This window comes from Paenibacillus sp. MMS20-IR301 (genome assembly GCF_032302195.1).
Lineage (GTDB): Bacteria > Bacillota > Bacilli > Paenibacillales > Paenibacillaceae > Paenibacillus_AQ.
Map to the genome: position 1 here is coordinate 4,324,412 of NZ_CP135275.1, position 57,671 is coordinate 4,382,082.

At 49.8% G+C, this 57,671-nt stretch carries 50 protein-coding genes, 4 tRNA genes, 1 pseudogene and 1 CRISPR repeat array (1 of these 56 cut by a window edge); of the genes and pseudogenes, 6 read left to right on the forward strand and 49 right to left on the reverse strand.

The genetic code is table 11. The annotated features are described in order from the left end of the window. The 43 genes and pseudogenes from LOS79_RS18595 to LOS79_RS18800 form a co-directional block, all read right to left on the reverse strand. Positions 1-409: the 5' portion of a zincin-like metallopeptidase toxin domain-containing protein gene (locus LOS79_RS18595; RefSeq protein ID WP_315411547.1), read on the reverse strand. 383 nt of this gene lie to the left of the window's left edge; only the first 409 of its 792 coding nucleotides appear in the window; it begins with the start codon at positions 407-409; the stop codon falls past the left edge of the window. Positions 410-438: 29 nt separating this feature from the next. Next, positions 439-561, reverse strand: coding sequence for a hypothetical protein (locus tag LOS79_RS18600; RefSeq protein WP_315411548.1), 123 nt, complete (start codon positions 559-561; stop codon positions 439-441). A gap of 135 nt (positions 562-696) precedes the next feature. After that, on the reverse strand, positions 697-1,377 hold the full coding sequence (locus LOS79_RS18605; protein ID WP_315411549.1) for an Imm3 family immunity protein: 681 nt from the start codon (positions 1,375-1,377) through the stop codon (positions 697-699). 23 nt (positions 1,378-1,400) lie between these two features. Further along, positions 1,401-2,600 carry a deaminase domain-containing protein gene (locus LOS79_RS18610; RefSeq protein WP_315411550.1) on the reverse strand — a complete coding sequence of 400 codons (1,200 nt, stop codon included), beginning with the start codon at positions 2,598-2,600 and terminating at the stop codon, positions 1,401-1,403. Further along, positions 2,533-3,069, reverse strand: coding sequence for a hypothetical protein (locus LOS79_RS18615; RefSeq protein WP_315411551.1), 537 nt, complete (start codon positions 3,067-3,069; stop codon positions 2,533-2,535). The genes LOS79_RS18610 and LOS79_RS18615 overlap by 68 nt, the downstream gene beginning before the upstream one ends. Positions 3,070-3,420: 351 nt before the next feature. Beyond that, positions 3,421-3,561 (reverse strand): transposase, encoded by a 141-nt coding sequence (locus LOS79_RS33080; protein WP_397386662.1) that lies wholly within the window; start codon positions 3,559-3,561, stop codon positions 3,421-3,423. 364 nt (positions 3,562-3,925) lie between these two features. Then, a pseudogene (locus tag LOS79_RS18620) lies at positions 3,926-4,048 on the reverse strand (recombinase family protein); the annotation flags it as partial. 66 nt (positions 4,049-4,114) lie between these two features. Further along, positions 4,115-4,600 (reverse strand): hypothetical protein, encoded by a 486-nt coding sequence (locus LOS79_RS18625; RefSeq protein WP_315411552.1) that lies wholly within the window; start codon positions 4,598-4,600, stop codon positions 4,115-4,117. Positions 4,601-4,616: 16 nt separating this feature from the next. Then, positions 4,617-6,782 (reverse strand): hypothetical protein, encoded by a 2,166-nt coding sequence (locus LOS79_RS18630; protein ID WP_315411553.1) that lies wholly within the window; start codon positions 6,780-6,782, stop codon positions 4,617-4,619. 106 nt (positions 6,783-6,888) lie between these two features. Then, positions 6,889-7,188 (reverse strand): WXG100 family type VII secretion target, encoded by a 300-nt coding sequence (locus tag LOS79_RS18635; RefSeq protein ID WP_315411554.1) that lies wholly within the window; start codon positions 7,186-7,188, stop codon positions 6,889-6,891. Positions 7,189-7,376: 188 nt separating this feature from the next. Beyond that, a complete protein-coding gene (locus LOS79_RS18640) occupies positions 7,377-10,730 on the reverse strand; it encodes a DUF5704 domain-containing protein (protein ID WP_315411555.1) in 3,354 nt (1,117 codons plus the stop codon). Between the two features lie 45 nt (positions 10,731-10,775). Beyond that, positions 10,776-12,017, reverse strand: a complete 1,242-nt coding sequence (locus tag LOS79_RS18645) for an S-layer homology domain-containing protein (protein ID WP_315411556.1) — start codon at positions 12,015-12,017, stop codon at positions 10,776-10,778. Between the two features lie 33 nt (positions 12,018-12,050). Further along, positions 12,051-12,203, reverse strand: coding sequence for a hypothetical protein (locus LOS79_RS18650; RefSeq protein ID WP_315411557.1), 153 nt, complete (start codon positions 12,201-12,203; stop codon positions 12,051-12,053). A 12-nt stretch (positions 12,204-12,215) separates the two neighbouring features. Next, the gene (gene cdiI, locus LOS79_RS18655) at positions 12,216-12,551 is read right to left on the reverse strand and encodes a ribonuclease toxin immunity protein CdiI (protein ID WP_315411558.1); all 336 of its coding nucleotides are present in this window, start codon (positions 12,549-12,551) and stop codon (positions 12,216-12,218) included. A 14-nt stretch (positions 12,552-12,565) separates the two neighbouring features. Next, positions 12,566-14,335 carry a DUF5704 domain-containing protein gene (locus LOS79_RS18660; RefSeq protein ID WP_315411559.1) on the reverse strand — a complete coding sequence of 590 codons (1,770 nt, stop codon included), beginning with the start codon at positions 14,333-14,335 and terminating at the stop codon, positions 12,566-12,568. 151 nt (positions 14,336-14,486) lie between these two features. After that, positions 14,487-15,722: an S-layer homology domain-containing protein gene (locus LOS79_RS18665; protein ID WP_315411560.1), complete on the reverse strand. Its 1,236-nt coding sequence runs from the start codon at positions 15,720-15,722 to the stop codon at positions 14,487-14,489. A 40-nt stretch (positions 15,723-15,762) separates the two neighbouring features. Then, positions 15,763-16,743 carry a hypothetical protein gene (locus LOS79_RS18670; RefSeq protein WP_315411561.1) on the reverse strand — a complete coding sequence of 327 codons (981 nt, stop codon included), beginning with the start codon at positions 16,741-16,743 and terminating at the stop codon, positions 15,763-15,765. After that, positions 16,730-17,281 (reverse strand): hypothetical protein, encoded by a 552-nt coding sequence (locus LOS79_RS18675; RefSeq protein WP_315411562.1) that lies wholly within the window; start codon positions 17,279-17,281, stop codon positions 16,730-16,732. The genes LOS79_RS18670 and LOS79_RS18675 overlap by 14 nt, the downstream gene beginning before the upstream one ends. Before the next feature lie 15 nt (positions 17,282-17,296). Continuing rightward, positions 17,297-17,659 carry a hypothetical protein gene (locus LOS79_RS18680; protein WP_315411563.1) on the reverse strand — a complete coding sequence of 121 codons (363 nt, stop codon included), beginning with the start codon at positions 17,657-17,659 and terminating at the stop codon, positions 17,297-17,299. Beyond that, complete coding sequence (locus LOS79_RS18685; protein WP_315411564.1) at positions 17,656-18,201, reverse strand: hypothetical protein; 546 nt, start codon at positions 18,199-18,201, stop codon at positions 17,656-17,658. Before LOS79_RS18685 ends, LOS79_RS18680 begins: the two co-directional genes overlap by 4 nt. A gap of 24 nt (positions 18,202-18,225) precedes the next feature. After that, on the reverse strand, positions 18,226-18,726 hold the full coding sequence (locus LOS79_RS18690) for a hypothetical protein (protein WP_315411565.1): 501 nt from the start codon (positions 18,724-18,726) through the stop codon (positions 18,226-18,228). Between the two features lie 59 nt (positions 18,727-18,785). Continuing rightward, on the reverse strand, positions 18,786-19,289 hold the full coding sequence (locus LOS79_RS18695) for a hypothetical protein (RefSeq protein ID WP_315411566.1): 504 nt from the start codon (positions 19,287-19,289) through the stop codon (positions 18,786-18,788). 13 nt (positions 19,290-19,302) lie between these two features. Next, positions 19,303-21,384 carry a hypothetical protein gene (locus tag LOS79_RS18700; RefSeq protein WP_315411567.1) on the reverse strand — a complete coding sequence of 694 codons (2,082 nt, stop codon included), beginning with the start codon at positions 21,382-21,384 and terminating at the stop codon, positions 19,303-19,305. Next, a complete protein-coding gene (locus tag LOS79_RS18705) occupies positions 21,381-23,228 on the reverse strand; it encodes an ATPase, T2SS/T4P/T4SS family (RefSeq protein WP_315411568.1) in 1,848 nt (615 codons plus the stop codon). The genes LOS79_RS18700 and LOS79_RS18705 overlap by 4 nt, the downstream gene beginning before the upstream one ends. Continuing rightward, positions 23,221-24,054: a hypothetical protein gene (locus LOS79_RS18710; RefSeq protein WP_315411569.1), complete on the reverse strand. Its 834-nt coding sequence runs from the start codon at positions 24,052-24,054 to the stop codon at positions 23,221-23,223. The genes LOS79_RS18705 and LOS79_RS18710 overlap by 8 nt, the downstream gene beginning before the upstream one ends. A 2-nt stretch (positions 24,055-24,056) precedes the next feature. Further along, positions 24,057-24,635 (reverse strand): hypothetical protein, encoded by a 579-nt coding sequence (locus LOS79_RS18715; RefSeq protein WP_315411570.1) that lies wholly within the window; start codon positions 24,633-24,635, stop codon positions 24,057-24,059. A 5-nt stretch (positions 24,636-24,640) separates the two neighbouring features. Beyond that, positions 24,641-25,687: an SAF domain-containing protein gene (locus LOS79_RS18720; protein ID WP_315411571.1), complete on the reverse strand. Its 1,047-nt coding sequence runs from the start codon at positions 25,685-25,687 to the stop codon at positions 24,641-24,643. A gap of 21 nt (positions 25,688-25,708) precedes the next feature. Further along, the gene (locus LOS79_RS18725; protein ID WP_315411572.1) at positions 25,709-26,053 is read right to left on the reverse strand and encodes a hypothetical protein; all 345 of its coding nucleotides are present in this window, start codon (positions 26,051-26,053) and stop codon (positions 25,709-25,711) included. Between the two features lie 20 nt (positions 26,054-26,073). Further along, positions 26,074-27,525, reverse strand: coding sequence for a ribosomal eL19 family protein (locus LOS79_RS18730; protein ID WP_315411573.1), 1,452 nt, complete (start codon positions 27,523-27,525; stop codon positions 26,074-26,076). Positions 27,526-27,553: 28 nt separating this feature from the next. Next, entirely contained in the window at positions 27,554-27,805 is a 252-nt protein-coding gene (locus LOS79_RS18735; RefSeq protein ID WP_315411574.1) for a hypothetical protein, read from the reverse strand. Continuing rightward, positions 27,774-28,514, reverse strand: coding sequence for a hypothetical protein (locus tag LOS79_RS18740; RefSeq protein WP_315411575.1), 741 nt, complete (start codon positions 28,512-28,514; stop codon positions 27,774-27,776). The genes LOS79_RS18735 and LOS79_RS18740 overlap by 32 nt, the downstream gene beginning before the upstream one ends. 38 nt (positions 28,515-28,552) lie before the next feature. Then, positions 28,553-32,551, reverse strand: coding sequence for a type VII secretion protein EssC (gene essC, locus LOS79_RS18745; protein ID WP_315411576.1), 3,999 nt, complete (start codon positions 32,549-32,551; stop codon positions 28,553-28,555). A 582-nt stretch (positions 32,552-33,133) separates the two neighbouring features. Continuing rightward, positions 33,134-33,216: transfer RNA gene (locus LOS79_RS18750), tRNA-Leu, on the reverse strand. Between the two features lie 55 nt (positions 33,217-33,271). Continuing rightward, positions 33,272-33,346 (reverse strand) — tRNA-Glu (locus LOS79_RS18755). Between the two features lie 174 nt (positions 33,347-33,520). Then, a complete protein-coding gene (ald, locus tag LOS79_RS18760; RefSeq protein WP_315411577.1) occupies positions 33,521-34,654 on the reverse strand; it encodes an alanine dehydrogenase in 1,134 nt (377 codons plus the stop codon). Positions 34,655-34,772: 118 nt separating this feature from the next. Beyond that, a complete protein-coding gene (locus LOS79_RS18765; protein ID WP_315411578.1) occupies positions 34,773-35,969 on the reverse strand; it encodes an ABC transporter substrate-binding protein in 1,197 nt (398 codons plus the stop codon). A gap of 76 nt (positions 35,970-36,045) precedes the next feature. Further along, positions 36,046-36,747: an ABC transporter ATP-binding protein gene (locus tag LOS79_RS18770; protein ID WP_315411579.1), complete on the reverse strand. Its 702-nt coding sequence runs from the start codon at positions 36,745-36,747 to the stop codon at positions 36,046-36,048. A 4-nt stretch (positions 36,748-36,751) separates the two neighbouring features. Next, entirely contained in the window at positions 36,752-37,534 is a 783-nt protein-coding gene (locus LOS79_RS18775) for an ABC transporter ATP-binding protein (protein ID WP_315411580.1), read from the reverse strand. Next, positions 37,503-38,471 (reverse strand): branched-chain amino acid ABC transporter permease, encoded by a 969-nt coding sequence (locus tag LOS79_RS18780; RefSeq protein ID WP_315411581.1) that lies wholly within the window; start codon positions 38,469-38,471, stop codon positions 37,503-37,505. Before LOS79_RS18780 ends, LOS79_RS18775 begins: the two co-directional genes overlap by 32 nt. Before the next feature lie 12 nt (positions 38,472-38,483). Then, complete coding sequence (locus LOS79_RS18785) at positions 38,484-39,389, reverse strand: branched-chain amino acid ABC transporter permease (protein WP_315422321.1); 906 nt, start codon at positions 39,387-39,389, stop codon at positions 38,484-38,486. 1,184 nt (positions 39,390-40,573) lie between these two features. Next, a tRNA-Ser gene (locus LOS79_RS18790) sits at positions 40,574-40,662 on the reverse strand. 6 nt (positions 40,663-40,668) lie between these two features. Next, positions 40,669-40,744, reverse strand: a tRNA-Asn gene (locus LOS79_RS18795). A 104-nt stretch (positions 40,745-40,848) separates the two neighbouring features. Further along, entirely contained in the window at positions 40,849-41,601 is a 753-nt protein-coding gene (locus tag LOS79_RS18800) for an MBL fold metallo-hydrolase (protein WP_315411582.1), read from the reverse strand. A gap of 126 nt (positions 41,602-41,727) precedes the next feature. On the opposite strand from LOS79_RS18800, the gene LOS79_RS18805 reads away from it, so the two are divergent. After that, on the forward strand, positions 41,728-42,156 hold the full coding sequence (locus tag LOS79_RS18805) for an Lrp/AsnC family transcriptional regulator (protein WP_315411583.1): 429 nt from the start codon (positions 41,728-41,730) through the stop codon (positions 42,154-42,156). Positions 42,157-42,487: 331 nt separating this feature from the next. Here the strand turns inward: LOS79_RS18805 and LOS79_RS18810 are convergent, their stop codons facing one another. Further along, positions 42,488-49,525 carry an S-layer homology domain-containing protein gene (locus tag LOS79_RS18810; RefSeq protein WP_315411584.1) on the reverse strand — a complete coding sequence of 2,346 codons (7,038 nt, stop codon included), beginning with the start codon at positions 49,523-49,525 and terminating at the stop codon, positions 42,488-42,490. A 224-nt stretch (positions 49,526-49,749) separates the two neighbouring features. Here LOS79_RS18810 and LOS79_RS18815 point away from each other — a divergent pair, with 224 nt between their 5' ends. Then, on the forward strand, positions 49,750-50,382 hold the full coding sequence (locus LOS79_RS18815; RefSeq protein WP_315411585.1) for a pentapeptide repeat-containing protein: 633 nt from the start codon (positions 49,750-49,752) through the stop codon (positions 50,380-50,382). 10 nt (positions 50,383-50,392) lie between these two features. Here LOS79_RS18815 and LOS79_RS18820 read toward each other — a convergent pair whose 3' ends face one another. Then, positions 50,393-50,878, reverse strand: coding sequence for a SprT family protein (locus tag LOS79_RS18820; RefSeq protein ID WP_315422323.1), 486 nt, complete (start codon positions 50,876-50,878; stop codon positions 50,393-50,395). Between the two features lie 120 nt (positions 50,879-50,998). Here LOS79_RS18820 and LOS79_RS18825 point away from each other — a divergent pair, with 120 nt between their 5' ends. Together LOS79_RS18825 and cmpA are read left to right on the forward strand one after the other, a co-directional pair. Then, complete coding sequence (locus LOS79_RS18825) at positions 50,999-51,358, forward strand: hydrolase/acyltransferase (protein WP_315411586.1); 360 nt, start codon at positions 50,999-51,001, stop codon at positions 51,356-51,358. Between the two features lie 112 nt (positions 51,359-51,470). Then, a complete protein-coding gene (gene cmpA / locus LOS79_RS18830; protein WP_315411587.1) occupies positions 51,471-51,608 on the forward strand; it encodes a cortex morphogenetic protein CmpA in 138 nt (45 codons plus the stop codon). A 93-nt stretch (positions 51,609-51,701) separates the two neighbouring features. Here cmpA and LOS79_RS18835 read toward each other — a convergent pair whose 3' ends face one another. Beyond that, positions 51,702-51,869: a hypothetical protein gene (locus LOS79_RS18835; protein WP_249897078.1), complete on the reverse strand. Its 168-nt coding sequence runs from the start codon at positions 51,867-51,869 to the stop codon at positions 51,702-51,704. Positions 51,870-52,047: 178 nt separating this feature from the next. Beyond that, a complete protein-coding gene (locus LOS79_RS18840) occupies positions 52,048-52,542 on the reverse strand; it encodes a DinB family protein (RefSeq protein ID WP_315411588.1) in 495 nt (164 codons plus the stop codon). A gap of 179 nt (positions 52,543-52,721) precedes the next feature. On the opposite strand from LOS79_RS18840, the gene LOS79_RS18845 reads away from it, so the two are divergent. Then, positions 52,722-53,288, forward strand: a complete 567-nt coding sequence (locus LOS79_RS18845; RefSeq protein WP_315411589.1) for a CGNR zinc finger domain-containing protein — start codon at positions 52,722-52,724, stop codon at positions 53,286-53,288. An 8-nt stretch (positions 53,289-53,296) separates the two neighbouring features. Here the strand turns inward: LOS79_RS18845 and LOS79_RS18850 are convergent, their stop codons facing one another. Beyond that, positions 53,297-54,421 carry a GGDEF domain-containing protein gene (locus tag LOS79_RS18850; RefSeq protein ID WP_315411590.1) on the reverse strand — a complete coding sequence of 375 codons (1,125 nt, stop codon included), beginning with the start codon at positions 54,419-54,421 and terminating at the stop codon, positions 53,297-53,299. A gap of 774 nt (positions 54,422-55,195) precedes the next feature. On the opposite strand from LOS79_RS18850, the gene LOS79_RS18855 reads away from it, so the two are divergent. After that, complete coding sequence (locus tag LOS79_RS18855) at positions 55,196-56,194, forward strand: S-layer homology domain-containing protein (protein WP_315411591.1); 999 nt, start codon at positions 55,196-55,198, stop codon at positions 56,192-56,194. Positions 56,195-56,373: 179 nt separating this feature from the next. Here LOS79_RS18855 and LOS79_RS18860 read toward each other — a convergent pair whose 3' ends face one another. After that, positions 56,374-56,817 (reverse strand): aminoacyl-tRNA deacylase, encoded by a 444-nt coding sequence (locus LOS79_RS18860; RefSeq protein ID WP_315411592.1) that lies wholly within the window; start codon positions 56,815-56,817, stop codon positions 56,374-56,376. 187 nt (positions 56,818-57,004) lie between these two features. Next, positions 57,005-57,248: a CRISPR direct-repeat array (repeat unit 23 nt; unit sequence CACTCCACACGGAGTGCGACAGC). The last annotated feature ends 423 nt before the right edge of the window (positions 57,249-57,671 follow it).

A 57,671-nucleotide genomic window follows, 5' to 3' on the forward strand; every position in this document is an offset into this window, starting at 1 on the left:
TTCTTAGTCCATCTGGGGTTAGCCGAATTTGGCCACTAACAGGCATATCTTCCCATTCTTTAAGATCAAAATCCCCATCCCCCTCAATCTCCGCCCTAGCCTTAGCAGTACCCTCCACCTCTTTAACCTTCACATCGCCGATCTTCCCGTTCACGAGCTTCTTTACATTCGCCAGCCCTTTGCTCGCGGCGGTGAACAGCGCATCGCCTGCTCCGGCAATTACGGTATTGATGCCTACCGAGAGTACCCTCGCTCCCACGCTTTGCTTCCCGTCATCCCGGTAATCGTTGATCGCATCCATGGTTTCTTCGATCGTTCCGCTAATGGCTCCCGCTACCATTGATTTGAGTAAGGTCGGCGAGAACTTGCCTACCAGGCCAGGCGTCTTTACTCCGTTCAGAAATCTCATAGGCAGACCGATGCTGATGACGGTTCCGGCTATTTGGCCCGCTTTTTTCCCGTATTGATCGCCTGGACCAGCATGTTGCTTCCGCCCACCAGGATATTCGCCAGCGTCTGGTTCCCGACTCCGCTTTTCGTCAGACGGTCTTTATCCGCCATATCCTTATCCAGCTTCTCATGGGCCCTCAACCGCTTAACTTGAGAGTTCTAACAAAGACAAAAGAAAACCACAATATCGGATAGCTAATATTGTGGCATTAAAATTCAGACTATTCTTTTGAAAAAAATAGAAATTTAGTATTTGGTTATGATCTCCTTAATTCGGACATTAAGATCCGACTTCTCGGATTCTGTTAATTGTTGTCCTACTTCGCTCAAATCGAATTGCTCTAACTCATTTTTTATTTTTAGAAATTCCTTTTCTGCTTTAATACCATGTCTGATAAGCAATTCTGCAAGTGTTGTTTTAACAACAATTTTCTCACTTAATGTACTTCTGCACTCGCGTTCAAATCTCCCCATTACTTTTTCAATAAGCTCAAACGTATCCTTTATATCATTAATAATAATCCCAAAATAGTCTTTAACCTCCTTTTCTATTTCATAATAGTACCATCTCGTATATGGACTATAATCTACAGGTATATTTTCAATTCCATCTAGTACCATATCTCTTCGTTCTAATATATCCCGATACTCATCTGGAGTTGTTTCAAGTTGCAACTTATCTAAGTCTAAGGAATTCAAAACATCAACTATCTTCTCTTTTGCTTTTATAAAAATTTTCGAATGTGTTAAATATATCCTTCCCTCTGCAATAAATATTACCGATTTTTCCATTTCACCTCTTTTTTGAATATCAAGGTATGCCTCAGATGTACAAACAAGTGCCTCAGCATTACTCATTCCCTCACATTTCAAATCAAAGTAACTCTCATAAAATGCACCGAATAGTGCCTCATAGTTTCGTTTCACTTTTACTGCCTCCCTATAAATTCTTATGGATGAACTAACCCTTCACTGTTATGAATTACTTCAATATCAATATTGGGATAATCTTCATGGAATTTCTGGATGATTCTACTGCAACTTGCACAAGTATCTAATTCAGTAAATAGTTTTATTTTCCCGCGAGCATTTGACGGATCTGGTAATGTATCTATCCTCGCAGCTAAATCATTCAGAATTTTATACTCCGTATCATTATCTCTTAATCTTATATTCCCGCCTCTATCTGGTGCAAGTGTTGCCTCATATTTTGGTTTTGATGGCTTTAAGGAGAAATCAGCATAGTCTTTTGCCTTGTTATCTCCATTTAAGCTACTGTGTGAATAAAATTCTTTTTTATCTATTCCCTTTATATCTACTTCAGCATAAGCAAAATTCAGCACATCTTTGATCCTATTAGAAAGTTTACTTCTTAACTCTTTAACTCTATCAATAATGTGTCCTTCTGTTGCTAAATTAATTGTTCTAGTTGGAAAAACTTTTCCTTGGCTTACATTTAGATCAGGTTTACCCGCTCCCTCAATCTCCGCCTTAGCCTTAGCAGTACCATCCACCTCTTTAAACTCCACTTCACGAATAGACCCGTTCACGAGCTTCTTCACACTCGCCAGCCCTTTGCTCGCGGCGGTGAACAGCGCATCGCCTGCTCCGGCAATTACGGTATTGATGCCTACCGAGAGTAATCTCGCTTCCACGCTTTGCTTCCCGTCATCCCGGTAATCGTTGATCGCATCCATGGTTTCTTCTATCGTTCCGCTAATGGCTCCCGCTGCCATCGATTTGAGTAAGGTCGGCGAGAACTTGCCTACCAGGCCTGGCGTCTTCACTCCGTTCAGAAATCTCATAGGCAGACCGATGCTGATGAAGGTTCCGGCTATTTGGCCCGCTTTTTTCCCGTACGGATCATCCATGGGATTCACATAGCCTTCCGGGGCCGGACCTGCAATCCAGTCTCCCAGCGTTCTTGGAATGCCAAATGCGGCCGTATTGATCGCCTGGACCATCATATTGCTTCCACCCATAAGGATGTTTGCCATTGTCTGGTTTCCTACTCCGCTTCTTGCCAGACGGTCTTTATCCGCCATTTCCTTATCCAGCTTCTCGTAATAGGCCTTCAGCTCTTCATACCGCCGGTCCTGCTCCTCGGCCGGTAAGGTGAACCAATACGTCCTCTTCAGCCGCTCGATCACCTTCGGATCCTCCCGGTTCCATCGCCATCCGCAGCAGGAGCGCGTATTCTTCCTTCTCCAGCAGCGGTACGCTCCGGTCGGTAATGGTCGGATCGTAGTCGCAGGCTTTGATGGCCGTCTGCTTGTAATATCCGCTAAGGTCCTTCCCGGACTGATATTGGATTTCGCTGACCCCCATCGCCTTCAGCTTCTGGCGCGCTTCCTCCGCCTGCTGATGGGCCGCTTCCATTTGCGCCTGATTGCCGAAGGCCTTGTACACCTCATACGCGATCTGTGACTTTCCAATCAGCTCCCGGGCTTCATAAATCTCCTTCAGCTTCACCTGTGCGGCCAGTCCATCAATGCTTACCAATCTTGACTGCTGAATCATTCCCTGCAGCTTCTGCACTACCGGATCGCTGCTCCATTCATCCCTGGCACTCAGGGTCGTTAACGTACGAATCAGGCTGGTTACGGCCTTCTGTACCAAGAAGGGGAAGGAAAGTGGACCGATTGACCCGCCGCCTCCCATACTTCCGAATAACCCTGCCAGTACACCCAGTTGCTGGCTGAGCTGAGCTGACCTGCCTGCCGCTTATTCTCGGCTTGTACACTCTGGACTCCCTGGAGGTACTGTGATAGGGATCCTCTAGCTTCTTAGCTTCACTGGTTAATTCCTTGATGAGCAACTGGCTTTCTACAAGTTTGACCTCGCTAGGATGGTCTGACAATAATTCTAAAATGAGAAAACAGACCAATTATGGTCGTATTCGACTATAATTGGTCTGTTTGGGTAACGAAAAAGCGTTATTCGGGCATCATTATTGGTTGGCTGATGCTTTCATTCGGCACTGGGTAGCCTCCGTTTGCTTTTATCTTTGCTCCAGCCGCTCCAACTGAAGCAAATGGGAACGATTCCGGCAAAACGGGCTAGCACATCAGCGTTAGAGAAGCGGTGTACATCTCCTACCTCAGCAATCAATTCCGCCGCTGTAACGGTGCTAATTATCCATCGACTCTAGTTTGTAATTAGTCTGTTCCAATACCTGCCGAAGCTCTTCCTCGATTTGCTTGATGAGTTCTCGACTTCTTGGCATGTCTTGACCATGATGTCGATGAGGAAGTCCCTGTATTCTTGGAAGTCCGATTCATCTCACCAACCTACTTCACTAATTCCAGTATTTTTTCTGCCTTACAGATTGATGTTATGGCTTGCTTTACGTAAATACTCCACCAGATCATCTCCTCTACCGTCAACGCCTGATGTGGTGCAAGATAACTCCCTCAAAAGACAAGCTGTCGATATCCCTTTGACCTTTCTTCACTTTGTAGCCGAACGTCGCCTAACCTCCCGTGTTTCCTCCTTGCTGAACCTTCTTATTGCGCCCTCGGCTTAACTTCATAGATATTTCAAGCTGATGGTATGCATCCAGCAGTTCCATAAGCCTATTAATTAAGAAAATGGATGGTTATTACTTGGGCTACTGTTGTCAGTTTGGAGCTAGATTCATTCGCCGATGGGTAGCCCTATCATTTTATAGATTTTCAATATCAATGGCTTCCTTAACTACAAACCTTTCATACCATCCATTTAAAGGGAAATTGGAAATATTGACTATATCCAATTCTAGGTGTTTAAGAATAAATAGGCCACCTCTTTCAATGATTTTAATTAGTGGATCGTATACAGCTAAGTAAATCTGTGCATCAGGATTTTTATCAGTATATTTCGCAAGTTGTAAATAGTATTCAAATACTTTACCTACATATTTCTTTTCATCTAGAAATTCAGTTGCTTCCTTACTGCAATAATCTGAAAGAACTATTACTTCTTCATCACCTAATAAGGTTGCTATATTTGCATATAAAGGTGGTACTGGCTTTTGTGATTGTTCTTTAAAGAATTGAGCTAATCTTCTCAAAAACTCATAGCCTAGATGAGTATCTGACTTTGACATATTCAAACCAACCAAATCCCAATTTATTTCATTTATTCTTTGCAAAGCCTTATCCAAGTGCATTTCTTCACCTCAATTTTTAATAGTCGATTTCATCATCCACATGTTTAATAAAATCAGATCCTGAATCATATCCTGGGAATGGATCCGTCGGATTTCGAGCTGTAATGTTAGCTTTATCATGTGCATTTTTAGATGGGTTAACATTGTAGACCTCTATATCTGGATTCCATGTAGAACGATCCCTCAAAGGCATTCCTTCATCCATCAATTCTTGTTCTTTGATCTCATGATTTGCTAAATCCCTAAACCAATCTTTCTCCTTCTGTGTCAGTTCGCTCTTCTGAGCCTTCTTCCAAGCATAAGCAATCTCTGGGTCAGCTTGAAAGTATAAATCCTCGTATGGCTTACCACCTACAGATAACTGTTTTATGTCTAGAAATAGATGTTTTTTCATTATTAATATCTGTTCTTCTGTCAATCCTGTATTCTTTGCTACCGTACCAATATCTTCAACACCTAACTTTCTAATTTCAATATATTTCTTCTCAAGAAATGCTTGAAATCCATCCTCCGGTACGATGATATACTTCTTCATTTCAACAGGATCTGTTATAAAGTCACGTTTCCCCGCTCCCCCAACCTCCGCCTTAGCCTTAGCAGTACCCTCCACCTCTTTAACCTTCACATCGCCGATCGTCCCGTTCACGAGCTTCTTCACATTCGCCAGCCCTTTGCTCGCGGCGGTGAACAGCGCATCGCCTGCTCCGGCAATTACGGTATTGATGCCTACCGAGAGTAACCTCGCTCCCACGCTTTGCTTCCCGTCATCCCGGTAATCGTTGATCGCATCCATAGTTTCTTCGATCGTTCCGCTAATGGCTCCCGCTGCCATCGATTTGAGTAAGGTCGGCGAGAACTTGCCTACCAGGCCTGGCGTCTTTACTCCGTTCAGAAATCTCATAGGCAGACCGATGCTGATGATGGTTCCGGCTATTTGGCCCGCTTTTTTCCCGTACGGATCATCCATGGGATTCACATAGCCTTCCGGGGCTGGACCTGCAATCCAGTCCCCCAGCGTTCTTGGAATGCCAAATGCGGCCGTATTGATCGCCTGGACCATCATATTGCTTCCGCCCACCAGGATATTCGCCAGCGTCTGATTTCCTACTCCGCTTCTTGCCAGACGGTCTTTATCCGCCATTTCCTTATTCAGCTTCTCGTAATAGGCCTTCAGCTCTTCATACCGCCGGTCCTGCTCCTCGGCCGGTAAGGTGAACCAATACGTCCTCTTTAGCCGCTCGATCACCTTCGGATCCTCCCGGTTCAGGATGTCGGCTTCCGATACGCTGTTATACGGGTCCACCGGGCCTATTGTGGCTTCCGGTTGAATCAGGGCCAGCTGCCGCTTTGCCCATTCCCCCTGCACTCCCGGTTCCATCGCCATCCGCAGCAGGAGCGCGTATTCTTCCTTCTCCAGCAGCGGTACGCTCCGGTCGGTAATGGTCGGATCGTAGTCGCAGGCTTTGATGGCCGGCTGCTTATAATATCCGCTGAGGTCCTTCCCGGACTGATACTGGATTTCGCTGATCCCCATCGCCTTCAGCTTCTTGCGCGCTTCCTCCGCCTGCTGGTGGGCCGCCTCCATTTGCGCCTGATTGCCGAAGGTCTTGTACACCTCATACGCGATCTGTGACTTTCCAATCAGCTCCCGGGCTTCATAAATCTCCTTCAGCTTCACCTGTGCGGCCAGTCCATCAATGCTTACCAATCCTGACTGCTGAATCATTCCCTGCAACTTTTGCACGGCCGGATCACGGCTCAGTTCATCCCGGCCACTGAGGATCGATACGGTACGCATCAGGCTGGTCACAGCCTTCTGTGCCAGGAAGGGGATGGAGAGCACACCAAACGCCCCGTTGCCCCCAGCATTTCCGAATAGCGCCGCCAATGCGCCCAGTTGCTGGCTGAGCTGACCGGCCTGCCGTTTATTCTCCGCCCCTATTCCCTGAACTCCCTGGACGGCACTCCGGATGAAATCCTCCAGTTTCTCTGCTCCGCTTGTTAACTCTTGGATGAGCACTTGTGCCTTTAGCAGTTCCTGCCCCAGCGGAATTCCGCTCCAGTCCGAGGCCTTTCCCTTGAACTGCAGGTACAGCCGGTTCGTGTCCTGGCTGACCAGCCCGATTTTCGTGCGCAGGCGCTCTACTTCATCGACATTAAATAATAGTTTCGTCGCCGCCATGGCTTCCCCCTGCTCATTCTAATAAAATCAGCTATGCAGCACGCTGCATAGCTGATTACACTCTTATGTAGTGGGGCTCTTGCTGCCTATACCTATAAATAAATTCTTAGAAGCTTTTGTTCTGAGCGGCTTTGATTTCTTTAGAGAGAGTTTCATAACTGTTCGAAACATTTTGCATATGTGTACCAATGTTCTCCAGCGCCTGGCCAAATGCATCAAAGGTTTTTTGCATGCCTTTCACCTTTTCCGCAAACTCCTTAGCCGCAGCATCCTCCCAGATACTGTTCAGGGTCGTAGCCGTTGTCATGATTTTTTTCATTAAAGTGTCGTATTCCTGCTTTTGTTTCAAAACATTTTTTGCCTGTGTTGCCAAACCATCGTAGCTGACCGTTACTTTGTCTGCCATTATAAATCACTCCTTAACACTCATATTTTTATATAAAAATGAACTTGAAAAACACAATTTCAGCTTCTGGGAGATCCAAGTTCATTAGTATAGCTATGGTTTTGCTTAATATATATATCGGCCTAATTTTTTAATTATTTTATATTTTATACCTTTTTAAGAATTTTTTTCCTTAATATAAAATAAGCTTATCTCCCTTGCCCCTGATAATCGTTCCGCACAGAAAAGTCTGATTCGAACAGAATGATATCTCCTGAGGAAAAAGAAAAGTGATGTCCCATTTCGTCTGTGTCTCCGGTCATCTGGCCTTCAATTGCCCACATATTCGCAATCGGCGCTTTGTAACCCAGAATGCGGGTGCCGGCATCGCTATTTTTGACCGTATAGATTTCGAACTTCACCAGGATGTATCCGCCGGTAATGAATTCCTTCTCATGGCCGTCCAGCGCGCCTCCATACTGATTTGCCAAGGACACTATGTTAGTCCCTTTGGGCAGAATGTATGGGGCAATCGGCAGATTGTATTCCCCGTACCAGTGCTGCACGCTGCGTACAGCGGCAACAGGATTTACCCCATCCGGAATATTCGTTGGACCAACTAAGGTGCGTGATGTATAGGGCAAAATCTCCAGATTATAGCCTTCGGCAAGCCTGGTTTTGCGCTTTACATACCGCTCATAGAACTTGAGCCAGGTCGTTGTTGTCCGCTCAGCTTCCGTCAGGATGTAGTTATACTCATAGCTGGCTGCCGTGGTTAATTCCCCGCCCGGTATGTTCCGCAGGCCATCGGCCAGGCGGTAGGTGCGGGTATAACTTAGCTTGTCCTTCGGCGAGCCAACGCCAATCATCTTATTACCGGAACCCGAGATATCATAGTACAGGTCAACAGGCGCTGCGCTTCCTCCGGACTTCGGTATAAAGTAGAAGCTTGGCTCAATCCGTATCCCCTCTCCCGGCTGCCACAGATTCCCGATCGTCCGGAAATCGAACAGAAACGAGTAACCGTTATGGGGAACGGTCAATTGCTCCGCGGGATGTGAGCCTTTGCGGATAGGGAGCTGCCACTGTCTTTGTCCGCTTAAAGCCGTTGGTGCACCATTCTCATCGTTCCCGCCCGTATAATACATTGCGCTGCTATGGTCCAGGTTGCCCGTTCCCGTGCGGAATACTTTTTCAAACCGGAAATCCCCGATATCCCAGATCCGGAAATCGAACAGCCGGCCGACCACCCCGACATTAAAGCTCTCCGCTGCACAGTAATTTGCCAGATTGCCGTTCAGATTCACCTGACACAGCTCTGCCCCGTCCGACGGTGCATTGATGGCCCAGGACTGTGTTTGAATGGTATAGTCCCCTTCGTTAACCCAAGTAGGCATGGTAAAGTTCATGGAAGGTGTCCCGACAGGGATATTGATCCAGGTATTTTCCGGGTAATACTGACCCTCTTGGAACACGCCGAACGGAAACAGGATACGTTTGTTCTGCGTGTACTTGCCATAATCCCGGTTGCCATAACCGGGGATATTCAGGTGCTGCCCGCTCTCCGTAAAGTAAACAGTAAAGGGCCGGTCCAAAATCAGCACCGTCCGGGCATAATCCGGTACCATCCGCTGGTCGTAAGGACGGTTGTCATCCGGGAGAAGCGAATAGTTGACGACTGGTGTGTGTACAGTGATGGAGTTAATGCCGTTGATGGGATATGACTTACCTTGTGAACCGCCATTGATATTCCCGCTCATCGGAGCATAAGTAATCTCTCCGGAGCTGGGGAGATAGGCTGCGTTCAAATGCGTTGGTTCAATTGTATGCCCCGGACTGTACAGTACGTTATCACCAATGGGCTGCGGATTCGGAATCGTCCCCGGAGCTTGACCACTCTCCGTTACTTCACTTCCATTCATGATGGTCTGTCCCATGAACACGAAGCTGTCATTCTGCACTTGAATTTTCTTGGCAGCTTCCTCAGCCTTGGACCGAAAAGTTTCCAATTCATCGGGAGGCTCCGGCTTGGTTGTTCCTCCCTGCACATCACTTGCCGGAACCGTGATTGGAGCCGGAGCCACAGGAGGTAAATATTTGCCCTTAATCTCCGTAGAGAATTCTGGAGCTGTATATCCGCTTGGTTCTATAGTTAATTGCCCCCCGGGAAGCGCATTATTCATTAATAACACTCTGCCAAGTCCATAAATTTCAAGCGTATTTACAGTCCAGTACGAATAAGAACGGGTAATACTGTAAGGATATACCACCGGCTTCGGTTCACTCTTAGGATCCGGAACACTCCCTCCTCCGGTAGGTGCCGGTTTAGTGGGGTCCCATTTCAGGGTATATGTCTTATTAATTTTAATGTTATATGTACAGGTGCCTTTCATCTCTACAAACTTATTCTGATAAAGATAACTGTTGGCAGAAGCATGACCATACAAGCTTTCAGAACTTGGGATCCCCTGAAGCACATCAAACTGCTCATTCCCGCGCTGATCCGCCCGGATCTCGGCAGCAACACCGGGTTCCAGAAACTCACCGGAGATGGTTTGACCCGGAACGGGGTTTGTACAGGCTACCGCCGAGTTTCCGGGTGTTGGTCCTGGTGTCGGGGAAGGCGAAGCCGTCCCTTTAATATATACGACATATTCACTAGGGTAGCGGTAGCTATAGGTTTTAAAGCTATATTTAAAATTAGAATAGTAATACAACATCGCAGCATTACCTGCTGCCAGCTTCCGATAATACTTTGCATTATCATGGCGCTGGGTAAACGTGATAGTAGCTTTACCCAAGCTTATTTGCCCGGCATCCGGCTCACCTGCCTCGGCAGTATAATAAGGGAAATATTTAATGATATGGATTGAAGCGTCGGGCTCCCCTTTGTCCTCATCAGATGCCTTTATTTCTCCGTACCTTACCTCTACATTCTCATTCATTTGATCGTGCGGGTTCAGAATATCCAGAACAGCGGGTGTGTTATCTAAGTAAGCTGTACTAAATATATTGGGATATTGAATGTTTTTAAAAGCTTTGTTACGGACATATTGGACGGTCTGCTGAACCAATACATTCGGATATGCATCCGCAGGGGGACTCGTTCCGGATCGTTTGGGCGGAGTCCCCAAATTAGTAATACTGTCGTAATCTCCTCCAAGCCCTTCCGTCCAATGCACACTGTCACTGCCCAGCTGCCAGGCAAACCAGCCTCCATTGGCAGTATTATCCTCAGACTCAAATACAACAGGCTCTCCTGAGAATTGCACTGCTTCATTATACGTCCTGCTGTTCACCTGGACTGTCCGCACGACCTCGCCATCCCGCTTGAACTCGATTTTGGTGATTGTATTTCCTTGTCCTGCATCGAGCCCCAACGGCTTTGTTTTTAGTCCTGTATAACGGTAAAATATTGAATTAGAATCTTTAATTGCAGCATTTCCGTTTGTATTATAATTATTGATTAGTTCAACTGTCTTCCAGATGTGTTCCTCTGCTTCGGCAGCCTTTCCTGTTGAGGCGGTGAAGGCTATCAATGTTATAACAACTAATAATCCCAATACACCTATAGCCTTAATCCCTTTCATCAAAACCCCTCTTCCTTGTTAATCACCATGAGGAGATACGGATAGAAGAACTTCATGTACAAAATAGTAATTAGATCTAACAGATGTCTGCATACTTATAGAAACAGATGACCACAACTGCTCTTTCCCGACTTTAGGGATAATATAATAAGGAGAATCCTTGTATTCTTTTACATGTACAGATGCAGGTACAGTTAAAATCCCTTTATCTCTTCCGGGCTTATGCGAATCGCCTATCCCATCTATATTAACCCTAGCGTAGTTATAGGAACTATAATGCTCCGGATCATCATTCTTAACCGTTGATTTCCAATAAATGAGATATGCTTTTTTATAGTTTGAAACAGGAAATCCAGGATTGTTGTATTCTCCAAAACTCCATTTGAGTGTGTTCAGCGGAGGAACATTTTTCAGATTGGGATCGTGTGGATCCTCCAGATCAATCGCAACCAGTTCGTGCAGGGTAGCAGAATATTTTCCATCCTTAGAATTTAGCGTCAGCTTATCTTCCCTCCATTGACCTTCACGCCCCCCAAATGGAGACCAACTTCCATCATAGTCAAAGTACTCCGGCATCATCGTGAAAACATTCGTCTTATGCCACGCTAATTCTGCGCTGCTGATAGCATACTTATCTGTTTTGAGTTTGCCGCCGCTAAGTACAGTTATTACGCGTTCAACCGTCACAACAGCTTGCGCTCTCGTGGTATGTTCCTTTTCTCCAAGCTTGCCTGCACCTAGTCCGGAGATCAGGCCTGTTTTGGCAGCCAGATACATCCACTTATTGTCTAAATTATTCAATTTGGTGGTCATATACATCCATCTGTTGTCTATCTCTGTATCTAACCCAGCGGCCCGGGCAGCAATGCACGCCATTTCTTGGCGGGTAATCTTCCGGTTCCATTCCACCTCAGAATTAGCAAGATCCCCAGTGGCATAAAAGCCTGCCTGTTCCGCAGCTCCCACATAACTTTCATACCATTTGCCTTCAGATGCTTCTACTGGCTGTCCGGTTGCGGTCACGATCATTTTAATGAATTCAGCCCGGGTTACACTGGCATCAGGCATAAATAGTCCTCCTGGATACCCCTCCGCATAACCTTTATTTACTGCGGTATCAATTCCTGATTTCGCCCAATGATCAGCGGGAACATCCGTAAACGCAGCAGTTGCCGCTCCGGCTTCAGGATTGGATGAGTATGCCAGCCCCAAAGTAAATAACAAGAAAAACAGGACTACCTTTTTATTGAGTTTCTTCATACAAATAATCAAAAAATACACTCCCTCTCATAGTTAATACGGATAGGCACAATCCTCCACAAAATATCCTTTCCTCGCCGCCTCCTCCGGATCGAACAGACTCTCAATCACATTGGCTCCGGCAGGCAAGCAGCTTTCACCATAAGCGGTACGCCTGCCCGCAGCATTCCGGGTACCTATCAGCAATGTTCTCGCAACTTATGCAATATTGAATTTTTGTTTGATTTCTAGTAATCGAGCTTCAACCTCATCTTTAACAATTGGATTCCGTATTAAATAGTCCATGCTTGCTTCATTTAAATACTGATAGAAAGTTGGATAATCCAATACAATTGTCTGATCTTCCTCTACCGCAGGGTAGTCAAAAAAATAACAAACTCCCTCACTTCCGAAATAACCTTCTTCCCACTCATCTAACTCACCAGCAAAAACACACCAAACGCTCTCACTACCACCAAATCCATTTCCATTGCAATAGTTGTTAAGTGCTTCTAAAAAATATTTCCCCTCAAGGTGTCGATAATACATTTCCAATAATTCTTTTTCTGTTAGTCTGAGTTGACGACGGGTGTGTGTACAGTGATGAAGTTAATGCCGTTGATGGGATATGCCCGGTCCCCCTGCCCCTCCACATTCTCCGGAAGCATCGTGTAATTTATGGAGCCGGAGCTGGCTGCATTTGCCCGGTTGAGCAGACTCCGGTTGATCAGTAACTGACCTTGATAAAGCACATCGCCTCCGATAACCTGCGGATCAGGAACCCTTCCCGGAACAGGCCCGGTCTTCGTGGAGACGGTATCATCCATAATCATCTGTCCGTTAAATACCAGCCGGTCATTCTGCACCTTTGGATCGTGAGTTTGCGATTCTGCAAGACTTTTAAGGTCAGCTAAATCATCAACATCGCCAGGGCCTGGTTCATGATCCCCGCCATCGACCACATCCGGTGTGAACGACAGGGTTCCTGTCTCTTGAGGAACAACATGCTCTTCCACCACGGCGCTGTTGGCAAGTTCAACCGCCGGAGTATTATAGTTGTTAGGGTATAGTGTGACTACCCCTCCCGGCAGGGCATAATTCTCCATCATCGCCCGGTCGATTTGATAGACGGATAACTGATCGATCTGCCAGTACGCATATTCTCTAGGCGTTAATTCAAAGGTATAGGTTTTGTCAAAGGATGATTCTTTGGGAAGCGGGTCCTGGGGGATCGGATCTTCTCCATCCTCTCCCGGAAGATCCGGCTGCGCTTCCTCCCACTTAGTAGGATAGGTAACATCCACACTACAGGAATAGCGTATCTGCCCTGCCATATTGGCAAAGGTATGTTCAAATAAATAATTCTTTCCCCAAGCATTGGCGTATAAGTGATCTGAGGTAGGAATTCCGGTCGGTGCATCAAAGTGTATTCCATTCACTGCATCATCACCAAGAATCACCCCTGTCGCACCCGGTTCCATAAATGATGCTTGCGGAGCCGCGATCTTATTCGGCGGTTGAATGGTGTAGGTGCATTCGCCCGAGCCCGAGCCTTCTCCCCCGCCGCCTACGGTTATGGTAGCAGTTCCATACAGCGAGTAAGGATATTTGTTCCACTTGGCTGTAATATGTGCAGTCCCTTCTGCATGGGCCACAACTTTCCCATACTGGTCTACGGTAGCTACTGCTGAATTATCTGAGCTCCAGGTCGTGTTCGTCGTCGCCGATGTCACATCGTTCCAATTGTTGGGGAATTCGGACATGTTAGTAGCCATCGTCCGCACCTGAGCCTGCAGATTTTTCGAACCATTAACTTGAAGAGTGGCATTTTGGAGTACACGCATTTGTTTCTTTTCAACTACATATCCTTCGTATTTTACATCCATTGGAATATAGTATTCTGCTGTATATTTATTTGCCCCATCCGCTCTAGTACCAAATTTTGTTCTTAAATCATAACTTAATGGAGAACCCGTATAGACCTTTATGTTGGCTGTCATTGAACCTGCCTGAAACACCGGATCTTCACCGGCGACAGCTGGCGCATAACTCCCAACTGATTGCCAAGCCATATCTGAGATGGCCAGATCTTTGATTTCAGTTATGGGAAACGCATTATCTCTTTGGTCTTTCATAGATTCAGGGGCATAATCTCTCATATCCAAAATAAAATCGGTACGTTCTTTCTTCGGAACCGCAGAATCTCCAGAGCCACTTGTTAAGGTTGTCTTTGGCCCGCCTGTATACGTTGCTGTCCATTCGGGACCATCTGATTGCACCCATACGACTTTGGGCTTTGCCACTTTCTCTCCTCTTACTTTTACTTTCACAGTCTGCATGGGTGCCAGACCTTGTGGAGTAACATTAATGTCTAGGACCCCTTCCGGGTATCCCTGATTGAATCCTGTTGCGTAAGACGGAACCGGAAATAGAGCAAGTATTAAAGCTAGAAGGAGTGAACTTACGCCCCATTTTCTCATACCGCCTCACCTAATCCTCTTTCAATTCATAATAGAGCCAGGTCCCGTCATCCATCGTCAATCCCTTTTTCCCTTGTGTAACTTCTAAGAATTTCACCTGCCATAAAGTAACCCCTTTTCCGTCCATATAGTTGGCAAAGAATTGTTGAGGCTCATCATAGGGTAAAGTATTATATCCATATTTATTTTTGAGATTATCAGTTACTGTTCTCGATCCTACAAATAAACCACTATCTTGATCACTGAAATAATCACCTATGGAGAATGGACTTATCAACGGATAAATAGTAACTTCCACATACGCTCTGTATATTCCACGTCTATCCAACCTGTCTATGATTTCATCTTCATCGAAAAACAATGGTGCATAAATGCCTTTAGGGTTTTTGGGAGCCTGTGCATCCACAATAATGAAATGATTTAATTTAACAATGCATCTTTTATTTTTGTAAGTGAATGTTTTTCCCGCAATATCATTGAAGGAAGATCGCCCCGTGGTAAACGGGCTAATGCTCTCCATATTCGTCCGCTTGGTTCCCACTTCCCGCAGCTCATTTAACCCCACGAAGCTGGCGGCCGGCTGCTGGCTGACCGTATTTAAACGCAGCAGAATGGCTGAGGCTTCAGCGCGGGTCGCCTGCTTGGTTAGTCCAAATGATCCATCCGGATAGCCGCTCATCAGCTTGGTTCCCAACGAAACGGCAATATACGGAGCTTGGGACTGTGAGATGCCCGGTTTAAAATATTCTTTTACCGGAAGCACCGTTGTAGCTGTGTCCTGCAAAGCCTGCTTATAATCTGCGTCACCTGCCGCAAGTCCGGAGCTCATCCATTTGGCAATTTCCATACGTGTAATGGGTGTGCTTGGCTTGAACCCGTTAGGATAATCACTCGGATTAACATAACCCAGCGAAACCGCCCGATTAACTTCCTCCTCACTCCAGTGGCCTGCCAGATCTGCAAAAACATTCGTTTGAGCATTCTCAGCCTGTACCTTCGTTGCCCTGGATAATAACGCCGCAAACTCTGCACGCGTTACAGTCCCATTCGGTTTAAAGGTGCCGTCGGCATACCCTTTGAAGTATCCACTTTTCACTGCCGTATCGATAGCCGCTTTAGCCCAGTGTCCTTTAATGTCCGTAAATGTAACAGTCTGCTCTGCTGCTAGCACTGGACGAATCTGCACCAGCAAACTTGTGCATACCATAGAAACAATCAATAGACCGTTAAGTATTATTTTTTTCATTATGGTCCTCCCCTATTATATTGAGCTCATTCATTTCCCTTCACCTAACCGCACAATCCTCCACAAAATATCCTTTCCTCGCCGCCTCCTCTGGATCGAACAGACTCTCAATCACATTGGCTCCGGCAGGCAAGCAGCTTTCACCATAAGCGGTACGCCTGCCCGCAGCATTCCGGGTACCTATCAGACCCTTGCGCCGCATGACTGTACCGCTGCCGAGGGAATACGCATCCAGCAGTTCTCCGCCGGGAAGCGGGTAGCCTTGTATAAAAGCCATCATCCCGACATCCTGTATCGACTGCTCGTGAAGACCGCGCGGGAGGGTGAACTGAATGGACAAGCCCATCCGCTTCACCAGCTCCAGATGGCGGTTAATGGCCGTGGCCAGATCCTGTTCGACCAATGCAGTAATGGTGCTCTGGCGGATTTCACGAAATCGCTCAAGCGAGCTTAGAGGAGAGAGATTCGTCTGTGCGGCCAATTCTGCGTATTCTCCCTCATAAAATGTATTGGCCCCGGTGTCGTATACACGGGCGTTATCATCCAAAGTGAAATAGAGCAGGTTGCCATTCTGAAGCTTGTAGCAGTAAGGACGCTCCGGCCAGCTGACAGGCTTAAGCTCCTTCTCTCCTCCATTACTGGCTGTATCATCAAGCGTCACCAGCGTATAACCGCTATAGCCGAACATCACAAGGGCCGGCATATGCATTTTCAGGTTATTTAATTCACTCTGGTTGTTCTCCAGTCCGAATTTCAGCGCCAGATTACTGTAGAAGACACTCAGTACATCCTGATCCAGCTTCAGCTGGCGCTCCCGGCCATAATGAACTGCGGTTATCACCGGCTGCATTTCCAGCCGGGACAGATAGTCTCCGGCATCATCCACTGCGGCCTGGAAATCATCCGAATAGCGTTTATACTGATCTTCATTAAAGACCCGGAGATCTTCTCTCGAGTCATTAATGAGAACCAGCGGAATAACCAGTATTAGAAAAATAAGCACTACACTAAGGGGCTTCACTGCGCACCATTCCCCCGTACTTCAAATTAAGCGGAATCAGCTCACTCTGGAACAACATGGACCGCATCCGTGAAGCCAGGGTCGTCCCTTCAGATTCCAGCCGGACATTGAACAGATCACCGACATGCATGGTAAACCTTCTGCCCGGAGCATCTGCAGCAAGCGAAGCTGCTGACCCCGGATACAAGACCCCCAAGATATCTTTGTTGAAGTATCCGTCATATCTGACACTGAAGCTGTTCTGAAAGGTGGAATAATCATTGGGGTTGGTGTACAGAGGCTCCAGCTTCTTCTTGTAGTATTCCATCTGAACATCAAATACAGCGTAAGAAGCATCCAGCGTATGAAGAAACCGCTCATAATCCGCGACATCCACATACCCTTTGGCACGAACCGTATCTACGAACTCCACCACCGCTGCATTCGCTGCAAGCTTCGTATTCCTCTCCACAACCTCGGATTGCCGGAAGGCCGGGTAGACCCCAAACACAAAAGCCAGCAGAATCACGATAATTACACCTTTTAGCGCATCTGCCATGCGGCTCCTCCTTCCTCAGCGGACAGTAGAGATTTCCGTAATCATCTCATTAGTCCGTGTAACCCTTAGCTCATAAGCAGCGCCAGGCACTCCCCGCAGATCCACTGCATCAAGGTCTGTTTCTTCATTAAATACAATGCCGTCTATCACTAAAATGTAATCCCCTTCGAGCGCCTGAGGAATCATGCCGATTAACTGCTCACCTGAGACTTTCTTCAGGTCACCGGTTCCTGTATAGGGGGCTAATGCAACTTTAGCTTGCTCCGGCCGCCTGGCCTGAACAGTGCTGTCAGCTTCCAGGCGCAGAAACGTAAAGCCGCCAATTACGAACATGATCCAGGCGAACAGGGTTAGCAGGAATTGGGTAGCGGTTTTCATTTGCCAGCTTTATTCTGATCAAATTCGATTAACCGGACTTCACCATTCTTGTCCCTGAATACATTAGCTTTAAATGCAGACTGTGTGTTTACATTGCAATTATCATCATTAGAAACATCGTTATCGCTTAAATCCAGCATCTGGGACACGCTGTAATCCTTAAGGCCTGAGTTATCACCAAAGTGAAACTGCGCTTCAGTTTCTCCTTCATCTTCTTTCTTTGATGGGAGAGCATAATAGGTGGCATATGTATTACTCGCATGAAATCCTTTTTTGTTCACTCCAGTTTTTATAATAATGGAGAATTGAGGCCGTCCCTTATATTTCATAGCTGCATTAATTACATCCTGTCCGGAGACATCCTTATTATCATAGCTGTTGAACTCTGCCTGATTAATCATCTGGGTCTGGGCCAGGGTCTGTTCTTGCGCGCGAATGAAGTAATTATTAATGACCAGATAAATACTCACTCCCGCTGCGACGATCAGAATAGTAACAATGATACCAATCACCCATTTCAGCCCGGTCGAAATATTCTCCATGACATTCTCTCCTCACCTTGGTTTCTAGTTCTGAGTAAATACAATCAGCCTAACTTCATCATTCTGATCCCGGTAAATAGTAGATTTGAACCGGCCAAGTGTATTGACAGTACAATTATCATCATTTGTTATGTCCAGCATTTCAGAAACGCTTTGCGGGTCACCCCCATCCGGGTCTGATAAATCCACTAAACCGTCTACTGAAGCAGGCTGTTTATAATAAGAATCGTATGTATTCTCCGCATAAAACCCTGTAGTATTTTCCCCAGTCATAATCTTAATTGCAAACTGCGGACGGCCCTTATACCGCATCGCCGCATTGATCACATCCTGGCCGGACACATCCTTGTTGTCATAGCTGTTGAATTCCGCCTGATTGATCATCTGGGTCTGGGCCAGCGTCTGCTCCTGAGCGCGGATAAAGTAGTTGTTGATGACCAGGTAAATACTTACACCTGCAGCGATAATCAGAATGGTAACGATAATGCCAATCACCCATTTCAGGCCCGTCGAAATATTCTCCATGAAATTCTCCTCCTCACCTTATATTGGAAGCTTGCTTCTATGCTGTTAAACTCTCAGCGCTACTGTGCCTGAAAATAAATAGCCGCAATCCGCTTGTTTTTGTCTTTGATCAGCTCGGCCCTGTACCTGGATTGGGGGCTGATGTAATACCAACCTGAAGCATCTGAAATTTCTTCGTCAGACTGGCTAGATCTAGTCCCTTCCTTGAACTTCCTGCTTGAATAATCGAACTCACGGCAAGAGCCCTCACCGCTCGGATTCATACTGATTTGTCTATAAGATGCATCCTGACCGTAGACATTAGGCCGTTCAATGTAGAGACAGAAGCTCGGCTGGGACTCATAGCGGCGGTAAGCTGTAAGAATCTGCGAGCCGCTGACCAGCTGATTGTCGAAGGCGGAATACTGCTGCTCTGACAAGGCCCTGGCCTGTGCCGCCGCCTGGCTGTTCGCTAGCTCAACTACAGGCTGTGTTTTCCCCCACAGGAACAGGCCGGAGGATATAATGGCCAGCGTAATCAGAATGGAAATGGTTGTTTTCAAAAAGCTTGCTATATTCTCCATGCCTGTATCTCCTTCACATTTTACCGGTCACAACAGTCAGGTCGCCCAGCTGCTGGAAGGCCATATAGACGAAGGGAAGCAGTAAATATAAGGTGAACGTTGCCTGCATCGGCAAGAACCCGAACATTTTACCCAGTGTACTTTTTCTGCTGATTACCTTCTCATAGTGCTCCTTGCGCTGATCCATCGCGAAGGCCCTTTCGGCATCCATATCATCGAACGCCTTTTTCACCGGGATCAGATCCGCGGCAACCTGCAGGCGGTCAGCCAGCCGTTCCAGGGGAACAAACCGCGCGTCCTCCTTCAGCTTCTCAATGGCGTCCCAGCCTCCCGCTTCATAATCCAGCATGCAGCGCAGCAGCTGCCGCTCAAAGATATAACTGTAGCGGTGCAGCCACTCTATCATTTCATACACGCTGATATTCGGAAATTGCGACAGCATCATCGACAGCGTATTGAAGCCGTCTACCTCATTCTGCATTTCCCATTTCCGCAGCTGGGTACGGACGGTCAGATAAGCATCCGGGAGGAAGAAACCTGCCGCCGCCAGCCCGAAGGCTAAGAGCAGTTCGTACCATTTGTAATATTCCTTGTGGTATTGCTCTACTCTGCTCATGAGCTGCAGCGCATAGGCATTCTGATCCAGGCTCTGCTGAAGGAACGGCTTATGCTCGGCCTTCTCCAGAATATAAGGCATCATCTGATCCGGTGTAATATCCCTCGTTATAAGTTCACCGATCAGCGACTGCTCGAAGGCATAACGCTCCTCACTGAGCATCTTCTGGGATTCCGTCTGGTTCCCGCCCGTCGTAATCTGTACATTGGGGTAGAGCAGGTTATGCCTGATATTCGCATGAATAGAGAACTGGATAATTACAACCAGCAGGAATATGCCTGTAGCAGCCAGGGTCTTCTGAAGATAATAGGCGTGATGGGACAGGCCGGAGTTGGCATCCTTCAGTACACCCGCTACCTTGAAGTGGACAGGTTCATGCTCTGCCGGTGTAATTCTGTCCGTTAATCTGTAGACCCATTTGTTCTTGAGCAGCCGGTTTAACCATTTGCCCTCATCCTTAATAGCCTGCGTATCCTCGTCCACCCCCTTCAGAATCCGTAAGGCAACAAAGGATACGATAAACGTGATGTACAGCAGAATCAGCGAATACAATCCCCATGCGGAATTATAATAGTTAGTCACAATCGGGAACATGCCCTCTGCCCATTTGCGGATCGGATCCAGCATGAATACCGGAGACACTGCCACAAAAACAATCCCGTATAACAACCGGTCAATCCGCTCACGGCGGTTGATATCCATATGAATCTCTTCTCTGATATTACCGAGCATGGAGAGATAGATGGAGCGTTCCCCTTTATGAATATCCGCATCGCCGTATTCACCGATCTTGTAGCTCACGCCGGCCAATTGCTTCATATACCGGTTAGGCGCAACCTCGTAATACCGCTGCAGCTCATCTTCCGGGTCCACTGCTGCAAGAATTCCGGCAATCTGTCTGGCATGCATAGCCACCATGGGTTTGGAGCGTTCTGCTGAATTCTCCAGGCTGACCTGCACCATATGCGTCTGATGATATTCATGGCGGATATCCAGAATCATGGAGGACTGGTCATACAGCATCTGCTTGGCCAGACGGCCAATGAACAGGTCACTGAGAATTCCGCCTAAATAAATGGAGACCAGCATAATGGTTGCCCGGCTGACCCAGGAAGAAGTCCATAGGAAGGACAGCAGTGAGATCAGCAGAATGCAGACAACGATCATCAGCGTCAGTGCAGCTGCCCGGCTGCGGATCATCATTTCATTTCCGGCATGAATTAAGGTGAGGCGGGACCGCATCCGGTGGAGCAGTTTTTTGACGACCGGAAGCTCATCAAGAACCGGATAAGCCTTATGAGCCTGTTCCAGCCATCTTTTCTCCTTGGTGCGTGTAGGCAGCAGCGCCTTAAGCCTTCTTTGCTCCTGATACTGCGTCCCCTTCAGCTTACGCTGCACAATGCTGAGCAGAACAAGCAGCAGGGCCAGCAGGATGACGGAGGTCACCAGAACAATCAGCATTATATTTTGCAGACTCATGCGGATTGCCCCCAGTACTTTTCGATAAATGCAGTGAACTCTGCCGCATCATCCTCATCCATATTTTTACGCATTTCATCTATCTTCCGGCTGCTGATGGGATGCTTGACCACGTATTCTCCGGCTTCCCAGACAACGATATCCTGGTAATCATAAGAACGCCTGTCTGTCATCCGCCCGAAATATTCAGTCATGGTATCCATGAAAGCATCCAGCTTATCCGTAATTTCCTCCCGCTCTGCATAACTGCGGGGATATTCGAACCGCGGGTCGGCGGGAATAATCTCCGTAATCCGCTCAATGTACCGTTTACCGGCCCGGAGCACCAGATGAACATTGAAGCCCAGCGCCTCAACCACCTGTACCTCGGCAATTTTCTCATTGCTGAACGCCCCCGAGGCAATCAGGCTGTTGCGGAGTGCACTGACGAGATTGGCCAGGGTTTTGCCGTGATGGGTAAACAAGGTATACTCGGAGGCCACCTGCGCAGCCTGAATCACATAACTGACCACACTGTGAGTGGCGGCTTCGCCGACAATGTTAACCGCACCATCCGTTTTCTTTTGTACATCCAGCCCGTCCTGGCCGCTGACCGAAGGGGTTTCCCGGAAGGAAAGGATGTTTTTTCCCGGATACATTTTTCTGGCCCAAATTTCAAAAGAGGTCTCCTGAATCCGGATATTCTTCGCATCAATATATTTGATCAGCGCCTTGAGCAGCGTTGTTTTTCCCGAACCCTGTCTTCCTGTAATCGCCGTTACCTGATGGCCAAGAATGAGGTAGACAAGCATTTGAATAGCAAGCGGTGCACCCTGATCTTTAATCTGCTGGTCCAGTTCCACCAGGGAGTCATTGAATTTGCGGACGAAGAACGCCCAGCTCTCTGCCATTTTGGGTCTTACTACTACGACGCGGCTGCCGTCAGCCATATCGTTGATGATATATCCTTTGGATTCATTCAGCTGGCCGGGATTACCAAAGCCGTAAATATTCTGGCAGACCCGTTTCAGCTCCTTCTCAGAACCGAAGCTCAGGAATTCCAGGTGGAGGGACTTCCCCCGGTAGAATGTCCATACCGCATCATAGGACTGCGGAACGAAATGCTGCTGTTTGGTATATTCCAGAAAATCCGTAGTCTGCACAACATCTGGAGGCATCCCGCTGGTTCCGCCGTTCACCCCGTCGATATTCTGATCCCGCAGCTCATCGATCACCCCAAGGCCTTTATATATTTGATAGGCCCGTTGTACAATGATTTCAATCTTGTCCTGAATGGACAATCTCGGCTGCTCCGATTGGTAAATATGGCGGATCTGTTCTTCAGTAATCTTGTATCCCCGGGAGCCGTCAGGCAGCTGCTGCAGAGTGTCCAGACTATATTTGCTTATCATTTCATTAAATGCATTCTGCCCGTGATCTTTCTTGAAGACATGGAGCAGGATGTCGAAGCAGTCCTGTGAAGTCAGACGGCCCGCATGGCCGAAGCTGATAATCTTGTCCACATTGCCTTCATCCAGGCCATAGGTCTGCACCAGCAGATCCTTCATGTACAGCTTGATGTATTTTTTGGCGGATAAATCACCATGCATGCAGCTTCTAAGCGCCTTCTGCAATTCTCTGCGCCGGGCCTTGCGTCGGTTGTATTCTTCTTCGCTTGGACTGCCTTCATAAAGGGAAGAAGCAATAATCTCCTCGAATGCCCGTCTCAGAAACAACACGATTTCATTCATATCATATTTCAGCTGCACCGCTCCCGGTGCCGAGTCTTTACGTCTGCCCAGCCACAGGAACAGGAATACCCCGATCACAATAAGTACAATAAATATCAGGATGAGATTAATCATTCGCAGCTTCCAGTTCCGGCACAGCCGGGATCTCCAGCGTCTGAAGAATAAGCCGGCCCATCCCGCGCACGGCGGCAGTGAAATATGCTTCTTCGCTAAATTCCAGAAAACGTGTTCTGGCCTCCCGTGCTTTCAGCAGGAACGGCACAGTCCGGCGCTCATTCTGCGCATCCATGAACCCGGTATGATAAGGAATAATGCCCACTGCGGATTTCTTCAGCCCGTACTGCTTAATAACTCTTTCCTTATTCATCCTTGAGCGGCGCTCGTAGGCCCCCAGGCAATAGAGCACCTGCTTGTGCTCCGGCACAGGCATCTTACCGTTTGTTACGAAATAGCTGTTCAGGCTCACCAGATTCTGGCTCAGATTGACCACAATCAGATCCGCCTGCTGCATTACCAGCGATACCACCTCCGGGTCATCTTCGGCCGAGAGGTCCACAAACAGCAGATCATAGAATCTTCGGTAATCCTTGAAAATATGCGGAAGCAACAGCTTGGCCGTGTGCTTCTCCGCATGTAAAGAACCGCTTAACAGCTCCAGACGGTCTTTAAGAATAGATTCCGCATGATCCCGTATCCCCTCAGGGGTGAGCATACCGCACTGCACCAGCCGCTCAATCGCGTCCATCCCTCCTGAAGTGCCCGCAGCCCGGGCTGCCGTTTTTGCCTGAGAGAATACATACTCAAGTACTCCTTCCTTCAAATGCGTGTGTGTCATCAGCACCCGGATATGATGGTCCAGTGCAATCGTTGCTGCCACGACAGCCATATTTGAAGTTGTTCTCCCCTGCCCCTGGGCAGGCCCCCAAAATGCTACCAGCACCTTTACTCCCCCCGTTTCCTTGCATACTGCCATAGCTTCTTGATGTCATGCTTAGGAACATTGCCGATCTCCATCAGAAAGTCATTAACAGCCCCGGCAAAATCCTTCTCCACCTTAAGATTCACACGTCCATCATGACCCCAGTCGATTCTCCGCTCTGCGCTGGTGATATAACTAATCTTCGAGGTGATTACCGGATAGTACCGGTCCACATATTTCAGTCCAAGCCCGCATTCCTCTTCAATCACAATTAAAAGGGCCGGGATGCGCTTTTGATCCAGCAATTCATCCACATGCTCCATAGCCTGACGCTCATAGCTGGTAGCAAATACAATCTGCTCGTCCTCAAGACCTTCCGGATAACCATGATGCCAGTCATACAGGACAATATCCGGCCTGTCAGCTGCAAGCGGCTCGGCGTTCCGTATCTGTATACCGGATACTTCCCCGTCGAAATATTGATAATGCCTGTGATTGTCCGAAATGATCATGACATCATTGTTGTAATAGCCTTTCAGCAAAATAGCGGCTGCCAGGATGAAATCATGTTTCTCACAGTCGCCGGCGACAACAATATTCAAATCGGTCACTCTCCTTCCAGCAGACTGTCTTCACTTGCTGCTTCTGTATTCGGCCCGCCTGTCGAGCTCTGGTCCGCACTGGAATCCACAGGCGCCTGATTATTCTGATCAATAATTCCATTAACCGATTGGCTGTCGTCCACCCGGGCAGCATTAGCGGCTGCAGCCCCCTGCTCCGCTTTTCGCTTGATTACACCGCTGCCGCTAGGCGCACCTGCTCCGACACGTATGTTCTCCTCATCTTCAAGGGCTTCAAGCCGTTTCTCAAGCTCCGTACGCAGACTCTCGGCCAGGCTCCATTTGGCCTGATCAATAATGAAGGGATTGCTCTTAATGACCCGCAATACATCCAGATTAGGCACATAATTCGCTACTGGCTCAGGCTGAAGCTCTGGCTCCACATACTGTTTCATGTACAGCTCAGCATTGTTAATATAAGCATCCACTAAGGCTGCCTGAAGCAGCTGCGCTTCTTCCTCACTATCGTTGAAGAAGGTATACTGATTCGCCAGATCAACATCCTCCAGTGACTTCTTCCCTACAACTATGTAATCCTCACCGTTAGGAAACACGATCCGGATATCAACAACATCCCGTTTGGTCAGCCGCAGCGGAAGCTTGATATACTCGGTCTCTTCCTTACGTTCTGAAGGCTCCAGTCTTGCCTCATCACGCACCATCTCCGTAGTAACCGCCGTTCCCGGCATGGCATTGATCTTCAGGTATTTGCCGACAATTGCCTTGGAATCACTGATCAGGTTGTCCGGGGAAGAGAATTCAGGCAGCTTCTCTGCCATTACATCCTCTGCAGTAATCGCCTCACCGGCAAGTTTAGCAGAGACGAGAATATAAGCTGTCCGGGATTGATCCATATAACGCTGCAGGACATCATCTTTGTCAGCCAGCTGTGCTTCATAAGCAGTCCGCTCATCGATTAACCTGGCGTTGTAATGACGATACGTTGCGAACCATACCCCGGATGTAGCGACGGCAACAAGACAACCTGAAATTATCGTGTATCTCAACATTTTTTTTCGCTTGCGTACTGCCACTTCATGACCTCATTTCCATCCCTATTTGATTTTCCCTGTCATTTTTGCCGCAGCTGCAGCAGCCGCTGCCTGTTCACTGGCTTGCCGCTGTGCTTCCCTCACTCTTGCCGCCTCTGCCTCTTCCGCACGCTGCAGCTCATTTGCATAGTTCATCATTTCCGATTCAATCTGGGCAATGGCTGCCTTGAACTGATTCATTTTCTTAATCCATTCGGTGCAATGCTGCCTGAATTCTTCCCCGCCCATATCCACCCAATACTCAGAGATGCCTAAGGCCGCAGCACTCATCTTATCACTGCATTCCTGGGCAGGAGCCAGCAGCTGATGGCAATTGAAAGCCATACCTCTAACCATACCTGAATTCATAGCAGCCTCCCGATTGTAAATTAACGGCTCTCCGGAACAAATGAGAAGCCGATTCCAATTAACAGCAAAGTCACGAAGACTACCGTTCCCGCGATAATCCAGAGCAGCGTCTGCTTCCGGATAAGCTTCTTCTGGATGGTCAACAGCTTCATCACCCAATCGACCGCCGCTTTATCCGGATAGAGCGGGTCCTGATGCGCCGGCAGCAGCGTTGTCTCAATCTCCGGGAAATCCTGCTTCAGCACCTGCAGCACTTCCTGATGCCCGTTCTCCAGCAGCAGTCTGCACCGCTTGCGTTCAAAGGGATTCAAGGTACTCAGCTTCTCCTTCAGCAGCTCATATTTCCACATTGCCCCATTACCGACCATCATGGGAATTTGTGAGTTCCACCATAGCTCCAGCCCGCTGGTACCCTTGCGTTCCCGGTGAATATCGAGCCACAGAATAATATGTGTAAATCCGCTGGCCAGAAGCTCGGACATATCCCATGCATAGCCACGGCGGTAAAAGGTAACCCCTTCATATTCAAACATGGTGGACACGGAATCTTCCTTCTCGCCTTTAAATACGATCTGCTCCAGCGAGCCGATCTCCGGTCTCTCATCTCCGCAGACGAGCGGCTTCCAGCCCAGCTCAGCCAGCCCTGCCGCAATCAGAAAAGCAGCCGCGCCTACATCCTCTTCTCCGCCGACGCCGCAGACCCCGATAACAAGCGGAACATTACTGCCCAGGATCCGCTGACCCGTCACAGGTGCAGTCTGCTCCTCTACCGGAATGGATTGTTCCAGGCTTTCCAGTGTCTGCGGTTCGGAGGGCACCGGTGACTCTGTCCGGGCCGGAGGTCTCGGCCTTGGTGCCGCAGCCGTTACGGCAGTCCGGGGAGCCTCGCCGGTCCTTCCGGCATTTCCCGCCGGTGGCGGCGGACCGGCCGCAGACTGCGGACGGGTGAGCGACTGGGCCGCTCTCGCAGGAGCCGGCGGCAGCTCCTCCCTTACCGGAGGAGAAGGGGCCTCTGCAGATCGGCTCATGAAGGAGAACAGCCCCTTCTTTTTCCCCAGGATATGATAATAATCCCGGGTTGTTTTCTTTTCTTTAATCCAGTTCAGCAGATCATCACCCTGGAACTCTGTGGTGAATTGCAGATCATGAATGTTCATATTCACCATAGACCGGATGAATTCAACATCTGTACGGAGCGCGGGGTCCAGCTGAACGATCAATCTTGTATGTTTGAGATACTTGCGGATTAAGTTCATGTACCCGGTAATATCAGCAGCTTTCACTGGTGTACCCAGTCCCGCTCCGCCCTCCATAATGACAATGGATGAAGGGTCGACCTCTTTGCTGCTGAACCCGCTGATAAAGCTATGTAAGGTTGAATGTTTACCCGAAATCACGTAACCCTCATGCTCCAGTGCTCTTGACAGAAGCATGATGAGTTCAGGGGAACAAACTAAATGTACGCTTCTCATAAGAAACCTCCTCAGGCAATCCGCCTGCTCAGTAAGGTAATATCCGGATAATCGACCCGTCTCCCTGAATTACATCTGCCAAAAGCACCTGCCGTTCAAGCTCCGACCATACCTCTCCGGTGCTGCTGACCTCACATTTAAATTCCCAGTTATCCGGGAGCCACTCTGACCGCTTCAGAAGCTCCAGGCATTCCCCCGCCGTAAGGGAGAGCGACACTTCCAGATCAAGCTCCTTTGCCCCTTTTCCTTTAAACCGAAACGTTGTTAATGCTGTGGACATGTCCGGCCTCCTCTGAACGTTGTATCTCCTGCAGCCATGCTATTAATCCCTCTACGGCTGCGGCAAAATAAACCGGAATTCTCATCATTTGCCCCTCTATCCCCAGGCGCAGCAGTGACATGTGATCCTCATGGATCAGCAGAGTCAGTTCACGCTCTATCCTGGCCTCCCCGCCGGTGCATTGAATATCCGCCAGGGAAAGCATAGCAGCTCCATTCAACAGGCATTGGCCCACCCACCCTGCAAGATCAGATTCTTCATCTGCCGGAAGGACGGGTCCGGAGTGATCCAGGCCTTCCACTAACGGAGATCTGTTCAACACCCGGAATACCAGCTCATGCCACGCATATATTTCCTGTAATCTATAACTGCTGCCATCCGGCTGATATTCAAGCTCAAACCAGGTTCCGTCCCGGAAGAAATAGTAAACCTTAAGCTGCTGCTGATGCCTTTGTATAATCTGGCAAAGATAAGCCGTACAGCCGGAGGCAAGACGTATGAATTCATGAAGCCCTTCCTTGACATGCGCGTTTCCCATAAAATCAGTCTCGAGGTACCCTTTCTCTTCAAGCGACCTCATCTGCTTATCCATTAGGGAACGCAGACTGCGCTCGGACTCGCCCTCTAGATCAATGTCCAGTCCCGGAAAGCTGCTTCCCCCCGTTAATGCCGTCAGATAGATAATCTCTAGAGCATGCAATTCAAACACTTCACGAGCTGGTTTCATCGCTCTCTTCACCTGCTTATCTATAGTTCTGTTATCAATTTGAGCCGCCGGCTCACACCTTCTGTAATCAGCATCGCCTTACTGCTACCCATAGCCTCGTTCAGTTCGTGATACTCCAAATGTTCCAGCAAGGCGGCATAGCTCGTATGATCGCCGGGGGCTCCGCCTGACAACAGCGCATTCCCGCTGTTAATCAGTTCGCCCGCAAGTTCGGTGGTAAACTGCATTTTGTTCCATTCTGCAGGGCTGCTGCCGGCCATCAGGAGCACACCAAGCCTGCCGCCGAATCTCGCAATCCGCTCCAAGTGATCCAGGGATTCATTCTCCATCAGATCAAAGGCTGACTTGAAATGCGGCATCAGAATGACGAGAAGCGGATACTTCGACAGGATATACCCGGCTTCGTCAAATGCTCCGGGCTCCGGGGAAGCGGCAATAGCTTGCCGGGCATCATTTTTCCGCAGCTGCAGCTGTTCAATCAGTGATTGTGTCAGCTCCAGAAACGCTCCGGCTGTATCCATATAACGGGTAAGACCAGGGTTTGCCTTCAGGCCCGATAAACCAGCCCCTCCGCTGTCTAGCAGATAGAATTCCTTAATGACCTGGCCTGCCGAGGCCCGTAAAGCCTGTACAATTGAATTGAACCTGAAATCTGCCTGCTGCTGGCCCGTGTACGATACAACAAAATTGCTGACCTGCTTCACATTGATCTCCGCCGGAAGTGTGGTAGTCCAATCCAGTCCTACCGGTACAAGATATTCCCTGCCCTCCGGATGCGCCCTGGAGGCATGCTCCAGAAGTTCGGGCAGCGAAAGCTTCTCTGGAATCACCGCAATACCTGCCGGGTTAATGTCCCCGGCCACTGCCTTCATCTCTGAACTGATCCTGCGGAGCGACGCGGCAACCTGATCATCAGTGCTGCCCTCTCCCGGAAGTGCAGTATGGAACTCCACAATCCGCTTATCCTTGAGCAGCCCGCGTCCCACAGTGTTCGTTGGCTCCATCCCCTCTGTCCTGCCCAGAATGCTGGTGTAATCCAGCCGGTCAGACATTTGGAACACCAGAGCCTGCTTAATATTCTGGCTGATCCGGTAGGGATAAGAGCTGACAGCATTGGCTGCAAATACGAAATAAATCCCGTAGTTCCCGCCTTCCCGCACCAGCTTAGCCAGATCCAAGACATGGTCATCGTACGCTTCCGCAAATCCGGTGTAATTATCGAGAAGAATAACAATATAGGGTACCTTTTCACCGGTTGCCGCACAGTAAGACACCAGATTACTTATGCCAAGCTGTGAGAATTTACGTTTGCGCTCATCTAGTTGGGACAGCAGCCAGCTCAGCAGCTTACCCAGCTTCTGTTCATCCTCAGGATAAATAACATCCCCCAGGTGAGGCAGGTCATGAAAGACCCCCAGCGTCCGTGTACCGAAATCCAATATGTAAAAATGCACGTATTCAGGTTCATATTTCAAGGCAAGCGACATAATAATCGTTTTTAAAAGCATGGTTTTTCCGCTGCTCGGTGCGCCGTATACAAGCAAATGTCCGTTCAGGTTAAAATTAATGTCCAGGTTGTATTGCTCCTGGTCCGCGGGGTTATCTACCCGTCCTACGGTTGCCGTCAGATGGTCCGCTGGCTGCTGCCAATGTGCTCCGTTCCAGATCCGCTGCGGCTCTAACACTTCCGTTAGCAGGAGCGTCTCCGGAAGCGGAGGAAGCCACAGCTGGAAAGCCTCCCGGATCGATTGCTCCGCCGACAAGTCGGCGATATGCTTAACCACGGCCTGCAGCTCACTTAATTGCAAGGTCCCGCCGCTGCTCGTCACCTTCGGCAGCAGGGATCTCCGCTCGCCGCCCAGTGTGACAATATCCATTACCGGCCTGCCCTCTCCAGCAGAATTACCGGCAGCGTATGGCGCCCCGCTCCATGAGGACTGGAACAGGGTGAAGACCTCATTATTGCCGACCTGCAAATATCCGCGGCCCTTCTCTTTAATCTCAGCCGCCTCGGGCCGTTTCAGCATTTCCTGGCTATCCGAGGGGGTCTGCACCTTCAGACACAGCTTGAATCGGGAGTTACTCCAAATCTGGTCATCAACCACTCCGGATGGCTTCTGGGTTGCCAGTATTAAGTGGATCCCGAGGCTTCTTCCGACCCGCGCCGCACTGACCAGCTCTTTCATGAATTCCGGCTGATCCGATTTCAGCTCTGCGAATTCATCCACAACTATGATCAAATGCGGCAACGGAAGGCTGACTTCCCTGCTGCGGTAGAGGACAATGTATTGATCGATGCTGGTTACACCGGCATCACTGAACAGCCGTTGTCTGCGCAGCAATTCGCTTTTGATCGATGCGAGCGCGCGGTTAATCTGATTGCCGCCGAGATTCGTAATCGTTCCGACCAGGTGGGGAAGCCCCAGAAATGCATTGGCCATGCCCCCGCCCTTATAGTCAATCAGCACAAAAGCGGCCTCATGCGGATGGTAATTAACCGCCAGTCCCAGCAGCAGGGATTGGAGCAGCTCACTTTTCCCTGAACCGGTAGTCCCGGCAACCAGCCCGTGCGGCCCGTAACTCTTTTCATGCATATCGAATACCAGGGACTTCGCGCCCGCCCCGAGCCCCAAGGGAGTAGACAGGGTCCGGTTCGCCTGATGGTTAGTCCAGCGCTGAAGCACATTCAGTTCCTCAACCTGCTCTACCTCAAAGCTCTCCAGGAAGGTGACCATAGACGGGATATAACTGTTATTTTGCCCCTCCTTGATTCTAAGCGGGGATAAGGAACGGGCAAAAAACTCTGAATGCTGCTTATCCAGAGAATCAGCCGAAAAATGATCTGCCAAATGATTTAAAAGCTGCTTTGTATCTTTGCGGACCATCCCTTTGCCATCCCTGATTTCAAGAATGGCCTGGCAATTCAGCGGCAGCGCAACATCTATCTTCTCAGAGATGAAAATACTGGTTGCACCCAGCTCAGAGTTATTGGACAGCAGAACCTTCATCATTTCGGTGCTATCCCACAATTCTGGAGCGAACACCAGGAATACATAGTGTGGAGTCTGCAAAGTCTGCATACCATAGCCGTTCTGAGCGCCTTCTTCTCTTTTTCTAAGGACAGGGAGCAGTTCATCAGCAAGATTAGAGGCTTCATAAGCGGTCGTGGCCAGGCTTCTCATTCTCCGGTCTTTATCCCAGGTGTGAGGCAGCCATTTCAGCCATTCCCAGTGCTCCAGCTCCTCCGGCTGCATCACACACACAATTCTTACATCATCGTAGCCCTGATGCGTAGTCAGATGGACTATAGCTGCATTCAGACAATCGCGGACCTCCCGTTTACTGCCGAAGATACCCAGCGTATTAATATTTTTAAGCGGTAAGTAAACGGGAATGTCTCTTACGAAATACATTTCTTCACAGATTTTCGCAGCGATTTCTTCAAGCGGATTAACATCGTCAATTGCTTTTGCTCTGGAGCTGTATGTAGGGACCAGTGAAATGGGCTGTATTCCCACTCCAATCCGGGTATTCAAGAAATCATCTTCAATGGCCGTTCTCTCCCATAGCTGTTTGCTTCTGGCGCGGACAATTTCAATGCAGCCCGGGATATCCGGATGAATGTATGTATAGGCCTCACGCTGCGTACTGGCAGCATTCTGCAGCTCGTTGCGGACCTGGAATAAATAGTTGAGATATTTCTTCTCCAGCTTCTTATTCTGCTCCAGATGCTTCTTCACACTGGATTTGTAATTCATCACCGAGACCATAACCGTGAGAAAGGTCATACTCATAGTCGAGATCAGTATCGTATACGACCTGGTCAAGGTTGACATGAATATTGCAATCAGCATCATCCCGATGGGCGGAACAATAAGGGTCAGCCAGGAGAAGGTAGGTTTGTCCGAAGGCCTGGCTGGATCCTCCAGAGCCAGTTCGCCTTCCGGGTAGTTAGGTTTAATTCTGGGGGTTCTTTGTACCTGATTGGCCAGCATTTCCTGTAAGCTCATTTTTGTCATCACCACTGAATAGGAATTTTGGATTACCAAGAGTATTTCACTTAAAATTTTTAATAAAAAAATATAAAATTTCATTATTCTGGGATTTATATTTAGCATTATCGGCAATCTTCAACAATAGTTTATATTTTCCATAGAAATTTATGTTAATATAGTTCATTAATCCCTAATAAGTCATCATTCTCTTTAACACATTGAATTTAACAGAGTACAAAGATATAGTTCCATGGCCGTGATTCAGATTTCCACAATTATTAATTTTGTGCATTATGGCTTATTTACACTTTCATCCTAATCGGGTTTTCCCTCTCTGCAAAAAAACCATTAATTTTCTATAATTGTATATTTTGTTATCTCAAAAAAATAAGCCGCCAAAAATGGCGGCCAATTACTATAAACAACGGTATTATTGCTCATATCAAAATCTTTACTAAAACAGAACCAATTTGCCCACTGGATTGACTTAACTGCTCACCAGGGGGTATCTTAGCCGTGACTTCCTCTTTCGTTTCGCATGATTTCAAGGACACAAAAAAAGCAGCAGCCCTTGAATGATCAAGAGCTGCTGCTTCATAACTATTATGCGGTAGAGAGGACTCGAACCTCCACGGGTATACACCCACTACCCCCTCAAGATAGCGTGTCTGCCATTCCACCACTACCGCATATTGAGGCTCCAACGAACCCGGGGATTCTCATCCCATACATCCGAAGAAGAAATGGTGACTCGTATGGGATTCGAACCCATGTTACCTCCGTGAAAGGGAGGTGTCTTAACCCCTTGACCAACGAGCCATATTTAAACCTGCGTGTTTGTCACAACAAAAATGAGTATATCAAACATTATTGAATTTGACAAGCATTTTTTTGAAATTATATATGGTCCACGTGCTGACAAGTCTGATTGGGCACTATCCTGTTAAATTACAGGGGAGATCTGCGGCCTACGGTCCCAACTCCCCCCGTTCCTTAAAGATGTCCGTCAGCAGCAAGCACGGAAATCCCATCCGCATATTCATAGCCCAGACTCCGGGCCACTGCGGGATTCGTCACCTTTCCAGCCACGACATTCAGACCGCGCGCAAGCGCAGCGTTACCCTCAGCAGCCGCATGAATACCCAGGTTCGCAATCTGCAGCGCATATGGGATGGTCACATTCGTAAGCGCCAGCGTCGAGGTCCGGGCGACTGCTCCCGGCATGTTAGCCACAGCATAATGTACTACTCCATGCTTCACATAGGTCGGGTTCTCATGTGTGGTAATCCGGTCAATCGTCTCTATCGAGCCGCCCTGATCAATCGCCACATCTACAATAACTGAACCCTCTGCCATCTGCTGCACCATATACTCTTTGACCAGCTTCGGTGCCCGGGCACCGGGAATCAGCACAGCCCCGATCAGCAAATCAGCTTTGCGTACCGCCTGCTCCAGATGGTAGGAATCTGACATTACGGTCCCCAGCCGTCCGCCAAAAATATCATCCAGTGCACGCAGACGGCCTGCGTTCAGATCCAGCACCGTGACCCGCGCTCCCATCCCCAGGGCGATCCTGGCTGCATTGGTGCCGACAATTCCGCCGCCGACAATAACAACCTCTCCGGGCTGCACCCCCGGCACGCCTCCCAACAGAATTCCTTTGCCGCCATGCGGCTTCTCCAGGAGACTGGCACCGATCTGGACAGCCATCCGTCCGGCCACCTCACTCATCGGAATGAGCAGCGGCAGGGAGCCGTCTTCAAGCTGGATCGTCTCGTATCCGACTGCTGTTACACCGCTGTCCACGAGCGCTTTAGTCAAACCAGCCTCAGGTGCCAAATGCAGATAAGTGAACAGAATTAGCCCTTGGCGGAAATAACCGTACTCCTCCGGCAGCGGCTCCTTCACCTTGATAATCATCTCAGCCTTGCTCCAGACCTCAGCGGCAGCCTCCAGAATCACTGCCCCTTTATCCACATATTCCTGATCATTGAAGCCGCTGCCTGTGCCGGCAGAGCTCTCTACGTATACTTCATGGCCGGCATTCCGGAGCGCTTCCACCCCGGCAGGCGTTATTGCAATACGGTTCTCGTTATTCTTGATTTCTGCGGGTACGCCAACAATCATGCTGATTCCCCCTCAAAGTTTGGTAACCATTTGTAAGATGACAAAAGAAAGGCTCAACAATCGAGCCTTTCTCCGCTGCTTAGGAGTTCTTTCACCCTAATATATGCATTTGAACCGCTTATGGATTAACCTTTGTTTCGAAGGTTTGCTTGCCGTCAACGAATTTCAGAACGACTGCGGCTTTTACCGGGTCATGAGTCTCATTCAGGGTAATCTTACCTGTGGCGAGCTGGAGGTCTTTAGTAGCTGCCAAAGCTTCGGTAATTTTGGCCGGATCTGCTTCACCGGCACGGGTGATGGCATCAGCAACCAGCTTCAGTGCATCGTAACCAAGGGCTGCCATACCGTCAGGCACTGCGCCGCCGTTAGCTGCTTTGTAAGCATCAACAAAGGTAGTTACTTCAGTTGCTGTATCTTCAGGCGAGTAGTGGTTGGACATGAAGGTGTTCTCCAAAGCTGCTGCGCCGGCAATCTCAGCCAGCTGCGGGGAATCCCAGCCATCGCCGCCCAGGAACGGAACCGTAATCCCCATCTCACGGGCCTGCTTAATGATTTTGCCTACTTCTTCATAGTAGCCCGGCAGGTAAATTACATCCGGGTTTGCTGCTTTAATCCGTGTCAGAACCGCTTTGAAGTCGGAGTCTTTCTGCTGGTAGGACTCTTGGCTCAGCACTTCTCCGCCTTTGGCTTTGAAGGTTTCTTCAAAAAACTTCTGCAGACCCTTAGAGTAGTCACTCGAAGTATCTGTATAGATTACAGCTGTTTTGGCTTTCAGGGAATCCAGTGCGAAGTTAGCCATAACCTCACCTTGGAATGGATCGATAAACGCTGCACGGAACACATACTCATTAACATTGCCGCTGCGCTCATCAACGGTAACTTTAGGGTTAGTTGCACCTACTGCTACGAGCGGGATCTTTTTCTCGGTGGCAACCGGAACAATCCCCAGTGTGTTGGTAGATGTGGAAGCTCCAATGATGGTTACTACCTTGTCATTGGTAATCAGTTTTTGCGCTGCCTGTGTTGCCTCTTCAGACTTAGAAGCATTGTCAGCTACAACCAGCTCCAGCTGCTTGCCCAGTACGCCGCCTGCCGCATTGATCTGATCCACAGCCAGTTGCGCGCCCTTTGATGCGGAGTCGCCGAAAGAAGCCTGGCCGCCTGTGAGCTCAAGGTCAGCACCGATTTTGATTGTGCCGCCGCCGGCATTTCCGCCGCTTGCAGAGTTACCGCTGTTCTCTGTGTTGTTGCCACAGCCCGATGCTAATACCGCAGTCAGTACTGTCGACAAAATAATGGCCCCAATTTTCTTCATAGTTTCTCCCAGCCTCCCGATTAATTAATATTTATATGTGTATTTCTGTGATGCTGCTGTAAGTGCCGCTAGCCTCCTAGTGCCCCAGATAAGCCATTTTAATCTCTTCGGAATCAGCCAATTCCTTGGCATCTCCTTCAAGCACTACTCTGCCTGTCTCCAGAACATAGGCACGGTCAGCGATTTTGAGCGCCTGATGCGCATTCTGCTCAACCAGCAGTACGGTGGTCCCGGCGTCGTTAACTTCTTTGATGATTTTGAAAATATCCTGGACCAGCAGCGGCGCCAGCCCCATAGACGGTTCATCCAGCAGCAGCAGCTTCGGATGGCCCATGATCGCCCGCCCCATGGCAAGCATCTGCTGTTCCCCGCCGGAGAGGGTTCCGGCCTGCTGTTTCTTCCGCTCCCGCAGCCGCGGGAAGGTGTTGTAGACCTTCTCGAAGTCAGCGGCGAGACTGCCTGAATCCTGCAGATACGCACCCAGCTCCAGATTCTCCTCAACGGACATATTCGCAAATACGCGCCGGCCTTCAGGACAATGGATCAGACCTTCTTTTACAATCGCCTGTACGCTTTGATTCACAATTGATTTATTCAGGAATTCAACACTTCCTGTTTTGGGTTTAAGCAGCCCCGAAAGCGTCTTGAGCAGTGTAGACTTGCCGGCGCCATTGGCTCCGATCAGCGTCACAATCTCTCCCTGCTTCACGTTGATGCTGAGATCCTTCAAGGCATGAATAGCTCCGTAATAAACGTTGATTCCCTGTACTGTAAGCATGGCGCTACGCCTCCTGTCCCAAATACGCTTCGATAACCTTCGGATTATTCCGGATCTCGACCGGGGTCCCGTCAGCAATAAGTATTCCGCGGTCCAGGACGTAGATCCGGTTGCAGACACCCATGACCAGTGACATATCATGCTCGATGAGCAGAATCGTAAGATCGAATTCCTCACGGATCCAGGCAATCAGATTCATCAGATCACGCGTTTCATTCGGGTTCATCCCTGCCGCGGGCTCATCAAGCAGCAGCAGCTTTGGTCCGGCCGCCAGCGCCCGGGCGATCTCGAGCCGCCGCTGATTACCATAACTCAGATTACTCGCAACCTCATCACTCTGGTCGGCAAGGTTGAAGATTTTGAGGATATCCATCGCCTTCCGGGTAATTTCGTCCTCTCCCTTGAAGTGCTTCGGCAGCCGGAGCATCGAAGAGAAGAGCGAGTGCTTCGCATGCTGGTGAAAAGCAATCTTGACATTCTCCAGCACGGTCATCGCTGTGAATAAGCGGATGTTCTGGAACGTACGGGCAGCGCCTTTATGGTTGATCTTATAAGGCTTCATGCCGCCAATGGATTCGTTATTCAGAATAATGCTGCCTGACGAAGGCGGATACACCCCGGTCAGCAGGTTGAATAATGTTGTTTTGCCGGCGCCGTTGGGTCCGATCAGACCTATTAGTTCACCTTTATTAATATGAAGGGAAACCTCACTGACTGCCTTGAGTCCGCCAAAGGACCGGCTGGCCTCCTTAACGTCAAGGAGCACTGCTGCCTTCGATTGCGTCATTTGCCTTAGCCTCCTTTTTGCCGAACTTGCCCAGCGAGAATTTAGTTTTGCCCAGCAATCCGCTTGGACGGAAGATCATCATCAGGATCAGCACGATGGAATAGATAATCATGCGCCATTCCGGGAATTCACGCAGGTAGGTATACAGCAGGGTAACGAATACAGCCCCGACGATCGACCCCGCAGTACTGCCGAGGCCCCCGAGTACAACCATTACGATAATTTCGAAGGATTTCAGGAAGTTGAAGCTGCCTGGTGTGATTACATAGAACGTATGGGCTGACAATCCGCCGGCCATCCCGGCAAACAAGGCACCGAGGGTAAAAGCAATGATTTTGTAGCGCGTCGTGTTAATCCCCATCGCTTCTGCAGCAATCTCATTCTCACGGATCGCAATACAAGCCCGGCCGTGTGTAGAGCGGATAAAGTTGTTGATCAGAACTACAGAAACGAGAGTGAATAAGAACAGCAGCGTCCAGGTTGTTTTGGCAGGAATGCCGCTAAGCCCGGAAGCTCCGCCGACAAATTCCGTGTTCAGCATGATGATGCGGATAATCTCACCGAACCCCAGTGTTGCGATGGCCAGATAGTCACCGTTAAGCCTGAGCGTAGGCATCCCGATCAGTACTCCGAACACCGCGGCCAGGAGCCCGCCGGCCAGAATCGCCAGGACGAATGGCACATTATAATCGAGTGTAAGGATGGCCGAGGTATAGGCGCCTACTGACATAAACCCGGCATGGCCGATAGAGAACTGTCCGGTAATTCCGGTAATGAGATTGAGCGACACGGCAAGCATGATGTTGACACCAATCAGAAGCAGCATAGATTGATTCACATCACTAAGAACTCCTGTTGTTAGAAGAACTTTAATAATTCCATAGAAGGCAAAGGCAGCAATAATGCCCAGCCAGAATTTTTTGTTTACTGTTTTCACGGCAGTTCCCTCCTACACTTTCTCCCGGACATTCTTGCCAAACAGTCCGGATGGTTTGAAGATAAGGATCAGAATCAGTACCGCAAAGGCCACACCGTCACGCCAGGAAGAGAAGCCGAGTGAAGAAATCTCTGTCTCTACCGTTCCCAGCAGCAGACCGCCTACAAGTGCACCCGGGATACTTCCGATACCGCCAAGCACCGCAGCTACGAATGCTTTAAGACCAGGCATAACACCCATTAGTGGATCCACTGTATTGTATGTCATCCCGAAAATGACACCGGCTGCGGCCGCAAGCGCCGAGCCAATTGCAAAGGTAGCTGAAATGGTGCGGTCTACGTTGATCCCCATCAACCTTGCCGCTTCCACATCGAAGGATACCGCCCGCATCGCTTTACCGGTTTTGGTATAACGTACAATATACTGCAGGACAATCATTAGAACTATCGTTGTTAGAAGAATCATTATCTGATTGGAATCCACTTGAATGGAAGATCCGAACAGATGGTACTGCTTCTTCTCCATAATATCCGGGAAGCCTTTGGCCTGCGGCCCGAGAATCAGAACTCCGGTATACTCCAGGAGGAAGGATACGCCAATCGCTGTAATCAGAGCAGCAATCCGGGTGGACTTGCGCAGCGGCTTGTAAGCCAGACGTTCTATTGTGATCCCGAGCAATGCGCTTATCGTCATCGAAATGATCAGCGACACGAGCAGGACAACGATGGGCGGCAATCCGGCGTTAGCCAAAAATTTGGCACTGTAAAGTCCGATGAACGAACCCACCATAAATACATCGCCATGCGCAAAATTGATCAGTTTAATGATACCGTAAACCATTGTGTAACCAAGGGCGATCAGAGCATAGATACTGCCTACGGAAATCCCGTTAATTAGTTGCTGAATGAAGTACTCCATCGCCATCCCCTTTTCCCCATTATAATCGTAAATCCCCTTTCTCTGCCCTTGCTTCTCTTTTCTTTCTTTATGATGTCATTTATATTAACACAAGGTTATGGTGTCGTCACTAATTTTTCGGGCATTTTAATATAAAATTCAAGAATTGGTGTTATGTTACATAACATGGTACGTGTAGTATTTGGTAGGTTTTTAAATTCAAAAGAAAAATACGGAGAAAACGGGAGTAAAACAGAGGATAATCAAGTAGGATGGCTCCAGGCATTGTTTCCTTTTCTTATACAATACTTGATTTGTACGCAATTAATATAACATTTGTCTCTTTACAGCATCATTACTTCAATTAATTAAAGGAGTAACGGGTTGAATCGACAGATTTTTTGTCGTTTGGTCTTTTTATTTGCCGAAAATTGTAGATTGACACTGGCGCCGCAGGAATGGAGGCCATCCCCTCGTCCGGAAAGTGACCTGAACAAACAGTTCTGCACATGTACGTCTGCGCTAGAATGCGTATTTTCTGGTGGTGTATATAGGGGACTGATGCGATGTACATAAGAGAAGGGGTTGCTGGCGGGAATCAGGGGCAGTTATGCTCTTTGTGTTCTCGGGTGACATCGCTTTAACAAGAAGAAATTTGTTCTCCGGGCGAACCTGACTGCTTGCGGGGCGTTAGCTTAGCCGTTACTCTTTTCCCGGCGAAGATTCTTCTATTATGTAGCTAATAGTTATGTATTCTGAAGGCAGACCGGCCCTCTATAGTATTTAGGTGGAAAAATGTATCTTAATTTCGCTATTTCCGTCTCGTGGAGACCATTAAGTGGACAAACGTATCCTAATTTCTTATACTTCACTTACTTTGGGGTATTTCCGTAATATTAAGTGCTCTTTTTCCACTTGCTGTTTGACATATCCCCCTTCGTTCTTTTAGCAAGTGTACATTATCCATCTATTGTCCTGCTGCCGCGGTATCCTGATGGCCGCACCGTTAATCCCGGCTTTTTCAATTGGATCATCTACTCAACAACAACAAAAAAAAGAGCCCCATTGGACTCTTCTTGTACAATATCAATCGAACGGAGAGAGGGATACTCTCACTTCGTGAGAGATTGCGAAGAATCCCTAACGAAGCTTATGCTCCAACGAACCACTGAGGGTTCTCATCCCTAACAGGGAAGTATTTCGAACGGAGAGAGAGGGATTCGAACCCTCGCACCGCTTACGCAGTCTAACCCCTTAGCAGAGGGTCCCCTTATAGCCACTTGGGTATCTCTCCAAGTAATGGCTCCCCGAACAGGACTCGAACCTGTGACAACTCGATTAACAGTCGAGTGCTCTACCAACTGAGCTATCAGGGAACATTAACATGAACAAGGAATAATTTATCATGATTCTTTAGTCTAGTCAAGTGCTGAAACAAAGATCATGAGATCGTTTTCAAAATATACAAATTTTCCTTGAATTACACCCATTCTCCATCCAGTGGTACAGCGACACGGTCAAGCAGTCCCTCCTGCTCCAGACGAAGCTTCAATAACCCCCGGGTTACTCTGCAGTGATTAATAGTATCCATGTGTACGGCTATCACTGAAGCAGTTGGCGCAGCATGGCATAGCTCCACTATATCCTGCTCGTTCATCGTAATATGCCCTCCGTTTGTGAAGCTGGCCCCTCCGGCATTAACTATAATGATATCGGGCTGATGGACTGTGAGCACATCCTCAACCTCTTTGCACCAAATCGTATCTCCGGCCAGATACACCACCGGTTCACCCTCCGCCTGAAATAAGCACCCGGATACCTTTCCCATCCTGGCTCCAATTTCTCCGGTTCCGTGCCGGCCACCGGTCCGCGAGAGAGTTACTCCACGGAATACTGAAGGCACATTGTCATCTATCTCCTTAACTTGCCCGAATCCCTGAGCCGTGATTTTCTCTCCATCCCCCTCCTGACACAACAACGGAAGCTTCGGATTGAGTAGTTCGGCTGCAGCTGCATCCCAGTGATCCTGGTGAAGATGCGTCACGATCACAGCATCCGGATCCAGCCATTGCTGCACCGGACCGGGCAGAGGGGTCAGCGGATTACGGCGGTCATCGCCGGAATTCATAATCGGCGGATTGACTCCCTGCGCGCTAAGCATCGGGTCAATGAGAAAAGTGCTGCCACCGTATTCAAGCCATAGGGCGGCGTGGCGGATTAATTGGATTTTCATAGGTAACCTTCTTTCTCTGGCTTATGTTCTGCTACAATTAAGTATAGATTGACCGGCAAGCGGAGTACATTGATCCGCGAAAGAGATTCGCCTGTTCGACTTTCATCCAGAAAGGATTATGTAACTATGACCCCCTATCTCATTGATGATACTGATTACCGCATCCTCCAGCTGCTGATTGAAGATTCTACACAGAGCCACAAAGATATCGGAGCACAGGTTCACTTGACGGGCCAGGCTGTAGGTGCGCGAATCCGCAGAATGCGGGAACTCGAGATTATTGAAGGCTATACAATCCGCTGGAACCCGCTCCAGATCGGGCAGAATATCCATGCGTTCATTACAGTATTCCTCAGCACGAATAGTGCCCATCTGCCCTTCCAGGCCTTCGCGAAGGATCATGACAGTGTCTCCGAACTATACCGGATCAGCGGTGAAGGCTGTTACTGGATGCGGGTGCGGACCGCGAGCCAGGAGGCACTGGCTGCTTTTCTCGATGAGCTGCTGGCGTATGGCAATTACCGGGTTAACCTGGACATGGGCCAGATCAAGTAGAAGTCTCTGTCTGGGACGGATTACGGGACTTCAATTTAAGTCTCTTATAGCGAAAAACCCGCCCATAGTCTCACAGCGGCACATGTATTCGGTTTTTCGCATACATTGGGCACGATTGCCCTCACAGCAGGTAACTTCAAGAAGTTTGTGTAAAAGAGTAGAAGTCCCTCCCCGGGTACGATTAGCATTCGTAGCTTATGTTCAGCATAGTCTATGCTCTATGTCTGCTTTCCCTCAATGCACCACAAAAAGCCGCCGCAAAGGAGAAGAACTTCACACTCCAATGCGGTGGCTTGCCTATGCTTATTCCGAACCTTGCAGGTTCATTCTGCTAGTTCAAAAGCTTGCCTGTGCGAAGCAGTCGGGTGAGCATAACGGCAGCTTCAGCGCGGCTTGTGTCACTGCCCGGCGCAAAGTCTCCCGCCGGCTGGCCTTTCATGATGCCAACCGAGGTCAGTACATTTACGGCTTCCTTAGCCCAGCCTGAAATACTGGCTGCATCCTTGAAGGATACTGCGGTGCTCGCAGAATTCGCACCAGGAGAAGCTGGTTCAGCAGCCGCTGTACCGGCTGGCAGCAGCTTAAGCGCTCTAGCAATCATCACAGCCATCTGTTCTCTGGTGATCGGTGCATCCGGACGGAAGGAACCGTCCGTGTAGCCTTCCACCAGCCCGAGGGCGGCGGCTGCTGCGGCATCCGCAGCATACCACGAACCGGCTGGCGTATCACTGAACGTATGCGCTACCGCAGAAGCATCCGGCTGGAGGCCCAGCGAGCGCACCAGCATGGACGAGAACTCAGCCCGGCTGACCGGCTGCTGCGGTGCGAATACGCCGGCCGACTGGCCGTTCACAATCAGCCGGCTGGCCAGCAGATCAATCTCTGCCTTAGCCCAGTGGGCAGCAGTATCTCCGAAGCTGACCGGATTCACAGCAACAGCTATGACTCCGCTGGCCAGGCTGCTCTTGACTGTAACCCGGGTCACGCCTGCGCCTGCTTCAAACAGCGCCGGAACGTAACGGAAGCTTCGCGTCTTGGCATCATAGACCAGCGCTACCGCTGTCTTGGCATCCAGCGCCTCATTAACCGTAAATGTCCGCTCGACATTTACTCTACCGAACCCCGCAGCCGGCACGCTGTCGCTGCCGTCTGTGACGCTCAGGCTGAAGCTCACTGGCGTTCCCTTCACTGTGAAGCCCTGCTTGCCGCTGCCGGCAAGCAGCTCCGCCAGCCCCGCGCCTGCCAGCGGGGCCAGCTTGATTTCGAGCGTGCCGTCCGGCAGCTTCGCTGCCTTAAACACGCTCTCCACCAAGGACAGCGGGAGACGGTAGGACGCGTCTCCGCTGCGGACCACCAGCACAGCGGCCGGATTCGCCGCTGATGCCGAGGCTGCCGCTGCTTTCAGCGCAGCGGCACTGAAGCGTGCGGTACCGTCGGCACCCGCCGCTACTTCAATCACGGCCTGCCCGGCGGCCGCAGCCTTGAGCTGCGCATCGTTATTGGCCGCCGCAGCAGCTGTAGGCTTAGCGCTCGCCGCCGGCGATGCCGCAGAGACCAGTACCGGAGCCGGTGTCGGGCTCGGGGTAGGACTCGGCTGTGGAGACGGGCCCGCCGGATCTGTTGGATCTACCGGATTGCCTGGATTGCCTGGATCTGTAGGATCTGTAGGATCTGTCGGATTCCCTGGATTACCCGGATTCCCTGGGTTGCCCGGATTGCCTGGATCTGTCGGATTGCCCGGATCTATCGGGTCTACCGGATCAGGGTCACCGGAACCCGGTTCCTCCGCCTTCACCACCGCAAGATCATACACTCTTGTGCTATTAAGCACAGTAACATTAATAGTCGTCTTACCTTCAGCCAGCGCCTGCAGCGCACCTTCCTGAAGAGCAGCTACGCTGCCGTCAGCAATGCTGATATCAGCCTCAGCAGTAACATCTGTACCGGCAGGGCTTAGCACCTGCATTCCCGATGCTGTTCCTACGTTCAGCTCCAGAGGACCCGTCTGCCCGTCCTCAAGCTTGATTGAGAACGGCTTGATCAGGTTTGCGACACCCTGGTTCTTCTCAAGAACCGTAAATTCGGACGAGGCATTCGCGACCAGATTCATCCGTTCCCCGCGGATAATCAGATTATCCGCCAGCAGGCTGCCCCGCAGATCCTTCGTTATTTCTACACCGCTCGTTCCGGCTCCGTCAATCACGTTATTACTCAGGGTGACTCCATCCACATTCAGATTGCCATGGACGATCAGCCCGGAATAGGTGCTGTCCAGAGCCGTGTTGTTACGGATCTGAATATCTCCCTGCAGGTTGTTCTCACCTGCATAGAGCCATAACGCCCCGAGATTGACCCCATAACCGGAGTCATAGCTGCCCGTCCGCAGCAGTGTGTTACGCTCAACAATGGTTGTTCCCTGGAACGGCTCTGCACTGAAGCGGGTGGATACCGCAATCCCGGCTCCGTTCGTTACCGTGTCCTTCACAATATTGTCCTGGATCTTATTGTCCCTGCCGCCGAACACGACGATATTATCCGCCAGCCACGGGAGGGATACATTATTGAAGCGCGCTGTGTTATTGAAGCTTGGCGTACGTTCATTGCCGTTGACATCCTTCAGTGCGGCATCGGTGAACGACCACATGGCAATCCCATCGTCGCCCGGATAGCGGATATCGCTCTGCTCCATCATACTGTTGCCTGTGCCGACAGCGAAGTTGATGCCGTCCGCCATCAGATTGCGGATACGCAGCCCGGCCATATACAGGCCGTTGGTGCGCGCCTTCTCGCCCATCGGCTGGGTCAGCCACAGGCCTGCCTTCGTATGCTCAATCCAGACATTCTGAATGACCGAGCCCTGGCCGAACGCACCGTGAAAAGCATTCGTAACCGCCTCATCGTCGCGGACGTTAATGCCCCCGTCAATCAGCAGATCGTATACGCTGATCTTGCCGCCCAGGCCGTAGAATTTGGCCCCGTTCAGCGTGGTGTGCCACATGCCTGCGCCGCGGATCTCCGCAGCCTCCAGCCTCAGAAGGCCGCTGCCGACGTCGAAGCTGCCGGCCGGGAACCAGACGCCCGCTCCCTGCTCTTTGGCCGCGGCAAGTGCCGCCAGGAATGCGGCAGTATCATCGCCATCATCATCCGGAATGGCGCCGTAGTCGGTAACGGACAGGAATCCAGCCGGCCGGGTCAGCGCAGGGGCAACCTGCTCCATTTCTGCCAGATCGATGACGTAAGAGGCGGCGGTGTCGTCTGCACCTTTTTCCAGACGGATAACCGCCCCTGCCGGAGCATCGCCGATGAGCGCATGAATCTCGTCATAGAAGCGGTGGCCGCTGCCCTGGCGCGGATCGTTCGACCACGGATAGCTGCCGTACTCCCAGGCGTATTTGGATGTAAGCTTAAGCTCCCGGTGTTCGCCGTTCACATACAGCGACAGTGTCTCTTCCGCACCTGCTCCGTCCGGGCTATCCGGTATGGAATAGCGGAGCACGATGGAATTCGCCGGTTTTGCCAGCGTGAATTCCACATAATCCCCGGTATCCTTCAGAATGACCGCCTCGCGGCCGGAGGATTCTGCTGCCAGGCTCAGATATTTGCGTGAAGGCGACACCCGCGTTCCATTCGTGTCTGCATCCTCTGCTTCATAGCTGACATAAGGGAGCGTAGCTCCGCGGTAAGCTTTGTTCACACTATTCTTGACAGTCAGCTGGTCAATCTCAATAGCACTCCACTGCTCACCGCCGCCGCTCAGCGAGATCGTATTGATGCCTGCCCGCAGCTTCAGCTTAAGCTGGGCGATCCGCCAGATTGCAGAAGAACTCAGCTTCACGCTTCCCTGCGCCAGCCCGTTGACCTCTACCTTCAGCTCAGCTTTGGAATCTGAATGATTTCTGTACCGGAGTGTAACGTCATACTCCTTCGCCTGCTCAGCGTTGACGGCAAAACGCAGAACTCCGTCTCCATGGAAGGCTTCAGCACCTGCATAGCGGGCATCCCCGGCTACCGGAGTGAAGCTCCAGAGCGTATCAGCTCCATCTGCCGCCCCCAGCTTCGTTCCCGTTTCACTGTGCGTAAGCGCAGATTTCTGATCTGCACTTAGCAGCAGCCGCCATCCAAGCTTCTCCTGAATCATCCACTGTGCAGTTTCCTCGCTGCCATCAGCCGATAACCTAACGCTGCCGCCCTCGCCACGCGCCAGAAAATGTCCGGTCTGAACGTTCATCAGCCGCTGCCGCCCGTTATAATCCTGCAACAGCCAACGTGCTTCTTCCTGAGCACCGGAGGCTTCAGCATATACCGCCTTGCCATCCGCTTCTGCCAGGACTATCCCGTTCATGCCCTGCGGCATAATCGTAATTATATTCGTATCATTCTGCACCGGAGTTGCCGTGTCCGTATTTCTGGCCTCTCCTTGCGGCAGATTGAACACCTGCGGCGCGTCTTCCAGCGCCCACTGCAGCGAATTCTCGGTATCCAGCAGCAGGCCGCGTTCTGCGTAGCCGGTCTTGTTCTGCAGATGGATAAATTCATCATTATACTGTCCGTACAGACTGCGGACCGTATAATGTCTGGCATCCGCTGCCAGGCTTACTGCCCAGGCCGAAGCGCCGTTATCCGCCGGAGCAGTACCCGTACTCTCCAGGAACGAATAATCGCTGTTCAGGGTCACATAATGACCCGTTCCCCGGTTAACAATGAATTGCTGCGCCCCATCCTTCACAATACTCCAGTGTGAGTACCCGTTGTCTGCAGCAGGCTGGCCGTACAGCACCACACCATGCTCATTCTCATACAGATAATCTCCCGTGGCGGCATTTTTGAACCGGACAGGAGCTGCCTGAACAGGCGGTACCGGCTCATACACCGGTTCTGCGGTGAACTGTGCACTGTCCCGGGCAGCCGCATCCGCAGCTTTGCTGATCCTGATTACCGGATGGCCGGCTTCATCGGCAGTACCATACAGGTAATGGCCGGACCAGGCACTTTTAAACGTCGTAACTCCCGAGGACTGCATATCCACCGTCCATCTGATACTGGCCCAGACATCGTATACCGTCTGCTCAGTGGCTACAGGAACGGAAGGCTCCTCTTGATCAATTACAGGCTCCAGGCTCTGCAGCGACAGGAATCTTCCGGTTCCCCTGTTCTTGATCTTCACCGCACCGTTGCTGCCCGGTATATCGACAAGCTGCCAGACGAAAGCATCGCCATCAGCATTAAGCTCCCCGTACGTAGCTTGACCGACAGTAGGATCAGCTATTAGGCTGACTGCTGTTTCAGCGGCATTCACAGGAGCCGGAGCATTAGCACCGTCAGTCAACGGGTTCTCCAGCAGTTCTCCTTCTTCTGCTCCCTGCACATCCGCACCTGCTGATGAGTCTGTACTATACACAGCCGCTGTCACCGTGCTGCCGTTCTCCGGAGGCGTAGCTGCTCCCCCCGAAGCAGGCACCGGCCCGTCCTTCAGATACTGGTCTGCCCCGTTCGCACTGCTCAGCTTGAAGCGGAACAAATCATGCTTTTTCTCCGTTACGGGCACGAATTTCCACTTCGGGCTGCCCCAATCGGGATTGATTACGCCGTATTCGGCATATTTGGTCAGATTCTGCAACGAGATGTACTTCTCCGGACGCTCACCTGGCGTTTTATCAAGCAGGCTGGTGAGGACATACGTGCTGTCGCCAGTGTTTGTACCGGTCCAGATGTACGCCGGGTCCACATCATGCCTGTCCGCAAGCGGCGTCACCGCGATATGGCCGTCCGGCATCTGCGCTACATTGATGTAGTGCCCTGTTTTTTTATTCTGAAAAAGCTTCCGGCCGTTGTATTTCTCAATCAGCCACTGATCCGAGCCGTCAGCCTGCATATTGCCGTATTTCAGCATACCATCACTGCTCTCATACCAGTAGAATGACTGCCAGGCATTCTGGATGCGGTAATAATGCAGGGAACCGTCCGTTGGCACATTCGGGTCCAGCAGCTGCCACTGGGCAGACAGCGAGCCTGCATCGGAAGCCGCACCGGCAAGTCCATTGCCAAGCGTAGCCAGATATTGTCCCGGAGTCCCTGCATTCCCAATCGTCTGATAGTCATCAAATTCATCCGATTCTTTGAAATTCCACTGATCGGAAGGCGTGCTTGTACTCAGCGTTACTGCTGTAGCCGTGCCGTCTCCATAGGTAAGATAGTGACCTGTGGCTGCATTGCGGATACGCTTATGGGCGTCATAATCCTCGGCATACCAGAGATAGCTGCCTTCATCCGCTGTACCCGCAGCAATCTCCCCGTGCTTCAGCACGCCGCCTGCGGCTTCATACAGGAAATCTGTAGCCACCTGGGCATCCGTGTAGGCGGCAATCCGCACCGGCTGCAGCTCACTTACTGCAACAATCCGCCACTGGGCACTCGGATTGCCTCCCCAGCCCGGCCAATTGTTGGAGCGCACATCGTTGTCACCGTCAAACTGGGGATTCAGCCATAACGGGTTCCCCGCATCCGTAAGCCCGATATTGCGGAAGGTGACAAGTCCCGCTTCTGCAGCCTGAAGTGCCGGCTCCTGAATCCACTCACTGAGTGACTGCTTGGCCGGATCTATCTCCGCTGAGAAGACCCCGTACCAATGCTCCTCATTCTGCTTGATGTAATGTCCGGTCGCGCGGTTGCGGATCAGCAGTGTGCCGGAATCCGTTCCCGGCTCCAGAAACCACTGTGCCGACTCATTGCTGAGCGGCTGCGCGCCGTGCTTCACTTGACCTTCGTCCTCAAACATGACGTTGCCCGGCCGCATTACGCTTTCCAACCGCACCGGCGCTGCGCTGAGGTCCACGAACGCCCACTGCGGGCTCTCAAATGTGATATTGATATCGCTGCTGACCTGGGCGTAGCCCAGCTGATTCTCCTCGTGGATGACCAGTTTGCTCTCCGGTGCAGTTGCACTGCGGATGACCATATAGCCCGGACGGTTCGAGGTATCGATCAGCCACTTGTCGGCGGCGCTGCCGCCCCCCGGAACATCAGCAGCCTTGAGCGAATCCTCCTTGCCGGTATTGCCGTCAAGCGTAATGAAGTGGCCTGTCTTCACATTCTGAATCCGTGACAAGCCCCCATCCGTTACCACCGTCCAGTGGGACGAGGTATCCGCCGGGTTAGTCATCCCGTAGCGGACAATCCCCTCCGTGGTCTCATACAAAAAATTACTCTTCCACTTGTTCTTAATCAGAACCGTACCGGCAGGAATTTGTGCTGCACCGCTCCCCTGGATGCCGTCTGCACGGACAGTACCTCCGGCTCCCGGCAGAGCCAGCTGCGGAAAGATCAGCAACAGCGCCAGCAGACCCGCAACCGCGGACCTGAATCGTTTCATAAGTGCGCCCCCTCTAACTAAAATGGACTTCATTTCCATCTTAATTTGGTAACGCTTACAGGACGATGTGTGTTTGTATCCAGACGAAGGTGTATTTGTACGTACATGCATACAGAAGAAGCAGCCGCCTTAATTGACAAAAGCTCCGGTTCGCAGGATAGTTAATTCATTCACCGTGTACGGATTGTTGTGGTGGAACTACATTTACGGAGGCATTCATCATTATGAAGATTGAACAACCCCGCATTCCGGAGCCTGAACTTCTGCTGCCGCAGCAGATTCATTCCCTGAGCTCCAAGGACGAATACAGCCGCTGCCTGATCGCAGGTTCTCTCATTGAATACCAGGACGCTGCCAGAGTGTCTTTTGATAAAACTATTTTCAGGAATGTGACCATTACAGAATCCTCGCTGCACCACATAGAGCTGACGGATGTAATCTTCGAGCATTGCGACCTGTCCAACGTCGATTTCAGTGACGCCTTCATTCACCGGACGGAGTTCAGGGATTGCCGGATGATCGGCACGGATTTCACCAGGGCGCGGTTTCAAAATGTTACGGTGAGCGGGTGTATCGGGGAGTTTGCGGTGTTCCGGTTTGCCAATTTCAAGAATACGGTCTTCGCACAAAGCGCCCTGATCAGCGCCGATTATTACCAGTCCAGCCTCAGCGGCCTGTTCTTCACGGAATGTAATCTGGATCAGGCGGTGCTGGCCGGATGCAGGCTGAAGGATGTTGATCTCAGTGACTGCGAATTCACCGGCCTGATGGTTGACCTTCAGGATCTGGACGGCTGCATCATCTCTGCACCGCAGGCTGCCTCCTTCGCCGGGCTGCTGGGTCTGGTCATTAAGTAGAGCTCAGGGCTTACGTCGCCGCTCCCTTGCCTGCATCCAGTGCAACCAGCTTCAGCTTGCCGGCGCATCTGCCGCAGCGGTACCGCTTCGGATCGGCCTTGCGTTTACGCAAATACTCGGTGGCACAGGCGGTACACACCAGCTTATACCGGTAAGGCTGCGGCTTACGCGCCTTGGCCCCCGGCAGGGTCTGGCAGTAGCGGCTGCCGCCGACGCGGGCCAGCAGATTTTTGAAATCGGCATCCCGGTGCATGTACCCCCGCTTCGCCAGATGCAGATGATAGTGGCAGAGCTCATGCTTGATGATTTTCTCCGTCTCCTCCCGCCCGTGGATGGCCAGCTGCTGCGGATTAATCTCTATATTATGGCTTTTGGTGAAATACCGTCCGCCCGTTGTCGTAAGTCTGCTGTTGAAGCTGGCTGTATGCCGGAAAGGCACGCCGAAGCTGCGCAGGGACACCTGCTCGATCCATTGCTGCAGCTCTTCATTGCTCATACTTATCGTCATGCTGCCTCACGGCTCCCTTCCTGTCGCAAATAAGATCCCACTTGAATTGTAACTTGCCCATAGGCTACACTGTCAAGAAGGAAGACAAGTCCGGAGGGAGAATGACTTATGCCGAAAATGCGGTATGTAATCTTGCAGCAGGATCAGGAACTGCAATTCGTGGAGATGCCTGAAGAGTATGCTTATCAGCTGAGCGCGCTCAATCTTCGCCTGAACAAAGAGATCGACAAGCTGACAGCAGAGAATGTTCCCGGGCTGCCGCGGGCAATTGCCGAATGTGATTCCCTGGAGCTGCTGCGTGAGGAGCACAAGCTGGAATCGGGGCTGGCGTACATTAACCGGCTGGAGAACGCTTTTGCCTCTATTCAAGAGACGGAGTATCCGCTGATCTCGCTGCTGACGGAAATCCGGGCGCTGCAGGCCCAGCTCGAACAATGGTATGAGGAAGAAGAGGAAGGCGTGCTCTAGAGCTGCGAAGGGCTGCGGGTTTCATTACGAATTAAGGGCTGCTGCCGCACCTTTGGGCAGTCTTCTCCATATGCTATCTGTACATAGGATGCATGCCAGAGGAGGAATTCCCTTGCCGCAGTGGCTTTGCCAACAGCTCATGAAAGCTTACCTTAAGAAAGACCGCCGTCAGATTAAGCTGCTGAATGAATGCTGGTTTTTCTACCGTAACTCTGCCGAACGCCGCGATATCGTCCAGAAGGATGTATAGCCGGGCTGACCCTTATTAAAAAGCCGCGTTTACCCTTAGGGTAAGCACGGCTTTTGACTTATCAGGCACTGACCCGGGATTCCGCTGCTGAGCTTAGAACATCGGGAATACGTACCGCACCAGGAAGAACAAGATTCCAAATATAATAATAATGTACGCTGCATATTTGATAAAAGTGGATGCGACCAGACTGGAATCCGATTTCTTGTGCACCTCTGTCCGTTCAACCTCTACACTTCTGTCCTTGTAATTCGGCTCCATCTTACATCTCTCCTCTCGGGTCAATTGCTGTATGACAACCATTAACCGGGGCTTGAGGCACTGAAACAAGATGGCAATTGGACGGTTCATGCAGGGATTAAGGTTCTATTATACAAAAAAGCCGCAGCTCTCTGCCCGGAATACGACAGCATAAGATGCGCCTTACAGCAATGGATTGCTAGCCGAAGCTGCGCTGGCCCGGCCAGGAGCCCTGCAGCTTGCGGAGCAGCACAATCTGTCCGGTATGGTAGGAATCATGCAGAATCAGACTCATGACCTCTTCGCCCGGGGCATGCCCGGAGCCGCCCCAGTCATAAGCGCCTTCTTCAAGGGCTTCAATGATCTCGCGCAGTCCGGCATGCACCGTCTTCAGCTTGGCTACTGCCGCGTCCCACGCCTCTTCCCCGCTCTCCGTCACCGTGAAGGTAGCATCATTGCTGTCCAGGTCAGGCAGCTTCTCCATTCCCTTCAGCTTGCGCAGCAGCCGTTCCTTATAATAAGTCAGATGGTTGACTGTCTCCCAGATGGAATTACCGGCTGCACCCTGGGGCTTCCAGCTGGCCTGCTCACTGTTCACACCTTCCAGCGCATCCTTAAGCGGCGGTGCCCAATCCTCAACATCCATGACATAATCCCAGTTCTCCAGCAGAACGTCGCTAATCTTATTTTGCATCCTTACCCCTCCTTAAGATAGTTGGCACACGAAAACCAGCTCACGTAACGAGCAAAACATCCCGATAACGGTTACGTAAGAAATGTAGCATATTCGAGCCTGCAGTTCAAGTAACTAGCAAAACATAGTTTTAACTGTTACAATCAAAGAAAATATGGCGGCGAAAGGAGTGGTGTACCTTGCTGTGGGCGGATTTCATTAACAGCTATTGGCGGGACTGGCGGACAGGTGACCGGAGCAAGGACCGGGACAAGCTGGACGAACCGGAGTGGCTGGCGGAATGGCTGGAGAAGCAGCAGCTCCCCGCTGCCTTGCCGGTGATGCCGGCGGAGCTGGAGCAGCTGAAGCAGCTGCGCGGCTGGTTATGGGAGGAAGTACAGCAGTTGGTGCAGGGAGAGACGCCTGACGCCGCTTGTTGGGAACAGCTCAATCAATATCTGGCCGAAGGACCGGTGATCCGGCGGCTGATTCCGCAGGACGGGGGACAAGCTGAGCTGACGCTACAGCCGCTGCAGAGCCATTGGCAGCAGATTATGGCGGAGATCTCCGCTTCTTTTGCCGCTGCCCTGCTGGAGAAGGACTACGCACGGTTCCGGATATGCGGGAACCCCGACTGTCTCTGGGTCTATTATGATGATACCCGCAACCGCTCGAAGCGCTACTGCGACGATAAGCTCTGCGGTAACCTGATGAAGGTCCGGCGGTTCCGGGCACGCAAAAAGGCTGCCGAAGCGGACGATTCGTAGCAGCCGGGTTATAGTACAATTAGCGGGCCGTGCGGCGTAAGTGTCTTGTTCTTGCCGGAATGCTTGGCCGTATAGAGCAGATTGTCGACATCCTCAAACAGCCTTTCCTTGGTGGTCCCTTCGGAATAGCTTTTGAGTCCAATGCTGACCGTGACCGCAGTGCCCTCCATCTCCTCATGGAACGTCTCCGACAGCTGCTGGCGGATCCAGTCCATCAGCACGAAGGCTTCCTCGAAGCCCTTCTCGAATAAGAGGATGGCAAACTCCTCACCGCCGTAGCGGGCGGCAATATCCGCAGGTGAAATGTATTCGCGGATCACCCGCGCCACCCGTGCCAGCACAAGATCTCCGGTGCGATGCCCGTATTTATCATTAATCTGCTTGAAGTTATCGATATCAATCAGCGCGAGATGGAACGGGGCACCCTTGCTGCCGTATTCCAGCGCTTTTTCATAAAACTCGTGAAAAGAAATATGATTGTACAGCCCCGTCAGCGCATCGGTAGTGGACAGCTTGCGGATCACCGCATTCTCAATCATCAGATCCTGCTTAGCCGTCAGCGTCGCCTCCAGATCACTCACCAGCTCACGCCCGTTAATAATAATGATGCCGACAACCAGCATGCTGACCAGCAGAAAGAGCGGAATAGCGATCAAGTCGAAATCAGTTAAATAATATTTAAATGTAGCATCTCCATAATACAGAATCACAAAGGCAACCACCTGCAGCACAGAAGCGAACAAGGTTAGATCCAGCCTGAAAAAAATCGCCGAAGCAATAATCGGCAGCAGCATCAGCGCCCCGATAATCCGGATATCCATATTCAGATGAATAATGACCATCGCAATAATGGTCCCCGCCACAAACAGCATCATAAAAGAATGTTTAGGCACAGCGTAATCCATAAACTGGACCACCCCGACCACAACCGCCATCAACAGTGTCGGATAGGTCAATACCCCCAAATAAAACGCCTTAGGCTCCATCGGATAGGTCGTAAAAAAATAGGCCGCGAGCTGCGCCAGAGCATGCAGAGCAATCACGAGCCAATACGTATATATAAACCGCTTAATCCACTTCCCCTGCCGGTAGGCAGAGGTATCCGACGGCCCCATGAAATCTCTTAATCTCAAACCATTCACCTGCTGAACTTAGATTTGATCTACACATTTCTACTATCTTACCACGTTCTGCCCCGTGTCCGATACTCGCTTGCGGGATATGTACTAAATCCGGTGAATGCGGTTGGGGTTTGTGTGGGGGCAGAGGCGGAGCGGGGCGAGTGAAGCAAGCCATTCATTACGGACTAGTCCCAATGTTGTACGTAATACAACTCGGGTCCGCAAATACAAGGCTATTTACAAGGATTGTTGTATGAAATACATCAATATCCGTACTTAGCCGCTTAATTCATGAGGAATACTGCCTTTTATACAACAATATCTATTTTTGCTTGATATTATGGGCAGAATGTTGTATTACGTACAGGAATATGGTTGGCGAGTTGAGTTTAGGTTTTATAGCCTATATTTTAGCTACAGACTTTGCAAAGTGTGCGACCAGCGACCACGGAGTGCAAAGATGTCGGGTAGCTCCGTCAGTATCGTCAATTTCATTTCAATTCACGCACTCCATACGGAGTGGGACTACAAAATTGGGTGGGGATTCAAATTTAATTTTATTTCAATCCACACACTCCATACGGAGTGCGACCCTAACGGATAGGCCATTTACAAATACTCACCAAGTCAACCCATATGATTCTTCTATAACTTTTATAAGCAATATTTTAATTTGCATTTGGTCTAATACAGATTTCTCCCTATTTTGTAATAGTGGATTTTTTTCTCCGCCAAGTGCAACATTTCTCACCCAAAAGCCATCTTAATAGATAGAGGTGATGCACAATGAAACCAACTAACCTAATGAAGCGCGCGCAAAAAATGAGCATCGCGTGCGGAATCCTGGCTGCCAGCTTATCCTTCGGGGCATCTGCTTTTGCCTTCTCCGATCTGAGCGGCAACCCTGCCGAAACCAAAATCAATGCATTGCATAATGCAGGTGTGATCAACGGAATAACAAGCGATCTGTTCGCTCCGAATGCTAAAGTAACCCTTGCGCAAGGGGTTCAATTCCTCGTCAAAGGACTGGCGCTTGCACCCCAGACGGATACGGGCAGCAGCTCTTCATCCGCCAGCAGTTTTTTTGATAATGTAAAAGATAATGCCTGGTACGCTTCCTCATTTCTCACTGCCAAGCAGAGCGGCTTGACCCTGGCGAAAAACGCTGATCCTAATGCAGCGATGACCCGTGCAGAGTTTGCACATCTGCTGACGGAAGCCTTGCAGAGCAAGGGTGATTTTCCGGTTACCAAAATGTATGTAATGGTCGAAGACGGCGATAAGCTCTCTTCAGAGGTCATGAACAGTATGCAGATCTTGCTGAATACAAAAATTATTACGCTGGATAACGGAAAATTCCGTCCGGCAGACATCATCACCCGCTCCGAAGCTGCTGTTATGGTACATGATGCCGCTGAGTTTGCGGCGCGGGTAATCAACCAGAACGATACAGGAATTGAACCTTCTGAGCCGGAGCCGGTTCCGGCCAATAACTACATTTCGGATGTAGTCCTGGAAAAAGTGGCTGAAGGCGTCAATAAAGCTACGATCACCGTCGACAATCTGCCTAACCCCGGCTACGGCCTGGCGGTAGAGCGGATCGATTTCACCAGCGGAAGCAAAGCAGTGATCTACTTCAAAGTGACCCTGCCCGACCCGGATATGATGTATCCGCAGGTTATTACCAAAGGGACAGTGGTAACTTATCTGCCGGAAGGCTACACTGCTACAGCAGAGCCTGTAATGGGTTCGCGGTGGCTGCAGCCGGCAACCGATATTCAGTAATTTTAGCCGCAGATAGTAAGTGAACATGAAATGATCATACCCTGTATAGCGCTAATTATAGAATAGGAAGCTGAGCAGGACTTGTAACAAAGAAGAAGCAGTCTCCCGGGAGGCTGCTTCTTTTTAATACTTATTAGTTGATTAAAGTATCAAGTTAGCGGAAGATGAGTTTCGTTCACTCAATCCCAAAAAGCGACAATTTGATTTAGTTTTTTTAAATCATTTGGGGCAATTTTCAATGTCGATGCTGGTTCTCCCGTACCTCCGTAAACAAATGGATAATGAAAAAGCCCCCTATCTACGATACAAGGCAAAGAAAGCACTAAGGGGACACTACCAACAGTATATCCGGTTATTTGCTGTACTTCTTTTGGGGTTGCCATTTTCAACTGGTTGCATGCTAAAAGGCCTGTCACTTCTTCTAAATTTACACGCCCACGATTTCCAGAAACAATCATTGCAAAATATCCTTTTTCTGACTTGAGAATTAACGTAGGTGCTGTTTGACCTATTTCAATTCCAAAATAATCTGCGCCTTCCTGGGCTGTACGAATCTGTTTTTCATGATGAATAATCTCATATTGCACCTCTTTTTCTTGCAAAATCGATTTTAGATTATTCATAAATAGGTGTACTCCTTTCAAATAGTTGAAATGGCTATGATGTTTTTAAAAGTTGGACCTTCGTGAAATTCGCTTTTTCCCATGCACCTAACACCACTGTTCTTGCTCGTAGTTCTTTGCCGGCTTGGAATACATGCACTCCTACTGAGTGCGACTGGAACTACACTGATCCAGAGAATGACCCACAGGAATTTCAATCCACGCACTTTATAAGAAGTGCGACTGAGGACACCACCGATTGGTACAGCATCGTCAACATATTTCAATCCACACACTCCACACGGAGTGCGACAGCTCACAGTTTTGGATATCAATACATTGTCAGAAATTTTAATCCACACACTCCACACGGAGTGCGACAGCCTAGCCTCCAGATCCGCGCGTTGAGCGTCGATATTTCAATCCACGCACTCCACACGGAGTGCGACAGCGGAAATAAGCCTAAATCATCCTGTCCCCATATCAATTCAATACAATTCCATAAAAGAGTAATACAAAAAGCATCGATTAACCATTGACTTTCTATGGATACTATCTATTTCTTAGAGTTTCGACAAATTCTGAGATGCGAAGGAACCAGGGATTTCATGGGAGCTTAGGATTCGCACCAGTGCCGGGCTACCATAGAACTCCAATGAATTTATATTCTGCAAAAGTAATTCGTTTCCTCTAACCTGCACGTTTCTGGGTATTAAAACTGTCCACATAGTGCGGGAATCGCAGAACTAGGAGCGAGGTATATTTCACAACATTTCCACAAATACTAATTTATAAATTTACAAATTGTAAAAATATTTTTCGCAATGCACAGTGATTACTCTATAATAATAAGTATAGAACAGAAAATGAGGTGT

Coding starts and splice junctions, on each gene's coding strand:
- LOS79_RS18630 (WP_315411553.1), bottom strand. CDS start 6,782: ATGGCGGCGACGAAACTATTATTTAATGTCGATGAAGTAGAGCGCCTG.
- LOS79_RS18635 (WP_315411554.1), bottom strand. CDS start 7,188: ATGGCAGACAAAGTAACGGTCAGCTACGATGGTTTGGCAACACAGGCA.
- LOS79_RS18735 (WP_315411574.1), bottom strand. CDS start 27,805: ATGTCCACAGCATTAACAACGTTTCGGTTTAAAGGAAAAGGGGCAAAG.
- LOS79_RS18825 (WP_315411586.1), top strand. CDS start 50,999: ATGCCGAAAATGCGGTATGTAATCTTGCAGCAGGATCAGGAACTGCAA.
- LOS79_RS18705 (WP_315411568.1), bottom strand. CDS start 23,228: ATGATTAATCTCATCCTGATATTTATTGTACTTATTGTGATCGGGGTA.
- LOS79_RS18770 (WP_315411579.1), bottom strand. CDS start 36,747: ATGCTTACAGTACAGGGAATCAACGTTTATTACGGAGCTATTCATGCC.
- LOS79_RS18730 (WP_315411573.1), bottom strand. CDS start 27,525: ATGAGAAGCGTACATTTAGTTTGTTCCCCTGAACTCATCATGCTTCTG.
- LOS79_RS18600 (WP_315411548.1), bottom strand. CDS start 561: ATGGCGGATAAAGACCGTCTGACGAAAAGCGGAGTCGGGAACCAGACG.
- LOS79_RS18775 (WP_315411580.1), bottom strand. CDS start 37,534: ATGACGCAATCGAAGGCAGCAGTGCTCCTTGACGTTAAGGAGGCCAGC.
- LOS79_RS18725 (WP_315411572.1), bottom strand. CDS start 26,053: ATGAATTCAGGTATGGTTAGAGGTATGGCTTTCAATTGCCATCAGCTG.
- LOS79_RS18685 (WP_315411564.1), bottom strand. CDS start 18,201: ATGGAGAATATTTCGACCGGGCTGAAATGGGTGATTGGTATCATTGTT.
- LOS79_RS18840 (WP_315411588.1), bottom strand. CDS start 52,542: ATGCAAAATAAGATTAGCGACGTTCTGCTGGAGAACTGGGATTATGTC.
- LOS79_RS18680 (WP_315411563.1), bottom strand. CDS start 17,659: ATGAAAACCGCTACCCAATTCCTGCTAACCCTGTTCGCCTGGATCATG.
- LOS79_RS18800 (WP_315411582.1), bottom strand. CDS start 41,601: ATGAAAATCCAATTAATCCGCCACGCCGCCCTATGGCTTGAATACGGT.
- LOS79_RS18765 (WP_315411578.1), bottom strand. CDS start 35,969: ATGAAGAAAATTGGGGCCATTATTTTGTCGACAGTACTGACTGCGGTA.
- ald (WP_315411577.1), bottom strand. CDS start 34,654: ATGATTGTTGGCGTACCCGCAGAAATCAAGAATAACGAGAACCGTATT.
- LOS79_RS18785 (WP_315422321.1), bottom strand. CDS start 39,389: ATGGAGTACTTCATTCAGCAACTAATTAACGGGATTTCCGTAGGCAGT.
- LOS79_RS18855 (WP_315411591.1), top strand. CDS start 55,196: ATGAAACCAACTAACCTAATGAAGCGCGCGCAAAAAATGAGCATCGCG.
- LOS79_RS18815 (WP_315411585.1), top strand. CDS start 49,750: ATGAAGATTGAACAACCCCGCATTCCGGAGCCTGAACTTCTGCTGCCG.
- LOS79_RS18835 (WP_249897078.1), bottom strand. CDS start 51,869: ATGGAGCCGAATTACAAGGACAGAAGTGTAGAGGTTGAACGGACAGAG.
- LOS79_RS18665 (WP_315411560.1), bottom strand. CDS start 15,722: ATGAAAAAAATAATACTTAACGGTCTATTGATTGTTTCTATGGTATGC.
- LOS79_RS18700 (WP_315411567.1), bottom strand. CDS start 21,384: ATGAGTCTGCAAAATATAATGCTGATTGTTCTGGTGACCTCCGTCATC.
- LOS79_RS18675 (WP_315411562.1), bottom strand. CDS start 17,281: ATGGCAGATGCGCTAAAAGGTGTAATTATCGTGATTCTGCTGGCTTTT.
- essC (WP_315411576.1), bottom strand. CDS start 32,551: ATGACAAAAATGAGCTTACAGGAAATGCTGGCCAATCAGGTACAAAGA.
- LOS79_RS18805 (WP_315411583.1), top strand. CDS start 41,728: ATGACCCCCTATCTCATTGATGATACTGATTACCGCATCCTCCAGCTG.
- LOS79_RS18860 (WP_315411592.1), bottom strand. CDS start 56,817: ATGAATAATCTAAAATCGATTTTGCAAGAAAAAGAGGTGCAATATGAG.
- LOS79_RS18645 (WP_315411556.1), bottom strand. CDS start 12,017: ATGAAGAAACTCAATAAAAAGGTAGTCCTGTTTTTCTTGTTATTTACT.
- LOS79_RS18660 (WP_315411559.1), bottom strand. CDS start 14,335: ATGCAGACTGTGAAAGTAAAAGTAAGAGGAGAGAAAGTGGCAAAGCCC.
- LOS79_RS18820 (WP_315422323.1), bottom strand. CDS start 50,878: ATGAGCAATGAAGAGCTGCAGCAATGGATCGAGCAGGTGTCCCTGCGC.
- LOS79_RS18695 (WP_315411566.1), bottom strand. CDS start 19,289: ATGGAGAATATAGCAAGCTTTTTGAAAACAACCATTTCCATTCTGATT.
- LOS79_RS18810 (WP_315411584.1), bottom strand. CDS start 49,525: ATGAAACGATTCAGGTCCGCGGTTGCGGGTCTGCTGGCGCTGTTGCTG.
- LOS79_RS18690 (WP_315411565.1), bottom strand. CDS start 18,726: ATGGAGAATATTTCGACGGGCCTGAAATGGGTGATTGGCATTATCGTT.
- LOS79_RS18625 (WP_315411552.1), bottom strand. CDS start 4,600: ATGCACTTGGATAAGGCTTTGCAAAGAATAAATGAAATAAATTGGGAT.